The 56,970-nt window shown below is 71.1% G+C and carries 52 protein-coding genes and 1 pseudogene (2 of these 53 running past the window's edge); 22 read left to right on the top strand and 31 right to left on the bottom strand.

Annotated elements, in window-relative coordinates; translation table 11 throughout:
- On the bottom strand, positions 1-74 hold the beginning of the coding sequence (locus J4573_RS06215; RefSeq protein ID WP_208254262.1) for an SRPBCC domain-containing protein. 442 nt of this gene lie to the left of the window's left edge; 74 of the gene's 516 nt are visible here — the first part of the coding sequence; the start codon lies at positions 72-74; its stop codon lies off the left edge, out of view.
- Between the two features lie 182 nt (positions 75-256).
- Between J4573_RS06215 and ftsH the strand changes: the two genes are divergently transcribed.
- The 3 genes from ftsH to J4573_RS06230 all read left to right on the top strand — a co-directional run bounded on the left by ftsH (position 257) and on the right by J4573_RS06230 (position 5,284).
- On the top strand, positions 257-2,326 hold the full coding sequence (ftsH, locus tag J4573_RS06220) for an ATP-dependent zinc metalloprotease FtsH (protein WP_208254263.1): 2,070 nt from the start codon (positions 257-259) through the stop codon (positions 2,324-2,326).
- A gap of 133 nt (positions 2,327-2,459) precedes the next feature.
- Complete coding sequence (locus J4573_RS06225) at positions 2,460-4,463, top strand: TPM domain-containing protein (protein WP_208254264.1); 2,004 nt, start codon at positions 2,460-2,462, stop codon at positions 4,461-4,463.
- A 23-nt stretch (positions 4,464-4,486) separates the two neighbouring features.
- Complete coding sequence (locus J4573_RS06230) at positions 4,487-5,284, top strand: PspA/IM30 family protein (RefSeq protein WP_208254265.1); 798 nt, start codon at positions 4,487-4,489, stop codon at positions 5,282-5,284.
- 41 nt (positions 5,285-5,325) lie between these two features.
- Here J4573_RS06230 and J4573_RS06235 read toward each other — a convergent pair whose 3' ends face one another.
- Both J4573_RS06235 and dapB read right to left on the bottom strand, forming a co-directional pair.
- Positions 5,326-5,871, bottom strand: a complete 546-nt coding sequence (locus tag J4573_RS06235) for a transglutaminase-like domain-containing protein (RefSeq protein WP_208254266.1) — start codon at positions 5,869-5,871, stop codon at positions 5,326-5,328.
- On the bottom strand, positions 5,868-6,605 hold the full coding sequence (dapB, locus tag J4573_RS06240; RefSeq protein WP_208254267.1) for a 4-hydroxy-tetrahydrodipicolinate reductase: 738 nt from the start codon (positions 6,603-6,605) through the stop codon (positions 5,868-5,870). The genes J4573_RS06235 and dapB overlap by 4 nt, the downstream gene beginning before the upstream one ends.
- 67 nt (positions 6,606-6,672) lie before the next feature.
- Between dapB and J4573_RS06245 the strand changes: the two genes are divergently transcribed.
- Positions 6,673-7,743, top strand: coding sequence for a VanZ family protein (locus tag J4573_RS06245; protein ID WP_208254268.1), 1,071 nt, complete (start codon positions 6,673-6,675; stop codon positions 7,741-7,743).
- Between the two features lie 3 nt (positions 7,744-7,746).
- On the opposite strand, the gene J4573_RS06250 is transcribed toward J4573_RS06245, so the two are convergent.
- Complete coding sequence (locus J4573_RS06250) at positions 7,747-8,373, bottom strand: FMN-dependent NADH-azoreductase (RefSeq protein ID WP_208254269.1); 627 nt, start codon at positions 8,371-8,373, stop codon at positions 7,747-7,749.
- 112 nt (positions 8,374-8,485) lie between these two features.
- Positions 8,486-8,863: a phage holin family protein gene (locus J4573_RS06255; protein WP_208254270.1), complete on the bottom strand. Its 378-nt coding sequence runs from the start codon at positions 8,861-8,863 to the stop codon at positions 8,486-8,488.
- Positions 8,864-8,945: 82 nt separating this feature from the next.
- Between J4573_RS06255 and J4573_RS06260 the strand changes: the two genes are divergently transcribed.
- Positions 8,946-10,088 (top strand): AI-2E family transporter, encoded by a 1,143-nt coding sequence (locus tag J4573_RS06260; protein ID WP_208254271.1) that lies wholly within the window; start codon positions 8,946-8,948, stop codon positions 10,086-10,088.
- On the opposite strand, the gene J4573_RS06265 is transcribed toward J4573_RS06260, so the two are convergent.
- The 4 genes from J4573_RS06265 to J4573_RS06280 form a co-directional block, all read right to left on the bottom strand.
- Positions 10,078-11,403 carry a M16 family metallopeptidase gene (locus tag J4573_RS06265; RefSeq protein WP_208254272.1) on the bottom strand — a complete coding sequence of 442 codons (1,326 nt, stop codon included), beginning with the start codon at positions 11,401-11,403 and terminating at the stop codon, positions 10,078-10,080. The genes J4573_RS06260 and J4573_RS06265 overlap by 11 nt on opposite strands.
- 90 nt (positions 11,404-11,493) lie before the next feature.
- Positions 11,494-13,839: a polyribonucleotide nucleotidyltransferase gene (locus J4573_RS06270; RefSeq protein WP_208254459.1), complete on the bottom strand. Its 2,346-nt coding sequence runs from the start codon at positions 13,837-13,839 to the stop codon at positions 11,494-11,496.
- Positions 13,840-14,228: 389 nt separating this feature from the next.
- Positions 14,229-14,498: a 30S ribosomal protein S15 gene (gene rpsO, locus J4573_RS06275; protein WP_208254273.1), complete on the bottom strand. Its 270-nt coding sequence runs from the start codon at positions 14,496-14,498 to the stop codon at positions 14,229-14,231.
- Positions 14,499-14,716: 218 nt separating this feature from the next.
- Entirely contained in the window at positions 14,717-15,664 is a 948-nt protein-coding gene (locus J4573_RS06280) for a bifunctional riboflavin kinase/FAD synthetase (RefSeq protein ID WP_208254274.1), read from the bottom strand.
- A 222-nt stretch (positions 15,665-15,886) separates the two neighbouring features.
- On the opposite strand from J4573_RS06280, the gene J4573_RS06285 reads away from it, so the two are divergent.
- Positions 15,887-16,852: an endonuclease/exonuclease/phosphatase family protein gene (locus J4573_RS06285; RefSeq protein ID WP_208254275.1), complete on the top strand. Its 966-nt coding sequence runs from the start codon at positions 15,887-15,889 to the stop codon at positions 16,850-16,852.
- Between the two features lie 46 nt (positions 16,853-16,898).
- Here the strand turns inward: J4573_RS06285 and trhA are convergent, their stop codons facing one another.
- Positions 16,899-17,564: a PAQR family membrane homeostasis protein TrhA gene (trhA, locus tag J4573_RS06290; protein ID WP_243772499.1), complete on the bottom strand. Its 666-nt coding sequence runs from the start codon at positions 17,562-17,564 to the stop codon at positions 16,899-16,901.
- A gap of 140 nt (positions 17,565-17,704) precedes the next feature.
- Between trhA and J4573_RS06295 the strand changes: the two genes are divergently transcribed.
- Together J4573_RS06295 and J4573_RS06300 are read left to right on the top strand one after the other, a co-directional pair.
- The gene (locus J4573_RS06295; protein WP_208254277.1) at positions 17,705-18,307 is read left to right on the top strand and encodes a hypothetical protein; all 603 of its coding nucleotides are present in this window, start codon (positions 17,705-17,707) and stop codon (positions 18,305-18,307) included.
- A 76-nt stretch (positions 18,308-18,383) separates the two neighbouring features.
- The gene (locus J4573_RS06300; RefSeq protein ID WP_208254278.1) at positions 18,384-19,379 is read left to right on the top strand and encodes an SCO family protein; all 996 of its coding nucleotides are present in this window, start codon (positions 18,384-18,386) and stop codon (positions 19,377-19,379) included.
- 12 nt (positions 19,380-19,391) lie between these two features.
- Here J4573_RS06300 and truB read toward each other — a convergent pair whose 3' ends face one another.
- The 8 genes and pseudogenes from truB to rimP all read right to left on the bottom strand — a co-directional run bounded on the left by truB (position 19,392) and on the right by rimP (position 27,869).
- Positions 19,392-20,267, bottom strand: coding sequence for a tRNA pseudouridine(55) synthase TruB (truB, locus tag J4573_RS06305; protein WP_208254279.1), 876 nt, complete (start codon positions 20,265-20,267; stop codon positions 19,392-19,394).
- A gap of 53 nt (positions 20,268-20,320) precedes the next feature.
- Positions 20,321-21,439 carry a DHH family phosphoesterase gene (locus J4573_RS06310; protein ID WP_307796513.1) on the bottom strand — a complete coding sequence of 373 codons (1,119 nt, stop codon included), beginning with the start codon at positions 21,437-21,439 and terminating at the stop codon, positions 20,321-20,323.
- Positions 21,436-21,951, bottom strand: coding sequence for a 30S ribosome-binding factor RbfA (rbfA, locus tag J4573_RS06315; RefSeq protein WP_208254280.1), 516 nt, complete (start codon positions 21,949-21,951; stop codon positions 21,436-21,438). Before rbfA ends, J4573_RS06310 begins: the two co-directional genes overlap by 4 nt.
- 37 nt (positions 21,952-21,988) lie before the next feature.
- A complete protein-coding gene (locus tag J4573_RS06320) occupies positions 21,989-22,285 on the bottom strand; it encodes a DUF503 domain-containing protein (protein ID WP_208254281.1) in 297 nt (98 codons plus the stop codon).
- 182 nt (positions 22,286-22,467) lie between these two features.
- Positions 22,468-25,554 carry a translation initiation factor IF-2 gene (gene infB / locus J4573_RS06325; protein ID WP_208254282.1) on the bottom strand — a complete coding sequence of 1,029 codons (3,087 nt, stop codon included), beginning with the start codon at positions 25,552-25,554 and terminating at the stop codon, positions 22,468-22,470.
- Between the two features lie 148 nt (positions 25,555-25,702).
- Positions 25,703-26,131, bottom strand: a complete 429-nt coding sequence (locus J4573_RS06330; protein ID WP_372442811.1) for a YlxR family protein — start codon at positions 26,129-26,131, stop codon at positions 25,703-25,705.
- Between the two features lie 64 nt (positions 26,132-26,195).
- Positions 26,196-27,173, bottom strand: a pseudogene (gene nusA, locus J4573_RS06335) (transcription termination factor NusA); the annotation flags it as partial.
- Positions 27,174-27,197: 24 nt separating this feature from the next.
- The gene (rimP, locus tag J4573_RS06340; RefSeq protein ID WP_208254284.1) at positions 27,198-27,869 is read right to left on the bottom strand and encodes a ribosome maturation factor RimP; all 672 of its coding nucleotides are present in this window, start codon (positions 27,867-27,869) and stop codon (positions 27,198-27,200) included.
- A 176-nt stretch (positions 27,870-28,045) separates the two neighbouring features.
- Here rimP and J4573_RS06345 point away from each other — a divergent pair, with 176 nt between their 5' ends.
- The 4 genes from J4573_RS06345 (at position 28,046) to J4573_RS06360 (ending at position 31,542) form a co-directional block, all read left to right on the top strand.
- Positions 28,046-29,107, top strand: coding sequence for a TRM11 family SAM-dependent methyltransferase (locus J4573_RS06345; RefSeq protein WP_208254285.1), 1,062 nt, complete (start codon positions 28,046-28,048; stop codon positions 29,105-29,107).
- 151 nt (positions 29,108-29,258) lie between these two features.
- A complete protein-coding gene (locus J4573_RS53700) occupies positions 29,259-30,263 on the top strand; it encodes a ferritin-like domain-containing protein (protein ID WP_243772500.1) in 1,005 nt (334 codons plus the stop codon).
- 93 nt (positions 30,264-30,356) lie between these two features.
- Positions 30,357-31,232, top strand: a complete 876-nt coding sequence (locus J4573_RS06355) for an SCO6745 family protein (RefSeq protein ID WP_208254286.1) — start codon at positions 30,357-30,359, stop codon at positions 31,230-31,232.
- A 76-nt stretch (positions 31,233-31,308) separates the two neighbouring features.
- The gene (locus J4573_RS06360) at positions 31,309-31,542 is read left to right on the top strand and encodes a hypothetical protein (protein ID WP_208254287.1); all 234 of its coding nucleotides are present in this window, start codon (positions 31,309-31,311) and stop codon (positions 31,540-31,542) included.
- Positions 31,543-31,628: 86 nt separating this feature from the next.
- Here the strand turns inward: J4573_RS06360 and J4573_RS06365 are convergent, their stop codons facing one another.
- On the bottom strand, positions 31,629-32,318 hold the full coding sequence (locus J4573_RS06365) for an HAD family hydrolase (RefSeq protein WP_208254288.1): 690 nt from the start codon (positions 32,316-32,318) through the stop codon (positions 31,629-31,631).
- A gap of 109 nt (positions 32,319-32,427) precedes the next feature.
- Between J4573_RS06365 and J4573_RS06370 the strand changes: the two genes are divergently transcribed.
- A complete protein-coding gene (locus tag J4573_RS06370; RefSeq protein ID WP_208254289.1) occupies positions 32,428-33,969 on the top strand; it encodes a hypothetical protein in 1,542 nt (513 codons plus the stop codon).
- Positions 33,970-34,024: 55 nt separating this feature from the next.
- A complete protein-coding gene (locus J4573_RS06375) occupies positions 34,025-34,264 on the top strand; it encodes a hypothetical protein (protein ID WP_208254290.1) in 240 nt (79 codons plus the stop codon).
- Between the two features lie 7 nt (positions 34,265-34,271).
- On the opposite strand, the gene J4573_RS06380 is transcribed toward J4573_RS06375, so the two are convergent.
- Positions 34,272-35,723, bottom strand: coding sequence for a hypothetical protein (locus J4573_RS06380; protein ID WP_208254291.1), 1,452 nt, complete (start codon positions 35,721-35,723; stop codon positions 34,272-34,274).
- A 188-nt stretch (positions 35,724-35,911) separates the two neighbouring features.
- On the opposite strand from J4573_RS06380, the gene J4573_RS06385 reads away from it, so the two are divergent.
- From J4573_RS06385 to J4573_RS06400, 4 genes are all read left to right on the top strand, one after another.
- Entirely contained in the window at positions 35,912-37,114 is a 1,203-nt protein-coding gene (locus J4573_RS06385) for a lysylphosphatidylglycerol synthase transmembrane domain-containing protein (protein WP_208254292.1), read from the top strand.
- A gap of 123 nt (positions 37,115-37,237) precedes the next feature.
- The gene (locus tag J4573_RS06390; RefSeq protein WP_208254293.1) at positions 37,238-38,305 is read left to right on the top strand and encodes an LLM class flavin-dependent oxidoreductase; all 1,068 of its coding nucleotides are present in this window, start codon (positions 37,238-37,240) and stop codon (positions 38,303-38,305) included.
- Entirely contained in the window at positions 38,302-39,381 is a 1,080-nt protein-coding gene (locus J4573_RS06395; protein WP_208254294.1) for a hypothetical protein, read from the top strand. Before J4573_RS06390 ends, J4573_RS06395 begins: the two co-directional genes overlap by 4 nt.
- 17 nt (positions 39,382-39,398) lie before the next feature.
- Complete coding sequence (locus J4573_RS06400) at positions 39,399-40,973, top strand: AMP-binding protein (protein ID WP_208254295.1); 1,575 nt, start codon at positions 39,399-39,401, stop codon at positions 40,971-40,973.
- 85 nt (positions 40,974-41,058) lie between these two features.
- Here the strand turns inward: J4573_RS06400 and J4573_RS06405 are convergent, their stop codons facing one another.
- Both J4573_RS06405 and J4573_RS06410 read right to left on the bottom strand, forming a co-directional pair.
- Positions 41,059-41,475, bottom strand: coding sequence for a Zn-ribbon domain-containing OB-fold protein (locus J4573_RS06405; RefSeq protein WP_208254296.1), 417 nt, complete (start codon positions 41,473-41,475; stop codon positions 41,059-41,061).
- Positions 41,472-42,632, bottom strand: a complete 1,161-nt coding sequence (locus J4573_RS06410) for a thiolase C-terminal domain-containing protein (RefSeq protein WP_208254297.1) — start codon at positions 42,630-42,632, stop codon at positions 41,472-41,474. Before J4573_RS06410 ends, J4573_RS06405 begins: the two co-directional genes overlap by 4 nt.
- A gap of 305 nt (positions 42,633-42,937) precedes the next feature.
- Here J4573_RS06410 and J4573_RS06415 point away from each other — a divergent pair, with 305 nt between their 5' ends.
- Positions 42,938-43,462, top strand: coding sequence for a flavin reductase family protein (locus tag J4573_RS06415; RefSeq protein WP_208254298.1), 525 nt, complete (start codon positions 42,938-42,940; stop codon positions 43,460-43,462).
- Positions 43,463-43,573: 111 nt separating this feature from the next.
- On the opposite strand, the gene J4573_RS06420 is transcribed toward J4573_RS06415, so the two are convergent.
- The 6 genes from J4573_RS06420 to J4573_RS06445 form a co-directional block, all read right to left on the bottom strand.
- Entirely contained in the window at positions 43,574-44,806 is a 1,233-nt protein-coding gene (locus J4573_RS06420) for an ROK family protein (RefSeq protein ID WP_208254461.1), read from the bottom strand.
- On the bottom strand, positions 44,806-45,564 hold the full coding sequence (locus tag J4573_RS06425) for an ATP-binding cassette domain-containing protein (protein ID WP_208254299.1): 759 nt from the start codon (positions 45,562-45,564) through the stop codon (positions 44,806-44,808). Before J4573_RS06425 ends, J4573_RS06420 begins: the two co-directional genes overlap by 1 nt.
- Before the next feature lie 174 nt (positions 45,565-45,738).
- Positions 45,739-47,040, bottom strand: a complete 1,302-nt coding sequence (locus J4573_RS06430) for a sugar ABC transporter permease (RefSeq protein ID WP_208254300.1) — start codon at positions 47,038-47,040, stop codon at positions 45,739-45,741.
- 13 nt (positions 47,041-47,053) lie between these two features.
- Positions 47,054-47,839: an ATP-binding cassette domain-containing protein gene (locus J4573_RS06435; protein WP_208254301.1), complete on the bottom strand. Its 786-nt coding sequence runs from the start codon at positions 47,837-47,839 to the stop codon at positions 47,054-47,056.
- A gap of 93 nt (positions 47,840-47,932) precedes the next feature.
- Positions 47,933-49,021 (bottom strand): sugar ABC transporter substrate-binding protein, encoded by a 1,089-nt coding sequence (locus J4573_RS06440; RefSeq protein ID WP_208254302.1) that lies wholly within the window; start codon positions 49,019-49,021, stop codon positions 47,933-47,935.
- 502 nt (positions 49,022-49,523) lie between these two features.
- Positions 49,524-49,820, bottom strand: a complete 297-nt coding sequence (locus J4573_RS06445; protein ID WP_243772501.1) for a hypothetical protein — start codon at positions 49,818-49,820, stop codon at positions 49,524-49,526.
- 151 nt (positions 49,821-49,971) lie between these two features.
- On the opposite strand from J4573_RS06445, the gene J4573_RS06450 reads away from it, so the two are divergent.
- Complete coding sequence (locus J4573_RS06450; RefSeq protein WP_208254303.1) at positions 49,972-50,817, top strand: hypothetical protein; 846 nt, start codon at positions 49,972-49,974, stop codon at positions 50,815-50,817.
- 77 nt (positions 50,818-50,894) lie between these two features.
- Here the strand turns inward: J4573_RS06450 and J4573_RS06455 are convergent, their stop codons facing one another.
- Positions 50,895-51,962, bottom strand: coding sequence for a zinc-binding dehydrogenase (locus J4573_RS06455; protein WP_208254304.1), 1,068 nt, complete (start codon positions 51,960-51,962; stop codon positions 50,895-50,897).
- A gap of 309 nt (positions 51,963-52,271) precedes the next feature.
- On the opposite strand from J4573_RS06455, the gene J4573_RS06460 reads away from it, so the two are divergent.
- Positions 52,272-54,761, top strand: coding sequence for a M14 family zinc carboxypeptidase (locus J4573_RS06460; RefSeq protein WP_208254305.1), 2,490 nt, complete (start codon positions 52,272-52,274; stop codon positions 54,759-54,761).
- Positions 54,762-54,771: 10 nt separating this feature from the next.
- Here J4573_RS06460 and J4573_RS06465 read toward each other — a convergent pair whose 3' ends face one another.
- Positions 54,772-55,443 (bottom strand): aminoacyl-tRNA hydrolase, encoded by a 672-nt coding sequence (locus J4573_RS06465; RefSeq protein WP_208254306.1) that lies wholly within the window; start codon positions 55,441-55,443, stop codon positions 54,772-54,774.
- 147 nt (positions 55,444-55,590) lie between these two features.
- Here J4573_RS06465 and J4573_RS06470 point away from each other — a divergent pair, with 147 nt between their 5' ends.
- A complete protein-coding gene (locus tag J4573_RS06470) occupies positions 55,591-56,772 on the top strand; it encodes an Rv1352/Rv1906c domain-containing protein (protein ID WP_208254307.1) in 1,182 nt (393 codons plus the stop codon).
- On the opposite strand, the gene J4573_RS06475 is transcribed toward J4573_RS06470, so the two are convergent.
- Positions 56,773-56,970 carry the 3' portion of a UbiA family prenyltransferase gene (locus tag J4573_RS06475; protein ID WP_208254308.1) on the bottom strand. The gene runs 780 nt beyond the window's last position, so the window shows 198 of its 978 coding nt (coding positions 781-978); its start codon lies beyond the right edge, outside the window — the gene reads right to left on this strand; the stop codon is at positions 56,773-56,775.

Consider the following 56,970-nt stretch of genomic DNA (forward strand, 5'->3'; position numbering starts at 1 on the left):
CCCCAGGCGAAGAGGGCGCCCGCGGTGACCGGGACGAGGGCGGCGGCGGTGAGGGCTATGCGGCGGACCTTCATGGGGGGACTCCCTGTAGCTAATAAGTGTTTCCCTTTGGCTAAGTCTATTAGCCATGAGGCTAGCTAAAGACGTTAGCCGACGCAAGGGGTGATCCACGCCGCGTTTCGGCGGTCGGGCGCCGGGAAGATCTTGATCACTTCCGGTCGGGGGACCGTGGACAGCCGTACGGGGGGAATCAGTCGTGCCGTCGAAACCGACGAGGGAGCCCGACAAGCGCCAGTCCGTACCGCCGCGCAAGGAGCCCGACCAGCCCTGGCGCGCCGAGGGCGTGCCGCAGCGGACGGGCGGTTCGGGCGGCGGCAAGAAGGACGGCGACGACTTTCGCGGCGGCGGCTTCAAGCCGAACCGCAACACCTACATCTTCTGGGGCCTGCTGCTCCTGGTGTTCGGGCTGAGCTTCCTGTCGATGCACTTCACCGGCAAGGACGAGCCGGCCTCGATCCCCTACACCGCCTTCACCCAGCAGGTGGAGGCCGGGAACGTCAAGGACGTCTACACCAAGGGCTACTCGATCCAGGGTGCGCTGAAGAACGCCCAGCAGGTCCCCGGGCAGAGCGACAAGGACAAGAAGTACAGCAAGTTCGAGACGCTGCGCCCCGCGTTCGCCGACGACAAGATCTACAGCGACATGGTGGCCAAGGGCGTCGTGGTGGAGGCCAAGCCGGTCAGCGAGGACCGCGGCTTCCTGGCCAACCTGCTGCTGTCGCTGCTGCCCGTACTGCTGTTCGTCGGGCTGTGGATCGGCGCGATGATCTGGCTGCAGCGCCGGATGGGCGGCGGTGGCGGCGGCGGGATCATGGGCAGCCTGCGCCGCAATCCGAAGCCCGTCACCGCCGACGAGAAGCGCGCCACGTTCGAGGACGTCGCCGGGATCGACGAGGTCGAGGAGGAGCTCAGCGAGATCGTCGACTTCCTGCGGGACCCGGAGAAGTACCGCAAGCTCGGCGCCCGGGTGCCGCGCGGCGTGCTGCTGACCGGCGCGCCCGGCACCGGCAAGACGCTGCTCGCGCGGGCGGTCGCGGGCGAGGCCGACGTGCCGTTCTACTCGGCGGCGGCGTCGGAGTTCATCGAGATGGTCGTCGGCGTCGGCGCGGCCCGCGTCCGCGAGCTGTTCACCGAGGCGCGCAAGACCGCGCCGTCCATCATCTTCATCGACGAGATCGACACGATCGGCCGGGCCCGCGGCAGCGGCGCCAGCATGGGCGGGCACGACGAGCGCGAGCAGACGCTCAACCAGATCCTGACCGAGATGGACGGGTTCTCCGGCTCGGAGGGCGTGGTGGTCATGGCCGCCACCAACCGGCCCGACATCCTGGACCCGGCGCTGATGCGCCCCGGCCGCTTCGACCGGCAGGTCGCGGTCTCGCCGCCCGACCTGGACGGGCGCGTGCAGATCCTGAAGGTGCACACGCGCGAGGTGCCGCTGGCCGCGGACGCCGACCTCACCGCGATCGCGAAGATGACGCCCGGGATGACCGGCGCGGAGCTCGCCAACCTGGTGAACGAGGCGGCGCTGCTCGCGGTGAAGCGCGGCAAGAGCGCGGTCGACATGGAGGACTTCCAGTCCTCGCTGGAGAAGGTGCAGCTCGGCACGCGGCGTTCCCTGGTCATGCCGGAGGAGGAGCGGCGCCGCACGTCCTACCACGAGTCCGGGCACGCGCTGCTCGGCATGCTGCACCCGGGTGCCGACCCGGTCCGCAAGATCACGATCGTGCCGCACGGGCGGGCGCTCGGCGTCACCGTCTCCACGCCCGAGGGCGACCGTTACGCCTACGACGAGGAGTACCTGCGCGGCCGCATCATCGGCGCGCTCGGCGGCATGGCCGCCGAGGAGCTGATCTTCGGCGTGGTGACCACGGGCGCCGAGAGCGACCTGGAGCAGGTCACCAAGATCGCGCGCGGCATGGTGGGGCGCTGGGGCATGTCCGAGCGGATCGGCCCGCTGTCGGTGCTGCCGGCCGACGGCGCCGACCCGATGGGGCAGTACGCGGCGCAGGGCACGCTCGACGCCGTCGACGAGGAGGCGCGGCGCATCGTCGACGAGTGCTACGCCGAGGCGCTGAACATGCTCCGCGACAACCGCGACAAGCTGGAGTCGCTCGCGACGACGCTGCTCGAGCAGGAGACGCTCGACGAGGAGGCCGCCTACGCGGCGGCCGGCGTGCCGCGCAAGTCGAAGGCGCTGGAGGAGGGTCCGAACGTGCCGCTGGACCCGACGGCGACCACCCCCGAGGCCCGCACAACGGACTGATCCCGGCATTGCCCCTGTTTTCCCCATGGGGCGGTAATGGACGATCGGCGTTCCGTGTGCACATCGAGACTCCCGGGGAGAAATCGCCCGGGGGGCCTACATGACTCTGGGGTTCGCGCGATTTCGTACGCGCTTGTTCACGTGGTCGGCGCTCGGTGGGGTCATCGGGCTGCTGTTCGCCGCCCTCTGGGGCACCGGCACCGCGGTGGCCGACCAGCCCTTCGCCGTGCAGAGCCAGATCACCGACCGGGTGGGCGCGCTCGGCGACCGGCGCGCCGAGGTGCAGCAGGCGCTCGACCGCCTCACCGCGCAGCGCCGCGTCCAGCTCCTGGTCGTGTACGTCAAGGACTTCTCCGGCTCCAACGCCCAGACCTGGGCCGACCGGACCGCGCAGCAGAGCGGCATCGGCCGCCGCGACCTGCTGATGGCGGTCGGCACGAGCGCCCGGCAGTACGCGGTCTCCGCCGACCAGAACTTCGCCCTCACCGACGCCCAGCTGGACGAGGTCGCCTCCGTAGCGATCGAGCCCGCACTGCGGCAGAACGACTGGGCGGGCGCGGCGATCGGCGCCGCCGACGGCTATGACGCCGCGCTGGGCGGCCAGCCGATCCCGGCGCCGCAGGTCACCCCGGGCACCGCCAACCCGAGCGGCGACAGCGGCCCCAGCCCGCTCGTCTGGATCCTGCCGGTCGGCGCGGGCGTCGCGGCCGGTGGCGCGTTCCTGTACGTACGGTCCCGGCAGCGGCGCGGCGACCCGTCCGGCGGCGCCCTGGGCCCGGACGGCAGACCCGCGCCCACCCTGGACGAGCTCGACAGGCAGGCCGGTCAGCTCCTCGTCCAGACCGACGACGCGATCAAGACCAGCGAGCAGGAGGTCGGGTTCGCGCAGGCGCAGTTCGGCGCCGAGGCCGCCGCCCCGTTCGCCGAGGCCGTCGCGTTCGCCAAGGAGCAGCTGGACGCCGCGTTCCGCGTCCGCCAGCGACTGGACGACTCCGAGCCCGAGACGCCCGAGCAGCGCCGCGCGATGCTGGAGGAGATCCTGGCCCGCTGCCAGGCCGCCGACCAGCGGCTCGACGCCCAGTCCGCCGCGTTCGACCGGCTCCGCGACCTGGAGAAGAACGCGCCGCAGGTCCTCGCCCAGGTCCAGGCCGGGCACCAGGAGCTGGCCACCAAGGTCGGCACCGCCCGCCAGCAGCTCGCCGAGCTCGCGTCCCGCTACACCACCTCCGCGTTGGAGCTGGTCAAGACCGCTCCCGACGAGGCCCAGAGCCGCCTCGACTTCGCCCGCGACAACCTGGACCGGGCGGGCAACGAGCTCCGTTCGGGCACCACCGCGCAGGCCGCCGTCCACGTCCAGGCGGCCGAGTCCGCCGTAGGTCAGGCGCGGGAGCTCCTCGACGCCGTGGACCGCCACGCGCACGAGCTGTCGGAGGCCTCGCAGGCCCTGGACGCCGCGATCAAGGACACCACCGACGACCTCGCCACCGCGCAGGGCCTGCTGTCCGACGAACGCTGGCGGAACGAGCTGGCGCCCCACGTGACGCGGGCCGCCGAGGTCACCAGCTCCGTTCAGCAGGAGCTGGCCCGCGGCCCCGCCGACCCGCTCGCCGAGCTGCGCCGCCTCCAGGAGGCCAACCAGGCGCTCGACCAGGCCCTGGACGGCGTACGGGACCGGCAGGCCCGCGAGAAGGCCGCCCGCGCGCAGCTCGACCAGGCCGTCCTGGCCGCGCGCGGCGAGATCTCCGCGAGCACCGACTTCATCAACACCCACCGGGGCGCGGTCGGCAGCACGCCCCGCACCCGCCTCGCCGAGGCCCAGCGCCTGCTGGCCAAGGCCGTGGAACTGGCCACCACCGACCCCGTCTCCGCCCTGTCCTCAGCCGAGCAGGCAGGTTCCCTGGCCAACGAGGCAGGACAGCTCGCCCGCCAGGACATCGGCGGCACCGACCCCGCGTTCGGCCCCATGGGCGGCGGCGGGGGCGGCGGCCGCATGGCCGACGCCATGATCGGCGGAATCCTCATCGACAGCATCCTCAACAGCGGACGCAGGAGCGGCGGCTCTCGCCCCGCGCCCACCCCCGGCAGCTTCGGCGGTACGGCCACACGCGGCCGCCGCGGCGCCGGCGGCCGTTTCTGACAAGCACAACCTCAAGGAGAGACATGAGCAAGCAGAGCATCTTCGGCCGCGTGACCCAGCTGGCGCGCGCCAACATCAACGCGATCCTCGACCAGGCCGAGGACCCGCAGAAGATGCTGGACCAGCTCGTCCGCGACTACACCGACAACATCGCCGAGGCCGAGAAGTCCATCGCGACCACCATCGGCAACCTGCGCATGCAGGAGGCCGACTACCAGGAGGACGTGCGGGCCGCCGGCGAGTGGGGCCAGAAGGCCCTCGCCGCCAGCCAGGAGGCCGACCGCATGCGCGGCACCGGCGACACCGGGGGCGCCGACAAGTTCGACAACCTCGCCAAGGTCGCCCTCGAACGGCAGATGCAGTCCGAGAAGGAGGCCCGTACCGCCGAGCCCGCGATCATGTCGCAGCGCGAGGTCGTGGACAAGCTGAAGACCGGCCTCGACCAGATGAAAGAGAAGCTCAACGAGCTGCGCAACAAGCGCGACGAGCTGATCTCCCGCGCCAAGACCGCCGAGGCCCAGACCCAGGTCCAGGACGCCATCAAGAGCATCGACATCATGGACCCGACCAGCGAGGTCTCCCGCTTCGAGGAGAAGATCAAACGCGAGGAGGCCAAGGTCATCGGCGCTCAGGAGCTCGCCGCCTCCTCCCTCGACGCGCAGTTCCAGAACCTGCAGAACGTCGAGGTCAAGACCGAGGTCGAGGCCCGCCTCGCCGCCCTCAAGGCCGGCAAGACCGCCGACAACGTGACCGCGCTGCCCTCGGCCAACCAGCAGCAGCCGCAGAGCGGCCAAGCACCGTCCACCAGCTACAACCAGTGAGTCACGAGCGTTGCGAGCGCGTCCTCTGACCACTCCGGTGGTCAGAGGACGGTGGCCTTGGGCAGAGGCAGGTCCTGGGCGGTCGCGTGGACCTGCAGGGCCTTGAGGACCGCGGGGTGCGGAGCCGCGTAGACGGTCGGGTGCACCGGGCGGTCGGGGTAGGCCAGGCGGTCCTCGGTGGCCGAGAACTGGACGTCGATGTCGGCGTTGTTGCCTCGGGGGTCCAGCCGTACCCAGCGGTCGTCGATGAGCGCGGCGGTGAGGCCGTGCAGGGTGCCGTCGATGTCCTGGTAGCACAGGCCCGCCTGGATGCCCGCGGCCCTCAGCAGGGCCGCGTAGGCGTGGGACTTGGCGTAGCAGAAGCCGGTCTTGGCGGTGATGACGTCGGAGGCGCGCCAGGGTACGCGGGGATCCCCCGCGTCGAGGCAATGGGTGATGTCGTCGCGCACGTAGTCGAACGCCGTCTGGGCGAAGGCCAGGTCGTCTCCCTCGCGCAGGAGTGAGGCGAGGGACTGCACCGCCTCGTGCTCCAGGTCGATGGCCTCGGAGGCCTCCAGGTAGGCCCAGGGTTCGCTGTCGAAGTTCACAGGCCGAGGAGGGGCTCGATGCCCACGGTCAGGGGCGCGAGCGAGGCGACGTTGCGGATGCCCAGCAGGACGCCGGGCATGAACGACTCGCGGTTCATGGAGTCGTGGCGGATCGTGAAGACCTCGCCGTGGCCGCCCAGGAGGACCTCCTGGTGGGCGATCAGGCCCGACAGCCGGATGGAGTGCACGCGCACATCGTCCACCGTGGCGCCGCGCGAGCCTTCGAGCGCGGTGGTCGTGGCGTCCGGTGAGGGCTTGACGTCGGCGTTGGCGCGGGCCTCGGAGACCAGCTGCGCGGTGCGGTAGGCGGTGCCGGACGGGGCGTCGAGCTTGTTCGGGTGGTGCAGCTCGACGATCTCGACGGACTCGAAGAACGGGGCGGCCTTCTGCGCGAAGTGCATCATCAGCACGGCGCCGATGCCGAAGTTCGGGGCGATCAGGACGTTGGCGCCGGGGCCGGCCTCCTGCCAGCCGCGGACGGTGTCCAGGCGGGCCGGGTCGAAGCCGCTCGTGCCGACGACGGCGTGAACGCCATGCTCGATCAGGAACTTCAGGTTGTCCATCACCACGCCGGGGTGAGTGAAGTCCACGACGGCCTCGGCGGCGGTGAGCGCCTCCAGCGAGTCGCCCTGGTCCACGGCCGCGACCAGGTCCAGGTCGCCGGCGTTCTCCACGGCCCGGCACACCTCGGCCCCCATGCGGCCCCGCGCGCCCAGCACCCCAACCTTGATCACGATCGCCTCCTGCCTTGACTTCCGGTTGAGCCTATCGCGGGCATCGTTGGTGGTCGGGGGGTGGCCGGTGGAGGGTTACGCGATCTCGATCGCGTTGGCGTTCGTGGTGTTCCCGTTCGTGGCACTGGTCGCGCTTTTCCCTTATGTCGCGGCGCAGTACCGGCGGCGGGGACGGCTGGGGTTCGGGCAGGCCCTGCTGGCGTCGGGCTTCGCGGTCTACGTGGTCGGCCTCGTGCTGCTGGTGAACCTGCCGATCCCGAACTTCTCCGGCGGATTCTGCGCGACCCGGGCCTCGCACGCGAACCTGCACTGGTTCCAGACGTTCGACGACATGCGGCACTGGGCCCGGCGGGACGGCGGCAAGCTCATGCTGGGCAACCCGGCGCTGGAGGTCAGGGTCCTGAACGTGGCGCTGTTCGTGCCGCTCGGGATGTTCCTGAGGCACCTGTTCGGCCGCGGCGTGATGATGACCGTGCTGATCGGGTTCCTGGTGTCGCTGGCGATCGAACTGACCCAGCTCACCGCGGTCTGGGGGCTGTTCCCGTGCTCGTGGCGCTCGTTCGACGTGGACGACCTGTGGTCCAACACGCTGGGCGCGCTCGTGGGCGCGCTGGCGGCGCCGGTGCTGCGGCTCGTCCCGGGCCAGGTGGACAAGGCCCCGGAGGTGGCGCGGCCGGTGACCGCGTGGCGCCGGTTGCTCGGGATGGCGTGCGACGGGGTGCTGGTCGTGATCATCGGGCAGGGCCTGCTGATCGCCGTCTCGCTGGCCGAGTACTACCTGGGCGACGGGAGCTTCGCGGACAAGACCGTTCACCGGCTGGAACCGCTGCTGGGCTGGTGGGTGCCGGGCGGGCTGCTGCTGGTGCTCGTGCCGCTGCTGAACGGGGGGCGCTCACCGGGCCAGTGGGCGGTCATGCTCCGGCCGGTGCCCTCGTCGTGGTGGCGAAGGCTGGTGCAGGTGGCGGCCGGGCCCGTGCTGCTGCTGGCCGTGGTGGACACGGTGCTGGTGGTGGTCTTGCTGGTGGTGAACGGGGTGGCGGCGTTCTTCGGCGACCACCGAGGGGTGTCGGGATCGATCGCGGGCGTACGGTTCGCCGACGCCCGCGATCCCGAGGCGGCTGGACGCGACGCGTCCTAGAGGCTAGAAGCGCTTGCCGTCGTCGCGTGCCGCTTCGTGCGCGGCGCGGCGGCCGGTCTCGGCGTCGGCGGTGGCGAGGTTCGGCCGGAACTGGATGCTGACGATGTCGTCGATCCCCGCCCACTGCAGCCAGTCGTGGAAGTAGCTGCGCTGGAAGTCCGAGCCGAACGCCGGGCCGCGGCCGTCGCCGTAGACGGCGCTGGTGTAGATCACGGCGGCCTTCTTGTCCTGGAGCAGGCCCGTGTAGCCCTTCTCGGGGTCGAAGCCGAAGACCCAGCCGGGCTGGGAGATGACGTCGATGAACTGCTTGAGGATGTAGGGCACCCCCGCGTTCCACATCGGCACGCTGAACAGGTAGCGGTCGTAGGAGTCGAAGCGGTCGAAGACGGCCCTGGCGGCCTCCCAGGCGCGTTCCTGGGCCCCGGCGGGCGACGCTCCCCCGAAGACCGTCATCTTGGCGCCGGCCCCGGCAGGGCCGAACTCGGGCAGCGTCCCGTCCCACAGGTCGTGGTGGTCGACGGTGTCGCCGGGGTGGGCCTCCCGGTAGGCGTCCAGGAAGGTCGCGGCGATCGCCAGGGACTCGGAGCCGGTGCCTCGCGGGGAGGCGGAGATGTGCAGCAGGCGGGACATTTGAGGGGGTTCCTCTCGTACGATCGGACGTCAATCGGACCACAGTCCGGTTATGCGTACGAGATTAGCGGACTGTGGTCCGGTTAACAACCCCCGGCGGGCCGGCCCCGCCTCAGTCGTCGTCGTCCGAGACGAACAGGTTGAGCAGCCAGCTCACGACGCCGATGATGATCGCGCCCCAGAACGCGGGCCAGAACCACTCCACGTGGAACGGCAGCTTCAGCTTCCCGGCGACCCAGCTGACCAGCATGAGCAGCGCCGCGTTCACCACCAGCGCGATCAGGCCCAGCGTGAGGATGTAGAACGCGCAGCCGAACACCTTGACGACCGGCTTGATGAACGCGTTCACGATGCCGAAGATCACCGCGACGGCCAGCAGCGTGAGGGCGCGCTTCGGCGCGGTGTCCCCCGTGACGGTGATCCCGCCGACCATCGCCGTGGCGACCCACAGCGCCACCGCGGTGATGACCACCCTGATGAGGATCTTCATGATCGGTGATCTACCCAGGGCGCCCGCGTTTGCACCCAGGTGACCAGCGGGAACCTATCGGGAAGATCATCGGGGGGTGGTCATGGGCCGTACGGCCGAGGGCGGGGGCCACGGCGGCCACGGCGGGAGCCGGGGCGGCGGCGGGAGCGTCTGGTCGCCGGGGCTGGTGCTCATGGTGGGGGCGGCCGCGGCCGTGCTCGTGCTGGCCGGGATGAAGGCGGCCTCCAGCTTCGTCGCGCCCGCGTTCCTGGCGATGATCCTCACCATCGCGGTGAGCCCGCTGCGCAACTGGCTGCAGCGGATCGGCGCCCCGTTCTGGGTCTGCGTCGCGGTGCCGCTGGTCACGGTGATCGTGGTGCTGCTGGCCCTCGGCGCGGCGCTGGCCATCTCGGCGGCGCAGCTGGCCTCGCTGCTCCCCGGCTACTCCCACCAGTTCAACGAGCTGGTCACCGACGTGACCCAGCAGCTCGCCAGGCACGGCATCGACCAGGACAAGCTCCAGTCGGCGCTGTCCAAGCTGGACCCGGGCCAGGTCTTCAGCTTCGTCCAGGCGTTCTTCAACGGCCTGCTCAGCGCCTCGTCCGCGCTCATCCTGATCGTGCTGATGCTGGTCGGCATGTGCATGGACGCGCCCGGCCTCGTACGGCAGATGGAGAAGCTGCTGCCGAGCCACCCGGACGTGGTCGGGGCGCTGCGCGGTTTCGCCCGCGACACCTGCCGCTACCTGGTGGTCAGCACGGTGTTCGGCCTGATCGTGGCCGTGCTGGACGTGGGGGTGCTCTACTGGTTCGAGGTGCCGGTCCCGCTGCTGTGGGGGCTGCTGGCCTTCCTGACCAACTACATCCCGAACGTGGGCTTCGTCATCGGCCTCGCTCCCCCGGCGGTCCTCGGGCTGCTGGACGGCGGCGTCGTCCGGATGATCTGGATCATCGCGGCGTACTGCGTCATCAACTTCGTGCTGCAGTCGCTGATCCAGCCCAAGTTCCTGGGGAACGCGGTGGGCCTGTCGGTCACGCTGATCACCCTGTCGCTGATCCTGTGGGCGTGGGTCCTCGGGCCGCTCGGCGCGATCCTGGCCGTACCGCTGAGCACGCTGGTGCGCGCGCTGCTGCTGGACGCCGATCCGTCCAAGCGCTGGCTGACCGGCGTGCTCAGCTCGACGATCGACAAGCCCGAGACGAAGGCCCCGGCCGCCGAAACGGCCGGAGGGTCGCCTACAGAGTGAAGTCGCGGTCGCCGAAGGGGCCGATGACGGTGAGGGCCTGCGGAGCCGCCAGAACGTCCTGGGCGACCGCGCGGATGTCGTCGGGGGTCACGGCCTCGATGCGGGCCAGCACCTCGTCCACGGGCAGCAGCGACTCGTACACCAGCTCACTCTTGCCGATGCGGCTCATCCGCGAGCCGGTGTCCTCCAGGCCGAGGACCATCGCGCCGCGCAGCTGGCCCTTGCCGCGTTCCAGCTCCTCGTCGGTGATCCCCCGCTCGGCGGCAGAGGCCACCTCGTCACGGCAGATCGACAGGACCTCGTCGACCTTGCCGGGCTGGCAGCCCGCGTAGACGCCGAAGACGCCGGTGTCGGCGTACTGCGAGGTGTAGCTGTAGACCGAGTAGGCCAGGCCGCGCTTCTCGCGGATCTCCTGGAAGAGCCGGGACGACATGCCGCCGCCGAGCGCCGCGTTCAGCACGCCGAGGGCGAAGCGGCGGTCGTCGGTACGGGAGACGCCGATGCCGCCGAGCACCACGTGGGCCTGCTCGGTGTCCTTGTCGACCACCCGCACGTCGGGGGTGATCGGCAGCGGGCTGCCGTCGATGCGGGGCGCCTTGGGCCGCTCGCCGCCCTCCAGGTGGCCGTCGAAGGCCTGCTCCACCAGCCGGACGACCTGGTCGTGGTCGATGTTGCCGGCGACCGCGACGACGAGGTTGTGCGGCACGTAGTGCTCGCGGTAGTACGCGTGGATCCGGTCGCGGTCCAGCGCGTTGATCGACTCGACCGTGCCCAGGATCGGGCGGCCGAGCGGCGCGTCGCCGTAGAGCGCCAGCGAGAACTCGTCGTGGATCAGGTCGCCGGGGTCGTCGTCGCGCATGTGGATCTCTTCGAGGATCACGCCGCGCTCGGCCTCGACGTCCTCGGGCCGGTTGACCGACGCCGACACCATGTCCGACACCACGTCCGCCGCCAGCGGCAGGTCGGCGTCCAGCACCCGCGCGTAGTAGCAGGTGTACTCCTTGGCGGTGAAGGCGTTGAGGTCGCCGCCGACCGCGTCGATCGCGGAGGAGATCTCCAGGGCGCTTCGCCGCCTGGTGCCCTTGAACAGCACGTGTTCCAGGTAGTGGCTGGCGCCCGCGTCGGCCGGGGCCTCGTCGCGCGAGCCGACGCCCGCCCAGACGCCGAACGCCGCCGACCGCACGGTCGGCATGGTCTCGGTGATGATCCGCAGCCCGCCGGGCAGGACGGTGCGCCGGACGACGCCGGCCCCCTCGTTCCCGGGGTGGATCGTGCAGGTGGTGCCGGGCTCCTGCGCCCGCGCCGGCTGCGTCACTTGGTGCTCACATTCCTCGGGGGTCGAAATCGCCGAGCGGCCCGGCCCCCGATCTTGGGGGCCGGGCCGATCGGTCAACGCAGTGCCGGATCAGGAGTTGCGCTGGCCGCCGTCGTCGCCGCGACGGGTGCGGCGGCGGCGCGGGGCGCGGTCGCCGTCGCCCGAGCCGCCCTCGGAACGGCGCTCGCGGCGCTCGCCCGAGCCGGAGTCCGAAGCGGCGGCGGGGGCCTCGGCGGACCCGCCGTCCGAGCCGCCCTCGGCCTGCTCGCGCTCGACGACCTCGACCGGGACCAGCGACAGCTTGCCGCGCTGGTCGATCTCGGTCACCTCGACCTGGATCTTCTCGCCGACCTTGATGACGTCCTCGACGTTCTCGATCCGGGCGCCGCCGTGCAGCTTGCGGATCTGCGAGACGTGCAGCAGGCCGTCCTTGCCGGGCAGCAGCGACACGAACGCGCCGAACGTGGTGGTCTTCACGACCGTGCCGAGGTAGCGCTCGCCGACCTCGGGCATGTGCGGGTTGGCGATCGCGTTGATCGCCGCCCGCGCGGCCTCGGCGGACGGGCCGTCGGTCGCGCCGACGTAGATCGTGCCGTCGTCCTCGATCGTGATGTCGGCGCCGGTGTCGTCCTGGATCGAGTTGATCATCTTGCCCTTCGGGCCGATGACCTCGCCGATCTTGTCGACCGGGACCTTGATGGTGATGATCCGCGGCGCGTACGGGCTCATCTCCGAGGGGGCCTCGATGGCCTCCTGCATGACGTCCAGGATCGCCAGGCGGGCGCCCTTGGCCTGCTTCAGCGCGGCGGCCAGCACGTCGGCGGGGATGCCGTCGAGCTTGGTGTCGAGCTGAAGCGCGGTGATGACGTCGCGGGTGCCGGCGACCTTGAAGTCCATGTCGCCGAACGCGTCCTCGGCGCCGAGGATGTCGGTCAGCGTGACGAACTCGCCGCCCTCGCTGATCAGGCCCATCGCGATGCCCGCCACCATCTGCTTCAGCGGCACGCCCGCGTCCAGCAGCGACATGGTGGACGCGCAGACCGAGCCCATCGAGGTGGAGCCGTTGGACCCGAGGGCCTCCGACACCTGGCGGATCGCGTACGGGAACTCCTCGCGCGTCGGCAGCACCGGCAGCAGCGCGCGCTCGGCGAGCGCGCCGTGGCCGATCTCGCGGCGCTTGGGCGAGCCCACGCGGCCGGTCTCACCGGTCGAGTACGGCGGGAAGTTGTAGTTGTGCATGTAGCGCTTGGTGCGCTCGGGGTTGAGCGTGTCGATCATCTGCTCCATGCGGAGCATGTTCAGCGTGGTCACGCCCAGGATCTGGGTCTCACCGCGCTCGAACAGCGCCGAGCCGTGCACCCGCGGGATCACGTGCGCCTCGGCCGACAGCTGGCGGATGTCCTTGACGCCGCGGCCGTCCATGCGGACGCCGTCGCGGATGACCCGCTCGCGCACCAGCTTCTTGGTGAGCGCGCGGAACGCGGCGGAGACCTCCTTCTCGCGGCCCTCGAAGTCGGCGGCGAGCTTCTCCTGCGCGCCGGCCTTGATCTCGTCGAGCCGGGTCTCGCGCTCCTGCTTGCCCGCGATGGTCAGCGCCTCGGCCAGCTCGGCGCTGACGGCGGCGGTGACGGCCTCGAGCACGTCGTCCTGGTAGTCCAGGAAGATCGGGTACTCGGCGGTCGGCTTGGCGGCGACGGCCGCCAGCTCGCTCTGGGCCTTGCACAGGGCCTTGATGAAGGGCTTGGCGGCGTCCAGGCCCGCGGCGACGGTCTCCTCGGTCGGGGCGACGGCGCCGTCACCGACCAGCTTGAGCGTGCCCGGGGTGGACTCGGCCTCCACCATCATGATCGCGACGTCGCCGTCCTCCAGGACGCGACCGGCGACCACCATGTCGAAGGTGGCGTTCTCCAGCTCGGGGTGGGTCGGGAAGCCGACCCACTGGCCCTCGATCAGCGCGACGCGGACGCCGCCGATCGGGCCGGAGAAGGGCAGCCCGGCCAGCTGGGTGGACATCGAGGCGGCGTTGATCGCCACGACGTCGTACAGGTGGTCGGGGTGCAGCGCCATGATCGTCTCGACGACCTGGATCTCGTTGCGCAGGCCCTTCTTGAAGGACGGGCGCAGCGGGCGGTCGATCAGGCGGCAGGTGAGAATGGCGTCCTCGGAGGGACGGCCCTCACGGCGGAAGAACGAGCCGGGGATGCGCCCGGCGGCGTACATCCGCTCCTCGACGTCCACGGTCAGCGGGAAGAAGTCCAGGTTGTCCTTGGGCTTCTTGGAGGCGGTGGTGGCCGAGAGCACCATCGTCTCGTCGTCGAGGTAGGCGACGGCCGAGCCGGCCGCCTGACGGGCCACGCGGCCCGTCTCGAAGCGGATCGTGCGGGTGCCGAACGAGCCGTTGTCGATCACGGCCTCGGCGCTCTGCGCTCCATCAATGCGCACAGCTTCTGTCACGGGAAACCTCCTAGGTTTCGGACGGTCCCCGCGGCCGTTTTCCCGTGGCTTTGCGTGATTACAGAAGTAGCGACGCGCAATGCCGGTCTTCGATCGAAGCGCCCGGAGCCTCAATCCCCGGTCGCCGGGGAGCCTGCTCCGAGAGCCACTACCGAGGACCGGCCGCACCAGGGCGAAGAAGTCCGCGGGGTTGTGGATTGGGTGTGTTCAGTTGTGCGGTCCCGCAGGGCCGCCGTGCGGTCTCGAGGGGGCCGCCGTACGGCCCTCTGAGACCAACATACGCACCGGGCCATACGGCCCGCGTATGTGCCGGCGTTCAGGCCGACATAAGCGGAGGGAGTGGCCCGAGACCGGACCACTCCCTCGCGTAGCTAGCGGCGCAGACCGAGGCGCTCGATCAGTGCCCGGTAGCGGCTGATGTCCTTGTTCTGCAAGTACTTCAGGAGGCGACGACGACGGCCGACCAGCAGCAGGAGGCCGCGGCGGCTGTGGTGGTCGTGCTTGTGCTCCTTGAGGTGCTCCGTCAGATCGTTGATCCGGCGGGTCAGTAGCGCGACCTGGACCTCCGGGGATCCGGTGTCACCCTCAGCAGTCGCGTATTCAGCGATGATCTTGTTCTTTGTGGCGGTGTCGAGCGACACGTGGCTCCTTCGAAATGCTCGTCACCCGCAGATCCCCGGCCTGGTCAGGCGCACGGGTCCGCATGGTGCGTATGGAATCCAGGCGGCCGCATGAGGGTGCAGCCGACCGAGCCGGGGCCTATCCCGGCGACTCTTCACCGTACCATGTCGCCAAGGCGGGCCGTCACGGCGCGAAACGGACCGTGAACAGCAAGATCACCAGGTCGCGGCGGTGAGGATCACCGGGTCGCGGCGGTGATCTCCCTGGCGCGGTCCACGTCGCGGTGCATCTCCTCGATCAGCGCGTCGATCGAGTCGAACTTCAGCGTGTCGCGGATCCGGCCCTCGAAGTCGACGGCCATGTGCTCGCCGTACAGGTCCAGGTCGGTGCGGTCCAGCGCGTACGCCTCGACGGTCCGCTCCCCGCCCTCGAAGGTCGGGTTGGTGCCGATCGAGATCGCGGCCGGCCACCGGAAGCCCGGGTAGCGGTCGGAGTCGCAGACCAGCCAGCCCGCGTACACCCCGTCGGCGGGGATCGCGGTGTGCGGCAGGGTCTCCAGGTTGGCGGTCGGGAAGCCGAGCTGGCGGCCCCGCTGATGGCCGCGGACGACCACGCCCTCGACGCGGTGCGGGCGGCCCAGCGCGTGCGCGGCCTCCTCGACCTCGCCGGCGTCCAGGCGCTCCCGGATCGAGGTGGAGGAGATCTTGTCCCCGTTGGCCACCAGGGGGACCCCCTCCGCGGTGAAGTCGTACTTCTCGCCGAGTTCCTTGAGCAGCGCGACGTCGCCCTTGGCCTTGTGGCCGAAGCGGAAGTCCTCGCCGACGATCACGTGCGCGGCGTGCAGCCGATCGACGAGCACGGACTGCACGAACTCGTCCGGGCCGACCTTGGACAGCTCCAGGGTGAACGGCACGACCACGACGGCGTCGGTGCCGAGGCCCTCCAGCAGCTCGATGCGGCGCTTGGTGGAGCTCAGCAGCGGCGGGTGGGTGCCGGGCCTGACGACCTCGTCGGGGTGCGGGTCGAAGGTGATGACCACCGAGCGCAAGCCGCGTTCCTTGGCCAGCTCGGCGGCGCTTCCGACGATTCTCTGGTGACCGCGGTGGACGCCGTCGAAGACGCCGATGGTGATGACCGATCGGCCCCAGTCGGCCGGAACCTCGTCGAGGCCATGCCAACGCCGCACCTTGCACTCCCTGCGTAGACCCGCCTGCGGTTTTCCTGTCGCATCACAGCCTGCCATGCGCCGCGATCCGCCACGACCGAGGGGCTCCCCTTTTGCGCGCAGGTCCCCGCCCCGTCACCGAGGAGTCTACTCGCCGGTAGCACGATCCAGGGATGATCGCCTCTTTCGGCGACATTCCGGGCAGATCCCGGGCAGCGAGCGGCAGCGGGTAGCTTCGACGCGATGACCGCCCCGACCGAGATCAGAACCGACGGCGGCCGGCGCCCGCTCGCGGAGCCCTCCCGGCCACCGCGGCGCGGCATGGCCGTCGTCGTCGCGGCCGTGGTGCTCGCGGTCCTGATCGGCGGCCACCGCCTCGTTCCCGGAGACGTGGGGACGCTGCTCGACACCGCGCTCCCCTGGTTCGGCCTGGTGATCCCCCTGCTGGCCGTCATCGCGGTCGTGCGGCGCGCCTGGTGGCCAGGGCTGGCCGCAGTGCTGGTGCCGTCGCTCGTCTGGACCGCGATGTTCGGCGGCCCGTTCGCGCGCGGCATCGTGCACGGTTCCTCGGGCGGGACGTACGACCTGCGCGCGGTGAGCCAGAACATGTACGCCGCCAACCCCGACCCCCGCGCCACGGTGGGCAAGCTCCTCACCACCAAGGCCGACGTCCTGTCTCTGGTGGAGCTGCGTTACGGCTCCTATCCCGAGGCCCTGAACGCGACCTATCCCCATCACGTGGTGAAGGGGACCGTGGGGATCTGGAGCCGACTGCCCATCCGCGATGCCGAGCCGGTGGACCTGGGCCTGGGCTGGACCCGCGCCCTGCGCGCCACGATCTCCGCCCCCACCGGCGACATCACCGTCTATGTCGCGCATCTGGGCTCGGCACGGCCGCTGGACACCGGCGAGCGCGACGCCACCATGGACCGGCTGGCCAAGGCCGTTCAGTCGGATCGTTCGGAACGCGTCCTGTTGCTCGGGGACCTCAACACCGCCACCACCGACCGCGAGCTGGGGCGCCTGGTGCCGCCGCTGCGGGAGGCGCAGGAGGCGGCGGGCTCGGGGATGGGCTTCACCTGGCCGTCCACGTTCCCGCTGACCCGGCCGGACCACATCCTCTACGACGGGATGAAGGCCGTGAACGCGCGGACCGTGGAGACGCCGGGCAGCGACCATCACGCCGTAGAGGCCGACTTCCGCCTTTAGCCCGGCTCTCCGCTAGGCCTGGCAGACCACTACGCCTGGTAGACGACTAGGCCTGGTAGACGACCAGCGAGACGGCGATGTACTGCAGCACGTAAGCGGCCAGCGTGCAGGCGTGGAAGACCTCGTGGAAGCCGAACCAGCGCGGCGAGGGGTTGGGCTTGCGCAGGCCGTAGACGACACCGCCCAGGCTGTAGGCCACGCCGCCCAGCGCGACCAGGATGCAGGCCGCGAGGCCCGCCCCGTCCAGGAACTGCGGCAGGAAGAGGACGGCCACCCAGCCGAGCACGATGTAGAGCGTGACGTACAGCCAGCGCGGGGCACCGACCCAGGTGGTGCGGAAGACCACCCCGGCGATCGCACCCGTCCACACCAGCGCGAGCACCCCGATGCGCGCGGCACCGTCCAGCGCCAGCACCGTGAACGGCGTGTACGTCCCGGCGATGATCAGGTAGATGTTGGCGTGGTCGAACCGCCGCAGGATCTCGATCAGGCGGTGCGAGCTCTGCCGGTGGTACGTACCGGAGATCCCGAACAGCAGTCCGGACATCGCGACGTAGACCGCGGCCGACAGCCGGGCCGCCGTCGTGGGCCCCATCGCGACGAGCACGAGCCCGGCGACGAGCACCGCGGGGAACGCGCCGATGTGCAGCCAGCCGCGCATCCGCGGCTTGACCGGCGAGGGCACTGCGGGCCGGTGTGACAGTGTGGTCATGGACACCTCCTCGGCCATAAAACCTACGATTCCGTAGGTTACGCAACCGTAGGTTGGAACGCACCCATATCGGGGCGTGAAACGCACCACGTGACCCCTGAGCGACCCCCCGGCTACCCCGTGGGAGCATGGGCGCACCGATGCCTGATCAGCCTGCGTACCGCCTCGCCCGGGCGGTGGTCTTCGCCACGGTCTGCCTGACCCTGACCACCGCCGGCCACGCGTACGCCGCGCACGCCGCCGTCCCACCGGCGACCGTCGCCCTCGGCTTCGGCCTGGTGCTGGGCCTGTCCGCGTTGCTGGCGGGCACCGAACGCTCCTTCCGTACGATCCTCGGCGGCCTCCTGGGCGCCCAGTTCGGCCTGCACGCCCTCTTCACGCAGGCGACCGCCGGATCGGCCCACGAGGCACATAACGCCCACCCGGCCGCAATACCCCATGGCGGGACGGCCATGCCGCTCGCGCACCTCCTGGCGGCTCTGGGGGCCGCCTGGTGGCTCCGCCGGGGCGAGGCCGCCACCTGGTCCCTGGCCCGTCGCCTCAAAGCGGCCGCCGACACCGCACTCCCCCGCCTCCTCTCTCCCGCGCCCGCAACCCAGCCCCCGCGCCCACCCACCGGTCCGTTCCCTTCCGCGACGCCGCCGACGCCCACCGCCCTTCGCCACTCCCTGACACGCCGCGGCCCACCCGACCGCGCCGATCTTGCTCTCAGCGCCCTTTCGGGGTGCTCCGGAGGTCGCTGAGAGCAAGATCGGCGCGATGTGTCCCCCTCGCGCACAGCGGCGAGGCTCACCTCTTTCTCCTGTGGAGTGTTTTCGCATGCGTACATTCGCGCGCCCTGCCCTGGCCGGACTGGGGTTGGCGCTGGTGGCGGGAACGGCGGCCTGCGGCAGTGAGGCCGGCCCGGCGGCGGTCGAGCAGAAGGCCCCGGCGTCGCCCTACAAGGCCACGATGCTGCCCGCCGCGTACAAGATCCCCGACGTGCGACTCACGGACGGCGACGGCAAGCCGTACGACCTGGCCGAGCGGGCCAAGGGCAAGATCAGCCTGCTGTTCTTCGGCTACACGCACTGCCCCGACATCTGCCCGACGACGATGGCCGACGCCGCCGGGGCGATGTCCCTGCTCACGCCGGCCGAACGGGCCAAGGTCCAGGTGGTGTTCGTGACCGCCGACCCGGCCCGCGACACCCCGAAGGCGCTCAAGGCGTTCCTCGGCAAGTTCAACCCCTCGTTCGTCGGGCTGACCGGGCCGATGAAGACCATCCAGCGCGCGGCGGCCGACGCCAAGGTGTCGATCACCCCGCCGCCCGCTCACGCCAAGGGCAACTACCCGGTCTCGCACGGCAGCAACGTCATGACGTACGGGCCGGACGGCGGCGGGCGGCTGCTCTTCCCCTACCAGTTCGGCAGCGGGGACATGGCCAAGGACCTCAAGACGCTGATCGCCAAGGCCGCGCCCATCTCGGTCACCGGCGCGCAGATCAGGGTCCCGTCGTCCCCGGACGTCACGGGCGGCTACCTGACCGTCTCGAACGCGGGCCCGGCCGACACCCTGACCGGGGTGACGTCACCGGCCGCCAAGACCGTGGAGATGCACCGCATGGTCATGAACGGCGGCTCCATGAAGATGGAGCAAATGAAGGCCGCACCGGTGCCCGCCTCGGGCACGGTCGCCTTCGCCAAGGGCGGCATGCACCTGATGTTCATGAAGCCCGGCAATCTCAAGGTCGGCCAGACCGTCCCGGTCACCTTGCGGTTCGCCAAGGCGGGCGAGATGCGGGTGAACGCGAAGGTCGTGCCGGCAGGGGCGTAGAGGCCTCAGGGCCTAAGGAACGAAGACGGCAAGGGGCTTGGCCGCGTGGCCCTGCTCTTCGACCAGGGCCAGCAGGGTCCCGTCGGGCGCGAAGACCCCGACGGGGCCCGGGCCCAGGCCCGCGGCGGGCAGCTTGCCACCGTGCATGACCTTGCGGGCGTCGTCTTCGGTCACGTCGCGGCGCGGGAACGCGGCGGCGACGGCCTCGGCCATCGGCAAGATCGCGAACTCCTCGGTGAGCTGCTCGATCGTGCGGGCCATGCTCAGGTCGTACGGGCCGACGCGGGTGCGGCGCAGCGCGGTCAGGTGACCGCCGCAGCCCAGGTCCGCGCCCAGGTCGCGGGCGAGCGCCCGGATGTAGGTGCCGGACGAGCAGGCGATGGAGACGTCCAGGTCGATCAGGTCGCCGTCGCGGCGGATCTCCTTGACCGTGAAGTCGTGGATCGTGACCGGCCGGGCCTTGAGCTCGACCTCCTCGCCCTTGCGGGCCATCTTGTAGGCCCGCTCCCCGTTCACTTTGATGGCGCTGACCTGCGGCGGGACCTGCTGGATCTCGCCGGTCAGCTTCGCGATCCCGGCGTGCAGCGCCTCGTCGGTGACGGCGGCAGCCGAGGCGGAGGCGGTGATCTCGCCTTCGGCGTCGTCGGTGTTGGTGGTCTGGCCGAGCCGGATCGTGCCGTCGTAGCCCTTCTCGGTGAGGGCCAGGTGCCCGAGCAGCCGGGTCGCCTTCTCCACGCCGATCACCAGGACCCCGGTCGCCATGGGGTCGAGCGTGCCCGCGTGCCCGACCCTGCGGGTCCTGGCCAGCCTGCGGAGCTTGCCGACCACGTCGTGCGAGGTCCAGTCCGCAGGCTTGTCGACGACGACGAGTCCCGATCCCGAGGTCAAGGCGTGATCTCTCTCTGGAGTGCGGCTAGGAGGTGTGGCTGAGGGGTGTGCCGTCAGGCGGCGTCGTGCAGGTGGGGGCCGTGCAGGTGGGCGCGCAGCCGGTCGATCAGGTCGGCCGGGTCGCCGGCGGCGGTGAACGCGGCGGCGTTGTAGTGCCCGCCGCCGCCCATCGCCACGCACGCCTGGCCGACGTCCACCAGTCCCTTGGAACGGGTGGAGACGTACCAGTCGCCGCGGTCGGTCTCCTTGCAGACCACCGCGACCTCGGCCTCGTCGGCCCGGCGCAGCTGGTCGATCACGCCCTCGAGCGCGTCGTAGGGCACGCACTGGGCCTCGCGGTCCGCGCGGGTGATCGTCGTCCAGACCAGGCCGAAGCCGCCGGCGGCGTCGCGTTCGAGCCGGGCCTTGGCGAGCGCGCCCGCCAGCACCTGGAGGTAGCCGAACGGGGCGCGGTCCCACAGTTCGCGGCCGACCGCCTCCGGCCGGACGCCCGCGGCGATCAGCCGGGCCGCCAGCTCGTGCACCTGGGGCGTCGTGCAGGGGTAGCGGAACGAGCCGGTGTCGCTGGCCAGGCCCGCGTACAGGCCGAGCGCGATGTCGCGGTCCAGCGGCACGCCGAGCCGCCTGATCAGCTCGTCGACCAGCACCGACGTCGCCGCAGCGGCCGGGTCGACCAGCCGTACGGCGCCGAACCCGGTGTTGGAGGCGTGGTGGTCGATGACGATCAGCTCGGCGGCCTTCTCCGCCTGCGCGGCCAGCGGTCCGAGGCGTTCGGCGCCCGCCGCGTCCAGCGTGATCATCAGCTTGGGAACGGCCGGCAGCCGCCCCGGCTCGACCAGCAGATCCTGCCCGGGCAGGAAGAGCAGGCTCCCCGGCACCGCGAACGGCTCGCCGAACGAGGGCAGGCAGGTCTTGCCCATGGCTCGCAGGGCCTGGGTCAGGGCGAGCATCGAACCGAGCGCGTCGCCGTCAGGAGCCACGTGGCAGGCCAGGCAGACCTCATCGGCCTCCCTGATCAGCTCGACCGCGCGGTCCCAGTGGGGCTCGGCCACAAACCCCCGGCTCACCGCGTCCCCGCTCGCCTCCGAGCCGCCTTTTTCGCGCCGCCTTCCCTCGTCGCTCGTCCCTCGCTCCTCAGTCCAGGCGGCGCGGCGGCCCTCCAGCTCGCTCACGATGACGAGGGTCCCGCGTCGTCATCCTTGGCGGAGTCCTTGGCGTCCTTGGCGTCAACGGCCCCGACGGAGTCGCCGGACTCGTCGTCCTCGTCGGCGTCCTCCTTGTAGGGGTTGGCCTCGCCAGCGTGGGTGGCGCCCTGGGCGGCCTCCGCGACCTCGGCGTCCTTGGCGCGGGCCTTGGCCAGCAGGTCGTCGATGTGGGCGGCGTTCTCCATCAGTGCGTCGAGCACGAAGGTGAGGCTCGGCGTGTGCCTGATGCCCGTCTGGCGGCCCACCTCGGAACGCAGGATGCCCTTGGCGCTCTCCAGCGCGGCGGCCGTCTCGGCCCGCTCGCCCTCCGAGCCATAGACCGTGTAGTAGACGGTCGCGTCCCGCAGGTCGTTGGTGATCCGGGTGTCGGTCACGGTCACGAAGCCGAGGCGCGGATCCTTGATCCGCCGCTCCAGCATCTCGGCCACGATCTGCTGGATGCGATCGGCCAGCTTGCGGGCCCGAGCTGCGTCCACCATGATCGCACTCCCTCTCTCTGCGTGGACGAGGACGGTCTCAGTCCTCGTCGTTGAACAGCCGCTGCCGCGCCGACAGCAGTTCGATCTCCGGGCGGCCGGCGACCAGCCGCTCGCACCCCTCCAGCACCTCTGTGCAGTTGGCCGCGGAGTCCGACACCACCGCCACGCCTATCTCAGCGCGCCGGTGGAGCTCGTTGTCACCGGTCTCGGCGACGGCCACGGCCGGGAAGCGCCGCCGCACCTCCGCCACGATCGGCCGCACGGCCGACCGCTTCTGCTTCAGCGACCGGACGTCGCCGAGCAGCAGGTCCAGCGTCAGCGCACCCACGTACACCTGATGGTCACCTCGGGCTTCCGGTTGTGTGAACGATGGCGGGCGACCCGCGTGTTCCCACGTTCGCCCAGGGCGTTCGCGGGGTCCTGCCGGCCCCCCGACATGACATGACGCCAGGTTAAAAGATCAACCTGGCGCCATGTCACTGGTTTTACCGAGTGCTAGTCACGGTAGCTGCCCGCTCAGACGCGGGGCTTCTCCCGCATCTCGAAGCACTCGATGACATCGCCGAGCTTGATGTCGTTGTAGCCGACGCCGATACCGCACTCGAAGCCCTCGCGGACCTCGGTGGCGTCGTCCTTGAAGCGGCGCAGCGACGACACCGTGAGGTTGTCGGACACCACGACGCCGTCGCGGACGAGGCGGGCCTTGGCGTTGCGCTGGATCAGGCCGCTGGTGACCATCGAGCCACCGACGTTGCCGATCCGCGGCACCTTGAAGATCTCGCGGATCTCCGCGGTGCCCAGCTGGACCTCCTCGAACTCCGGCTTGAGCATGCCCTTGAGGGCCGCCTCGATCTCCTCGATCGCCTGGTAGATGACCGAGTAGTACCGGATGTCCACGCCTTCGCGGTCGGCCAGCTCCTGCGCGTTGCGCTCGGGCCGCACGTTGAAGCCGAGGATGACCGCGCCCTCGGACGCCAGCGACAGGTTGACGTCGTCCTGCGTGATCGCGCCGACGCCGCGGCGGATGATCCGCAGGCTGACCTCGTCGCCCACGTCGATCTTGAGCAGCGAGTCCTCGAGGGCCTCGACCGAACCGGACACGTCGCCCTTGAGGATGAGCAGCAGCTCGTCCCGCTCGCCCTTCTCCAGGTCCTTGAACAGTTCCTCGAGGGAGCTGCTCTTGCGGCTCTTGAGAAGCTCGGCGTTGCGCTTGCGCGCGGTCCGCTTGTCGGCGATCTGACGGGCCACCCGGTCGTCCTCGACGACCAGGAAGTTGTCACCCGCGCCGGGCACGGCCGCGAGGCCGAGCACCAGCACCGGACGCGACGGCAGCGCCTCGTCGACGTTGTTGCCGTTCTCGTCCAGCATCGCCCGGACGCGACCGTGGGCCACGCCGCAGACGATCGAGTCGCCGACCCGCAGCGTGCCGCGCTGCACCAGCACGGTCGCCACGGCGCCCCGGCCCTTGTCCAGGTGGGCCTCGATGGCCGAGCCCTGGGCGGGCATGTCGGGGTTGGCGGTGAGCTCGAGCTCGGCGTCCGCGGTCAGGACGATCGACTCCAGCAGCCCGTCGATGTTGATGTTCTCGCGGGCCGACACGTCGACGAACTGGGTCGTACCGCCGAACTCCTCGGCGACCAGCCCGTACTCGGTGAGCTGAGCACGCACCCGCTGCGGGTCCGCGCCCTCCTTGTCGATCTTGTTGACCGCGACCACGATCGGCACCCCGGCCGCGGTGGCGTGGTCGATCGCCTCGGTGGTCTGCGGCTTCACGCCGTCGTCCGCCGCGACCACCAGCACCACGAGGTCCGTGGTGTCGGCACCGCGGGCACGCATGGCGGTGAACGCCTCGTGACCCGGGGTGTCGATGAAGGTGATCTTGCGCTCCTCGCCGTCCACCTCGGTCTCGACCTGGTAGGCGCCGATGTGCTGGGTGATGCCGCCGGCCTCGCCGGCCACCACGTTGGCGTTGCGGATGGCGTCCAGCAGGCGGGTCTTACCGTGGTCGACGTGACCCATGACGGTCACGACCGGCGGACGCGACTGGAGGTGCTCCTCGTCGCCGTCGTCCTCGCCGTACTCGATGTCGAACGACTCGAGCAGCGCGCGGTCCTCGTCCTCGGGACTGACCACCTGCACGTCGAAGTCGAGCTCGACGCCCAGCAGCTTCAGGGTGTCCTCGGTGACCGACTGCGTCGCGGTGACCATCTCACCGAGGTGCATCATGATCGCCACGAGCGACGCCGGGTTGGCGCCGATCTTCTCGGCGAAGTCGGTCAGCGTGGCGCCCTGCGGCAGCCGGATGGTCTTGCCGTTGCCGCGCGGAGCGGAAACGCCACCGGCCGCGGGGGCCTGCATGTTCTCGAACTCTTGACGACGCGCCCGCTTCGACTTGCGACCGCGCGCGGGGCGACCGCCGGGACGCCCGAAGGCGCCCTGCGTACCGCCCCGACCGCGACCGCCGCCACCGGGACGGGGGCCGAAGCCGCCGCCACCACCGGGACGACCGCCACCGGGGCCACCACCGGCGCGCGGGGCACCGAAGCCACCGCCGCCGCCCGGACGACCGCCGCCACCGGGACGGCCACCGCCGCCGCCACCGGGACCACGACCGCCGCCGGGTCCGCCACGGCCACCGCCGGGCCCACCACGACCGCCACCGCCGCCGCCGGGGCTACCGGCGGGCCGCGAGGACGGCATGCTCATCGGGCTCGGACGCGGACCGCCCGGACGCGGCGGCATGTTGCCGCCACCACCGGGACGCGGGCCGCCGGCGCCGGGGCCACCGGGGCCACGGCCGCCACCGCCCGGACGCGGGCCGGCGGGACGGTCGCCACGGGGGCGGTCGTCGCGCGGCCGGTCCTCACGCGGCGGACGGTCGTCGCCCGGACGCGGGCCGGGACGCGGGCCCGGCTTGGGCGACTTGCCCATGCCGGTGTTGGTCGAGCTGAACGGGTTGTTGCCCGGACGCGGAGCGCCGGGACGGCCGCCTCCGCCGCCCTGGCCGCCGCCACTCTGACGCGGGCCGGGACGCGGGCCGGGCTTCGGCCCGGGACGCGCGCCCTGACGCTGGTCGCCGCCACCGGCTGCGGGCGGGGCGCTCGGGCCCTTGGCCGCGGCCGGGGGCTGCACCGGCGTGCTCGGGGCGGGCGGAACCGGCCCCGGCGCGGGGCGCGGGCCCGGCTTGGCGCCGCCACCGGCGGGACCCGACGGAGCCGCGGGGCTCGCCGGGGTCGACGGTGCGGGTGCGGCGGGCGCCGCGGGCGCGGCCGGAGCCGCGGGGCTCGCGGCGGCCGGCTTGGGCGCGGGCGGACGCGGGGCCGCCGGACGCGGCGCCGCGGGACGCGGGGTGGTGCCGGAAGCACCTGAAGGACCCGGCTTGGGAGCCGCGGGGCGCGGGGCCGCGGGCTTGCCCGCACCGCCCTTGCCCGCCGGCTTGCCGGACCCTGAATTGAAAGCTTCGGTGAGTCTGCGGACGACCGGTGCCTCTATCGTCGAGGACGCCGACCGTACGAACTCGCCCATCTCCTGGAGCTTGGCCATGACGACCTTGCTCTCAACACCGAACTCTTTGGCGAGTTCGTAAACCCGGACCTTGGCCACTGCACTCCCTACTCGGTCCGGGGTGGGGCCTCCGGACCGTAGCTAACTTGCCGTACTCATCGCGGCGTGCTCATCGAGCGCTCATAGCAATCTCGACCTGCTTCCGACTAGACGTCGCTTACCGTTGATCAATGTTGCTGCCGCCCGGTCAGGGCCGCGCGAGCCGCTCTCGCAGCATGGACGCGTCGAGCGACCCCGACAGGCGAAAGGCCCGTGGGAACGCCCGACGACGCTCTGCCAGCTCGAGACATGCCGGATCGGGGTGCAGATGCGCACCCCTGCCCGGCAGTCGCCCGTGGTGATCGGGGACGATGACGCCCTCGACCGCTACGAGGCGCAGCAAGTCGGACTTGACCGTGCAAACCCGGCAGCCCACACACGTACGAAGTGGAACCGCCCGGCCACGTGACATAAGTCTACCGCGCCGAGGCGTCGGCGGGACCTGTCGCATGGTCTCCTGATGTAGTTGATCCTGTTTCGCCGGACTCCGCAACTTGGGGCGCGGAATCGCCCGCCGCGTCGGCCGAACCGCCGCCCGCGGACGCTTTCGGAGCCTCGGCCGCGGCCTTCGCCGCATCCGCCGAGGCGTCCGCGGCGGGTGCCGCGTCCGGTGCCGCGTCGGCCTCGGCCTCGACCGGGTCGCTCGCGGGGGCCGGGGGCGCGGCCTGCTCGGTGTCGGACCGGATGTCGATCCGCCAGCCGGTGAGGCGGGCGGCCAGGCGGGCGTTCTGGCCCTCCTTGCCGATCGCCAGCGACAGCTGGTAGTCCGGCACGATCACCCGGGCGACCCGGGCGTCGGCGTCCACCACCTCGACGGCGCTGACGCGGGCCGGGGACAGCGCGTTCCCGACGAACTCGGCCGGGTCGTCCGACCAGTCCACGATGTCGATCTTCTCGCCGTGCAGCTCGGCCATCACGTTGCGGACGCGGCTGCCGAGCGGGCCGATGCAGGCGCCCTTGGCGTTCACCCCGGCCTTGCGCGAGCGGACCGCGATCTTGGTGCGGTGGCCGGCCTCGCGGGCGATGGCGGCGATCTCCACGGTGCCGTCGGCGATCTCGGGGACCTCCAGCGCGAACAGCTTGCGCACCAGGTTCGGGTGCGTCCGCGACAGCTGGACCGACGGGCCGCGGTGGCCCTTGCGGACCTGCACCACGTACGCCCGCAGCCGCTCGCCGTGCACGTAGGACTCGCCCGGCACCTGCTCCTGGGGCTGCAGGATGGCCTCGATCTTGCCGAGGTCCACCAGCACGTTCCGCGGGTCCTTGCCCTGCTGGATGATGCCCGAGACGATGTCGCCCTCCCGCCCGGCGTACTCGCCGAACGTGAGCTCGTCCTCGGCGTCGCGCAACCGCTGCAGGATCACCTGCTTGGCGGTCGTCGCCGCGATACGTCCGAAACCGCTCGGGGTGTCGTCGTATTCCCGGACCGACGCGCCTTCCTCGTCGGTCTCGGTCGCCCACACCGTGACGTGGCCGGACTTGCGGTCCAGCTCGACGCGCGCCTTGGGCGCGGCGCCCTCGGTCCGGTGATAGGCGATCAGTAGCGCGTCCTCGATCGCCTTGACGGCCACGTCGAGCGAGATGTCCTTCTCGCTCTCGAGGCTGCGCAGGGCGGTCATGTCGATGTCCACGAGGTCCCCCCTCTAGTCCGGCTCGGCCGGAGACTGCGTCGGCGCCGTCTCATCGGCGGATTCGCCGGGCGTGACGTCTTCGTCGGCCTCGTCCGCGGCGTCGTCCACCGCGTCGCCGGACGCGTCGCCGGGGCGGCGGAACTCCACCTGCACCCGCCCGTCGCCCAGCTCGTCCAGGCCGAACCGGCGTCTAGTGATCTTGGGCCCCTTCGGGCCGCCGGAGCCCTTGCCCCGGCCCTTGGCGACGACGTCGATCACGACCTCGGCGTCGCCGGCCTCCACCACGCGGCCCTCGACCTGGCCTCCCTCGGCCAGCGGGGCGACGACCAGGCGGCCGACGGCGCGGCGCCAGTGCCGCGGCTGCGTCAGCGGGCGGTCGACCCCGGGCGAGGTCACCTCCAGCACGTACGGCGCGGCGCCCATCACCTCGGAGCCGTCCAGGAGCTCGGAGGCCCGCTGGCTGAGAAGGGCGATGTCGTCGAGGCTCACGCCGCCGTCGCCGTCCACGACGATCTTGACCAGGCGCCGCCGGCCCGCGGGCCGGACGTCGACCTCCTCCAGGTCGAAGCCCGCCTCGGCCACCGCCGGGTCGAGCAGCCGGGTCAGTTCCTTGACGGCCTCATCGCGCGGGAGCCGGCCGTCGCGGCCCCGTTGAGCGCTGCCGTCGCCGGATTCGACGCTCATGGGACCTCCTCATGTTGTTCTGAAACCGTCGCGTGTCCGTTGTCACCACAAGACTATCGACAGCGGGACACCTCAGTGGTCTTTCGGACAGCACACCGGCGCGCCGGAGGCGGCCGCCGTACGGGCCGCCCGTACGCCGTCCTACCAGGGTCTCGGCCACTGCTAATCTCCCGACAATGGCAACGTACGGATTCCTTGTCCTGCCATCGCACAACCGGGTGTATTCCTCGGCCGCCCCCGACCTCGTGCGGGCGGAGCTGGCGGTGTTCGGCGAGACGGCGCTCGGCGGGCGCATTCGCAAGATCGAGGAAAAAGGGATCGCGGGCGTCCCCTATGTGACGTTCGAGGCCGACGATCTGTCACCTCAGGACATCGCGTTGATCTCCAACCTGTCGTCGCTGTACGCGCTCTACGAACTGAACGGAGAGCTGCTGCGGCCGGTTCCCACCGCCCCGCTGGACGCCTTCGGCAGCGATCTGCTGACCATTCAGAAATACTCCGGCAAGACCAATGAGCTCTTCACCAAGCTGCTGCTGAACGTCACGGCCATGGCCGCGGGCGACCCCGCCGCGCTGGTGACCGGGCGGCCCCGGGTCTTCGACCCGCTGTGCGGCCGCGGCACGACGCTCAACCAGGCGATGATGTACGGGCTGGACTCGGCCGGGATCGACCTGGACGCCAAGGACTTCGACGCCTACGCCACGTTCATCCGCACCTGGCTCAAGAACAACCGCCTCAAGCACCAGGCGGACGTCACCCCGATCAGGCGGGACCGGGCCCTGCTCGGCAAGCGCCTGAAGGTGTCGGCGGGCGCGTCCAAGGAGGCCTACAAGGCGGGCGAGGCCGTCGAGATCGACGTTGTCAACGGGGACACTCTCAAGAGCGACACGTTCTTCAAGCCCCGCTCGTTCGACCTGATCGTCACCGACGCGCCGTACGGCGTGCAGCACGGCAGCCGCCCCCAGGGCGGTCGGCCGGGCGCTCGCAAGGGCGGCGAGACGCTCTCGCGCAGCCCCGTTCAGCTGCTGGAGGCGGCCGTTCCGGTGTGGACGAGGCTGCTGCGGCCCGGCGGAGCCATCGGCATCTCCTGGAACACCCACGTCGGCAAGCGCGAGGAGCTGGCCTCGATCCTGGAGACGAGCGGCTACGAAGTGTGCGATTCCGAGGCGTATCGCGGCTTCCGGCACCGCGTGGACCAGTCGATCGTGCGCGATCTGATCGTCGCGCGGCACCCTTGATCCCGACGAAGTCGGCCGGGAGGCGCGGGGGGGTCGTCCCCCCTCGGGTAACACTGATAAAGGCCATGGATGTGGAATGCTGGAGGCGGCCTGCCGGGCGGACGACTCGCCGCGGGCCGACACCACCACATCATCGGTGAGGAGAGACCCCTTGCCACATGGCAGGCGTGCCGTGTCGCGGCGCGCGGTGCTGGGCGGGGCAGCGGCGCTGACCCTTCCCTTGCTGACCGGCTGTGCCCACCATGACGAGGCCCTGGCCGCTCCGGGCCCCGAGGTGGCGATCCTGAACGGTGCCATGGCGGCCCAGCAGGACCTCATCGCGCAGTACGAGGCGGCCCTGGGCACGCACGCCTCCCTGGCCAAGTACGTCAATCCGGCGCTGGCCCATCATCGTGAGCAGCTGGCCTTGCTGCGCCGCTATTACGTGCCCGGCTCCGGTAAGGGCGCAAGCGCCGGGCCCAGCCTTCCCTCGCCGCAGACTCACCTGGTGTCGCGCCAGCCGTCCCGTGCCCTGGCGTCGCTGCGTTCGGCAGAGGGAAAGGCCGCCGTCCAGTGCACGACCGACGCGGGCAAGGCGGGCCCCGGCCTGGCCCAGCTACTCGCCTCCATCGGAGCCTCAGAAGCTGCTTTCGCGGGCACTTCCGGCGTTCCCAAGCAGACCCTCCAGCCCGCCAAGCCCTCTCCCCTGTCCACCGCGACGTTGAACTCGCTCCAGTCAGCGCTGGCCACCGAGCATGCCGCCATCTACGGCTACGGGGTGCTGGGCGCCCGCCTCACCGGCAGCGCCCAGGAGCTCGCGACGGTCTACTGGGACGGCCACCGCGCCAGGCGCGACTCGCTCACCACGTTCCTCACCGAGGCTCGTCAGCACCCGGTCGCCGCCGCGGCTGCCTACAAGCTGCCGGTGAAGGTCACCTCGTCCCGTTCGGCGGCCGAGCTCGCCGCCAAGCTGGAGGACGACCTGGTGTCCTCCTACGTCGGCCTGGCCGCCGCGACCGACCCGAGGCTGCGCGAGATGGGCGCGTACTCCGCCCAGGAGGCCATGGGCCGCGCCGTCCGGTGGCGCGCGGGAGCAGGGCTGGCCACGGCTCCGGCCTCCGCGTTCCCTGGCCTGCCCCCGGCGGCCCTCGCTCCGAAGCCGACCCCGGGCGATTAAGCGACACTAAAGGCCTGCAAGTAGAACCATTCGCTTGTGCTAAGTGATCCTTTGGGCTTGGCTTGGCCCCAGGAACCCACTAAGGAGCACCTGATGACCCCCGACCCAGGCTTCGCCCGGCACATGTGGCAGCAGATCGAGCCGGTGCACGCCCTCTTCTGGTACGCCCCCGAGGTCTTCGCCGAGGCCTCCGCGCTCGGTTTCAAGACCGACACCCGCTGGCCGAGCTACTTCGCCTGGCGTTCGGCGCCTCTCGGAGCGGCCGGGCCCGAGCAGGTCTCCGCCGCGTTCTACAGCTTCAGCCCGCGCATGGTCGCCGAGCACATCCCCGCCGCCTGGGACCTCGCCACCCCCGCGCAGGTCCTCGAGGGCCGCCTGCGCGGTGTGGACGGCATGTACCGCACCGTCCTCGGGGACAAGATCAACGACCTGGCCGAGGCCGCCGACCTGGCTCGCGAGGCCGCCGAGCTGGCCAACACGGCCGGCCGCCCGATCGCCGCCGCCAACGCCGACCTCCCCTGGCCCGACGAGCCGCACCTGGTCCTCTGGCAGGCCATCGGCATCCTCCGGGAGCACCGCGGCGACGGCCATGTGGCGGCGCTGCTCACCTCCGGCCTGGACCCGGCCGAGGCCCTGGTGTCGTTCGCCGCCATCGACGCCGCGCCGGTGGAGACGTTCGCCAGCCGTGGCTGGACCACCGACGAGTGGCAGGCCGCGCAGGACCGCCTCGCCTCCCGCGGCCTGGTCGACGCCGACGGCCACGCCACCACCAAGGGCCGGGAGCTGCGCGACACCGTCGAACGCATCACCGACGACCTCGCGATCGCCCCCTGGGAGGCCCTCGGCAAGGAGAAGGCCGACCGTCTCGCCGAGCTCACGCTCCCGGTCTTCATCGCCAACCTGGAGTCCGGTCTGCTGCCCGCCACCAACACCCTCGGCATCGGCAAGGTCCCGGCACCGCCCCGCTAACTGGGAACTCTGTCCCCCGAGTCCTCGTTAGTCCGTTTTGTAGGGCACTGGAACCAAGGGGGAGGAACCAGACCGCATGACCGTCACGCACGACGAGTCCACCGACCTGTCCGAGCTGCGCGCCGCTTACCAGGCGCAGCTCGTCCGGCTCACCGCCGAGCGCGACGAGGCACGCCGCGCGGAACGCCGCGCCAGGGACGACGCCGCGACCGCCCGCGCCGACCTGGCCAGCCTGCAGGACCGCGTACGCGACCTGCTGGGCGCCGCCGCGACCCGCCTGGACGCCGTCGAGGCCCGGGCCAACAGGTAACAGCGGACCGCAAGAAAGCGCCCCATCTCAGGGCCGGGACCCATCACCGGGTCCCGGCCCTGATGCCTGAGACCGACCAGGATGTCTTAGACCGACCAGCGATCGACGTGCGGCAACAGCTCGGCCAGACCGCCGATGGTCGCGTCCGGCGTCACGTCGTCCCAGGCGGGGACGGTGCTGTTGGGGATGAGGACGCCCCGCATTCCGGTGGACTTGGCGCCGTGGATGTCGTCGTACGGCCGGTCCCCGACGAAGACACAGGACCCCGGATCCTCGGCACCCACCGCCTCCATCGCCGCCTTGAAGGCGTTCGCGTGCGGCTTGGTCCACGGGATCTCACTGGAGTAGACGGCCCCGTCGAGCAGCCCGAGAACCCCGTCACGATCGAAGATCCGCTCGTGCCAGTCGCGCGTCCACATGGTGTTGGACAGCACCCCGACCTTGATCCCCCGCTCCCGGAGCCCGGTGATCAGCGGGATGGCGTCCGGGTCGATGAACGTGTGCGGAGTCCAGGTCTCGTACTGCGTGGCCAGGATCGCCTCGGTCGCCTCGATCCCGGCCGTCGCGTAGACCTCGGCGAGGGTGGCGCTGCGGTGCTCGTCGCGGCCGCGGCGCCACAGCTCGTCCTCGGCGGCGAGCAGCGCCTCGGCGGCGGCCTGTGCCTCGCCGGGGTCCAGGTGCGCCGAGCAGATCCGGCGCCACATCTCGTCGAGCCTGATGTCGTGCCACGGGGTGAGCGTGCCGCCCCAGTCGAAGATCACTGCGTCTACCGCCATGCCCGAAATCGTAACCATCCCCCCGGACGGAACGATGATCCCCATGTGCGGCCCGGGCGCGACGGGTCGTTAGGATCTCACCATTTCCGACTCGTTTGATGGGATTTGGATGCGTAAGACCGCTGCCCTCGCGCTGGCCGTCGTCGTGATCGCGAAGGCCTCCCCCGCCGGCGCCGCTCCCGTGCCGGACGGGCCAGGGAAGGGCCTGCTCCCCACCTACATCGGAGGTCCCGCCACGCCGCGCGCGCTGGCCGGGAAGCCGGTGCCCGCCAATCCGCACATGGGGGCCGTCGGGCTGTCGTCGATGCACGCGGATTCGTACGCGTCCGACACTTATCCGTTCAACGGGCCACTGGGCAGGAAGCCGAAGGTCGTCTCGGAGGCCAAGGGCGGGGGCCTGCCGGGGCTGTGCTCGACGGTCACGTTCGCCAAGAGGACCGGGCTGATCGTCGCGCAGTGCACCAAGGGGCAGACCTTCACGCTGCGGCTGATCGACCCCAGGACGCTGCAGGATCTCGCGACGTACGAGCTGCCGCCGCGGCCGAGCACTGTGCAGGCCGTGTTCTCGGGGAGCCTCGACAAGGTGCTCACCGACACATCGGGCGGCGCCTATTACTACCTGGACCCGCAGGATCGCGCGGTCGTGGCGGACTCGGCGTTCCACGTACGCCGGTTCGCCCATGAGAAGGGAGCGGACGGGCAGTGGCGGTTCAAGGTCACCGATGACTGGGACCTGAACGGGCAGCTGCCGCACGACTGCGCCACCTGGACCAACCCCTGGCCGAAGGGCGAGTGCGACCCGATCACGGCGGTCGGGCCCGACTGGGGCGGGCTGATCTGGTGGATCACGCGGAACGGGCGGGTCGGCACGCTCAACCCGAAATCCGGGGCCGTCAAGAAGATCCAGTTCAAGGGCGAGGGGATCCAGAACTCGTTCGCCGCGGCCGAGGACGGGGTGTCGGTCGTCTCCGACCACGCGCTCTACCGGCTGGTGGCGGGCCAGGACGGAACGCCGCAGGTCACGTGGCGCAAGACCTATGACCGGGGCAGCGGCCGCAAGCCGGGCCAGATCGACCAGGGCTCGGGCACCACGCCCACGTTCTTCGGTGACAAGTACGTGGCGATCACCGACAACGCCGACGACCGGATGCACGTGATCGTGCGGCGCCGCGGCGACGGCGAGCTGGTCTGCCAGATCCCGGTGTTCCGCAGCGGCGCGAGCGCCACCGACAACTCACTGATCGGGTACGGGAACAGCCTGTTCGCCGAGAACAACTACGGCTACCGCAACTTCTTCGAGCTGCCGCCCGGCGGCTCGAACGCGGGCGGTGTCAGCCGGGTGGACGTGAACCCGGGCGGCAAGGGCTGCCGAACGGTCTGGGAGAGCGGCGAGCACTCCCCCTCGACCGTCGCCAAGGCCTCGGTGACCGCGGGCCTCGTCTACCTGTACGTCAAGGAGCCCCGCAAGGACCTGATCGACGCCTGGTACCTCACCGCGGTCGACGCGCACACGGGTCGTACGGTCTTCAAGGTCCTGACCGGTACCGGCAAGTGGTTCGACAACAACTGGGCCCCGATCACCCTGGGCCCCGACGGAACCGCGTACGTGGGCGTGGTCGGCGGCCTGGTCGCCGTACGGGATCAGGCGTAAGCCGCCGCTCGCCGGGAAGGCCCCTCCAAGGGAACGATCAACCTTGGAGGGGGCCATGAGCGAACGCGAGCCCGAGGACAACATCGACGACATGGGCGACGACGAGCAGGCCGACGACATCGCGCTCGCCGAGCAGAACGTCTACTCGCCGCCCGCCAACCTGGACGACGAGGACGAAGGCTCGATCGGCACCTACGAGTACGAGCGCGAGGTCACCTGGCAGGGCAACCCCGGCTTCCCCACGGAGAGCGAACCCGCCGAGGAGGCCGCCCTCCACGAGGAAGACGAGGGCTGACCAGGGGTTACGGCATGCCGGAGCGCTGCATGTCCTTGCGGTATGTGTAGTAGAGCATCCGCTTGCCGGGCTGCTCGGTGACGCTCCAGAGGCGGCCGCCGCCGCTCGAGACCGGCTCGTAGGCGAACGACTCGGCGCCGATGGTCCCGACGAGCTTGAACGGGGCCTTGCCGTCGGAGTCGCGGTCGCTGAAGATCGCGGGCGCGGAGCTCGAGGTGTTGTAGTAGATCGTGTCGCCCGTACCGCTGTGGTAGCCGGCGACGCCCTGCACGTGCAGCAGGTTGGTCTTGTAGACGACCTGCGAGACGGCCTTGCCCGAGGCGTCGGTCTTGAGCGACCCGTCGGCGTTCAGCGACCAGCGCGCCACCCGCAGCGGCCGGGAGGACGTCACGCCGCCCTTGGCCTTGTACTCGGAGACGAGCAGGCTCCCGGGCGAGGTGGTCTGGTCATAGAAGACCGTGCTGAAGCACAGGTCCTTGCTGGTCGCCGAAGGGGGCTTGCTCTCCGCCGGGCATGAGCCCGCGTTCTCCGGCGTGAACTTGTTGGTCTGAAAGAGCACGTACTTGGCGTTGTGGGCGTAGAACTTGCCGTCCGAGCCCACGCCGAGGATGTCCTTGCCGGTCGGCACCTGGTAGGTCCGGCGAACGTCGAAAACGCGGACCTCGCTGGTCCCGGCCACATAGAGGTAGTTCCCAACGAGTGCGACACCGCCGTTGTGCTGGGTCGACTCGGCCGTCCCCTGCGCCGAGGCGTCACCGCCGGGCGGCTGAGGCGGAACGACCTCCTTGGCCACCAGCTTGCCGGACGCCGTAGCCGTGGGAACCGCCAAGGTCACCGGGTCATAGGCGCCCGCCTTGTAGGCCTTGGGGCTCGGGCCGACCGTGATGCGGCCCTGGTCGGTGACCCATTTGCCGCCCTTGTTCACGCGGTGGTACCAGCTCAGCGCGATCCCGTTCAGCTGGGAGGTCTTGCTGTACGCGATGCCCTGCGGGATCCACTGTTTCTTGTTCTGGTCGGAGCCGGTCCCCGCGTCCTCGGACGTGGCGAAGCACCAGCCCGCCAGCGTCACCTTCGCGTCCAGGGCCTTGATCGCGCTCTGGGCGCCGCTCGGACAGGACTTCTTCCACGTGAACTTCCGCTTGGCGTCGGCCGCCGCCGGAGCCAGGCCGTCCTGGCGCTTCATCCCGCGCGCCGGGTTCGCGGCCATCTGGTCGAGTTCGGCGAGCGCGGCCGGGCTCACCGGGGAGGGCTTGAGCTTGAACGAGACCCCTGAGAGCGGGGAGGTGTCACCGGGGCTCGCGGCCGCAGCGGTCGCGGTCGGAGCCGCCGTCGCGCCGGGAGCCGCGGTCGTGGTCTCCCTGGGAGCCGCGGTGGCGCTGGGAGCCGCGCTCACCGCCGTCATGACGCCTGCGGCGCCGAGGGCCATCCCGAACAGCACGGTCCTGGTTGGGGGAAGCATGGGCTTCCTAACCGCGGGGTGTGGGGTGGAAAGGATCTCCGCAAACCGTACCGAAGTGGACTTTGCACTCTCATATCCACGAAGTGTGAGTGATGGGAATCACTTTTCGGTTCTGTTGCCGAAGTCGGGGAATGCTTTGGTTTGACCTGAGGTTGCGCAAGGGAGCGAGCTTGCGAGGTGACCGGGACATGAGCCAGACAGTCGCGGCGCCGACACACACTCTTGATCATGAGATTCCCGAGGCCCTCCAGGCCGGTGGTGACGACGCTCCGGCCGGATCCTGGTGGGCGCGCAGGCGCGGAACGGTCCTGCAGGTCGCGATGATCGTCATCGCGGTGGCCTCGCTCGTGGCCTTCCGCGACCAGCTCCCCGACTTCGGCGCCATCTGGTCGGCCGCGACGCACGCCGAGCCCGGCTGGCTGGTGCTGGTCGTCTTCGCCGAGGCGGCCTCGATGGGCGCGTTCGCCCGGCTGCAGCGGCGGCTGCTGCGCATCGGCGGCCTGCGGATGTCGCTGCGCCGCATCTTCGCGATCACCTACGCGGGCAACGCCCTGTCCACCACGCTCCCCGCCGGTCCCGCGGTCAGCGTGGTCTACACGTTCCGGCAGTTCCGGCGCGGCGGCGCCTCGGCCAGGCTCGCCACGGCGGTGATCCTCGCCGGGGGCGTCATCACCACGACCGCCTACACCGTGATCGGCCTGCTCGCGCTGCTGGCCGAGCCGAGCTCGCGCGGCCCGGCCCTGATGACGCTGGCGGTGCCGGCGGCGGTGCTGGCCGTTCTGGCCCCGGTGCTCTGGCACCCCGCGGCGCGTGCCCGGCTGGCCGCTCCGTTCCGCCGCCCGGTCCGCGCGATCATGGCGCACAAGAAGATCGCCCCGTACGCGGCGTGGGTGCTGGAGGCACGCGACGTGCTGCGCCCGCGCGCCCGCGACTGGGGCGCGCTCGTGCTGCTGTCGGTGCTGAACTGGGTCTTCGACATCCTCGCGCTCTTCGCCGCGGCTCGCGCCGTCGGCATCCACGTCGAGCCGCACGCGGTCACGCTGGCCTACTTCGCCGCCCAGGCCGCGGGCAGCGTGCTGCCGCTGCTGCCCGGCGGCATCGGCGCGATCGAGAGCAGCATGGCGGCGTCGCTGGTCGCGTTCGGCGCGACGCTGGCCCCGGCGGGCGCCGCGGTCGGCCTCTACCGGCTCGTCTCCTACTGGGCCGTCGTGGCGGTCGGCTGGATCGCCTGGGCCGCCCTCCAGGAGGGCCCGCGCCTGTCCGAGCGGACCAGGCGGCGGCTGTCCTCGGCCGGTCAGGCGACCCTGGCCGGTCTCGGCTCCCTCGCCTGCGCGACGCCCTACGCGATGCAGTCCGGCGTGCTGCCCGCGGGCGAGCCGCAGCGCCCCTGACGCGGGCGGGCCCGACACCCCTCAGGTAGACCCCCTGCGGTGTTTGCTGCTAATCTCCCAAGCGAGCGCTTGGTTTTTCTTCATCATCGTGAGCAGCAGAGCAACACCATCATCGGAGGCTCGATGACGTCCCTACGGGTCAGCCTTGGCTACGAACTTGAGGTGCGCGGGCGGTCCCGCGAGGTCGAAAGGCGGGCGTTCGAGAACGTCATGGACCAGGTGGTCCTCGCCGACGAGCTCGGCTTCGACACCGCCTGGTTCGTGGAACACCACTTCACCCGGGGCTTCTCGCACTCCTCCGCACCGGACCTGGTCCTCGCCGGGATCTCCCAGCGGACCGAGCGGATCCATCTGGGTCTCGGCGTCGTGCTGCTGCCGTTCCAGTCCCCGATCCGTACCGCCGAACGCGTCGCCACGCTGGACGTGATCAGCGGCGGCCGGGTCGAGTTCGGCACCGGACGCGGCGCCTCACCCCTGGAGTACCAGGCCTTCCAGCGCCCGTTCGAGCAGTCGCGCAAGCTCTGGGAGGAGTCCCTGGAGGCGGTGCTGGCGATCTGGAACGCCGACGGCGAGCCGGTCACCCGCTCCGGGGAGTACTTCGAGATCCCCGACGTCGCGGTCTACCCGCGCCCGGTACAGGAGCCGCACCCGCCGGTGTGGGTCGCCTCGACCTCGCTGGACGGCTACCTCGCGGCGGCCAAGCAGGGCTACAACCTGCTCGGCATGACCATGCTCAAGGGCCTGGACGACGTCGCCGAGGACATCGCCAAGTACAAGCAGTGCCTGGCCGACAACGGGTTCGACCCCGAGAGCCGCCGGATCGCCCTGATGATCCCGTGGTACGTCGCGCCGACGCAGCAGGAGGCGGTCGACACCGCCGCCGACCCCGTGCTCTGGTACCTGCGCCGCCAGATCAACCTGGTCGCGCCGCCCGACTACACCGACGCCCGGCACGCCACCCACCGCGTGCTCGGCCAGCAGGCCGTCGGCATGCCGCCCGAGGAGGCCATGTCCATCCTGCGCGAGCAGCTCATGGTCGTCATCGACGATGTGGAGGGCTCGCGCAAGGCGCTGGAGCGGATCGAGGCGGCGGGCGCCACCGACATCATCCTCCAGGCCCAGGTCGGCGGCCTCGCGCACGAGCACGTCACCAACTCGATGAAGCTGTTCATGCAGGAGGTCGTCAAGTGACGTCCTGGATCACCCGCGCGACGTTCCCGGCCGGCCGCAAGGCCGCCGGCCTGCTGAACGTCTCCGCCGAGGGCGACCTGGTCGCCCCGCTCGCCGCCGCCGACCACGCCGCCGCGCTGGACCTCGCGGCGCGGACGCTGCGCGCCGCGGGGCTGGGCGAGAACGACCACGTCGTGGTCGCGCTCAACAACGACGGTGAGGCGTCCGGGTCGCTGATCGCCGAGGCCGCCGCGCAGGTCGCGCAGGCCGCGGCGTCGGTCGGGGCGCGCGGCCGCATGCGGTTGCACACAGCGCTGGAGAAGGTACGGGCCACCACGCTCATCACCACGCCGACCGGCGCGATGGACTTCCTGGCCCGGCTGCACCTGGAGTTCCTGCTCGACCCGCTCGACCTGGAACTGAAGCACATCTTCCTGGTCGGCGAGATCCCGTCCGCCAACACCTCCGCGCAGCTGGCGTCGGAGTTCGAGGCGTCGGTACGGGAGCTGTACGCCGACCCGTTCCTCGGCGTCCCGATCGCGCAGCGCGCCCCCTCCGACCCGGTGTTCACGCCGGTCCAGGACGGCCTGCTCGCGCTCGCGCCGCTGGACAAGGACGCCACGCTCGACGCCCCCTACAGCGAGGGCCTCGCCGAGATCGTCGTCACGCCCGCCTGGCACTCCACGCTCGGCGACGCCACCCTGCGCACCGGTCAGGCCGTACGGCTGAACGGCGGCGAGGAGGGCGTGCCCGCCCCGGCCCACACCGCGGGCGAGCACGTGCTGATCCGGGGCCGCTGGCTGTCGGTCCCCCGGGTGGCCGCCGCGCTCACCAAGATCGACGGCGTCAGCCACTGGGACCTGCGCGTCGCCCGCGAGGGCACCCTGGACTCCGCCGCCCTCCACATCACCTTCAACCGGGACACCCTGGTGAAGAACCCCATGTGGAAGTCCCGGATCGTCCAGGCGCTCTATGCCCTCACGCCGCTGTCGATCGAGGTCGTCATCGAGCCCGAGGTCTCCGAGGAGCGCCGGCCCGGCACGGTCACCGACGTGCGCGGCCACCACCTCGGCCGCGAGCGCTCCCAGCTCTCCTGACCCGGGAAGAGGGACAGATGGATCTTCAGCCGGTGCCCGCCTGGGGCACGATCCCCCGCATGCTCCGCGACCAGGCGGCGCACCACGGCGAGGTGGAGGTCGTCGTCGCCGGCGAGACCCGGCTCACGCTCGCCGAGCTGAGGCAGCGGGCGTCCGACGTCGCGCGGGGCTTGATGGCGCTCGGCGTCGGCCCCGGCGACCGGGTGGCGGTGTGGGCGCCCAACACCCCCGAGTGGGTGGTCGCCGCGTACGGGATCTGGGACGCCGGGGCGGTCATCACCCCGCTGTCCACGCGCTTCAAGGGCATCGAGGCGGGCGACCTGCTGCGCAAGGGCGGCGCCAAAGTGCTGCTGGTGGCCGAGGGCTTCATGGGCACGTCCTACCTGGCCATGCTGGAGGAGTCGGGCGGCGACCTTCCCGAGCTGGAGCACCGGATCGACCTGTCCCCCACCAGCCCTTCGTGGCAGAAGTTCATCGAGGGCGCCGCGACGGTCTCCGCCGAGGAGAGCGAGGCGCGCGCCCTGGCGATCGGCCCCGACGACCTCGCCGAGATCATGGCGACGTCCGGGACCACCGGGAAGCCCAAGGGCGTGATGCTCCACCACGTCCAACTGCTGCGCGGCTACTGGGACTGGGCGGAGATCGTCACCCTCAAGGAGGGCGACCACTACCCGATCATCGCGCCGTTCTCGCACGGCTTCGGCATCAACGCGGGGCTGCTGGCGTGCGTCCTGCGCCGGGCCACGATGATGCCGATCGCGCTGTTCCAGCCGAACGAGCTGATGGAGCTCATCGAGCGCAACCGGATCAGCATCCTGGCCGGCGCGCCGCCGATGTTCTTCAAGATCCTGGACGAGCTGGCCGGCCCCGACGCCCGCGACGTCGGCTCGCTGCGGGTGCTGATCTGCGGCGCCGCCGCCGTGCCGGCCGACCTCATTCACCGCCTCAACGACCGGCTCGGCCTGGAGCGCATGATCAACGCGTACGGGCTCATGGAGGGCACGGTCGTCTCGATGACCCGCCCCGAGGACCCGGTCTCGGTCATCGCCGGGTCCACCGGCCGTCCCGTCCCCGGCGTGAGCGTGCGGGTCGTGGACGACGAGGGCAAGGACGTCGCGGTCGGCGACCCCGGCGAGATCTTCGTCGGCGGCTACGGCGTCATGCGCGGCTACTGGCGGGACGAGGACAAGACCGCCGAGGCCGTGGACTCCGACGGCTGGCTCCACACCGGCGACATCGGCACGCTCGACGAGCTCGGCAACGTCTCCATCGTCGACCGCAAGAAGGAGATGTTCATCGTCTCCGGCTTCAACACCTACCCGGCCGAGGTCGAGGGCCTGCTGCTGCGCTGTCCCGGCGTCGCCCAGGCCTCCGTCATCGGCGTCCCCGACGAGCGCCAGGGCGAGGTCGGCTGGGCGTACGTGGTCGCCAAGCCCGGTCAGGCGCTCGACCCGGACGCGGTCATCGCGTGGTCGCGCGACAACATGTCCAACTACAAGGTGCCGCGCCGCGTCATCCTCCTGGACGCGCTGCCCGTCAACGCCAACGGCAAGATCGACAAGCCCGCCCTGCACGCCCAGGCCGCCCAATAACACGCCGATCTTGCTCTCAGCGCCCTTTGGCGGGGGCCGGAGGGGCGCTGAGAGCAAGATCGGCGTGTTGAGGGGGCGGGCGCACCTAGGGGCGCGGGCGCCACTGGACGAGGGTCGTCTTGTCGTCCACGTCCACGAAGACCGCTTCGACGGGGAGGCCCGGCCGCAGGCCGGCCGCCTCTCCGTCGACGAGGTTGCCGTACATCAGCAGGTCCTCGCCCTCGTCCAGGCGCACCAGCAGCACGGTCAGCGGCACCTCGTCCGCGAGCGCCGGCATGAAGACCTGGTGGTTGACGATCCAGCTGTAGACCGTCCCGGTGCCGCCCGCCGGCACCCATGCGGCCGAACGTCCCCGGCACTTGTTGCACACGGCCCGCGCCGGGAAGCGAAGCGTCCCGCAGCCCTCACACCGCTGAACGGTCAGCTCGTGCCGCCGTACGGCCTCCCACCACGGCGCGGAGTCCCGGTCGGCCTCGGGGCGCGGACGCTGCTGCAGGCTCATGAGTCGCTCCTCAGGATCAGCGCCGACGTTCCGGCGAGGACATAGCCGGGCTGCGAGGTCGACAGCGCCACCTCGGCGCCGTTCACCTGGCGGTCGCCCGCGTCGCCGCGCAGCTGCGAGACCGCCTCCGCGACGTGGTTGATGCCGTGCACGTATCCCTCCGAGAGGAACCCGCCGTGCGTGTTGACCGGCAGGCCGCCGCCCGCCTCGACGTACGGGCCGCCCTCGCCCTTCTTGCAGAAGCCGTAGTCCTCGAGCTGCACCAGCACCGAGTAGGTGAAGCAGTCGTAGAGCTCGGCGACGTCGATGTCCTCGGGTCCGACACCGGCCATGGCGTACAGCCGGGGGGCGATCCGGGCGGCCTCGGTGACGGTGAAGTCGGTGCCCGCGGGCGTCGTTCCCGCGCCGGAGAAGAAGCTGTCGCCGCCGCCCCAGGCCGCGCCGGAGATCAGCACCGGCGGGCGGCGCAGGTCGCGTGCGCGCTCGCGCGAGGTGATGACGACGGCGCACGCACCGTCGGTCTCCAGGCAGCAGTCCAGCAGCCGGAACGGCTCGGCGATCCAGCGCGAGGCCAGGTAGTCGTCCAGGGTGATGGGGTCGCGCTTGAGCGCGCGCGGGTTCTTCACCGCGTTCGCGCGCTGCCGTACGGCGATCCGCCCGAACTGCTCCTCGGTGGTGCCGTAGGCGTTCATGTGCGCCCGCGCGTACATCGCGAACTGCTGCGGCGGGGCGAAGTAGCCGTACGGCGCCTGATATTGAACGTCGAATATCGGCGCCGGGGCGCGGCCCGTCCCGCCCATCCGGAACTCCGAGCGCGCGTTGATGGCCCGGTAGCAGACGATGGTCTCGGCGACACCGGAGGCGACCGCCATGGCCGCCTGCGCGAGCACCGAGTGCGAGACGCTGCCGCCGCCGAACTGGTCGAGGTACCAGGAGACCTCCGGGACGCCGAGCGCAGGAGCGACCACCCAGGGCGGCGTGGAGTCGCCCACCCGGTGCGTGGCCAGGCCGTCCACGTCGTCCACGGTCAGCCCCGCGTCGTCCAGGGCCGCGAGGATCGCGTCGGCGGCGAGGGTCAGCGTGGACACCCCCGAGTTCTTGCTGAACGGGGTGTAGCCGACACCGGCGATCGCCGTCGCGTCGCGGAAGCTCCCCACGAACACCTCCCATAACCAAGCAAGCGCTTGGCTGTTAGCGTACCATGAGACCTAGGACCACCCCCGGACCTTCGACCGATTTCCACCCGGATCGGAATCGATGGGGCCGGACGTGCCTTTAGATGACATGTGAACGACGGCGGCCCCTATCCGGCTTGACACCCGGAACCGCGCCGCCCTATCGTCCAAGCAAGCGCTTGGCTAAGAAGGGACGGGATCAGATGGCGGACGGTGCGACAGCCGCGGCCCGGGCGATCCTCCACGACTCGGCCGAACGACCCATCAGCCAGGGAGTAGATGGCCGCATGCAGCAGGCATCGCCGAACGGCTCCACCGGGGCTCCGGTGACCGACATCGACGGCGCGCGCTTCCGGTCGGTCCTCGGCAGGTTCGCCACCGGCGTCGTCGCGATCACCGCGATCGACACCGAGTCGGGTCGTCCCACCGGGCTCGCCGCCAACTCGTTCACCTCGGTCTCGCTCGACCCGCCGCTGGTGGCCTTCTGCGTGGCCCACACCAGCACCACCTGGCCGCGCCTGCGCGGCTCCGAGCGCCTGTGCATCAACATCCTCAGCGAGCCCCAGCTCGAGGTCTGCAAGCAGCTCGCGATCAAGGGCGGCGACAAGTTCGCCAACATCACCTGGACCGGTTCCCCCAGCGGCCACCCCGTCATCGAGGGCGCGCTGGCCTGGATCGAGGTCTCGGTCGAGAACGAGGTCGTCGCCGGCGACCACGTCATCGTCGTCGGGCGCGTCCACCACCTGGACAAGCACGCCGAAGGCGAGCCCCTCCTCTTCTACAAGGGCGGCTACGGCCGTTTCGACGGCTGAGCAGACCCCGCACCCCCGCAACCCCGCACCCCGCAACACGCCGATCTTGCTCTCAGCGCCCCTCCCGCCCCCGCCCAAGGGCGCTGAGAGCAAGATCGGCGTTGTTGTGCGTCAGCCGACGGACTCGGGTTCGGGCGAGCGGAGCCGCGCGAGGACCTCGATGGGGTCGTTCAGGACCTCGGCGAACGCGTGCTCGGCGGCGCCGACGAGGGTGACGTCGTCGCCGAGCGCGGCGGTACGGAGCTTCACGCGCTCGCGGGGAGCGTCCAGCGCGTTGGTGGCCATCGCGCTCCGCACCTGCGCGGCGGAGCCGAGGTAGATGTCCCGTAGGGTGCCGCCGAAGACGACCATGCCGGGGTTGAACAGGTTGACCAGGTTGGCCACGCCCCTCCCCAGCCAGTCCCCGACCCGGTGCAGCGCGTCGCGCGCCTGGATGTCGCCGCGGTCGGCGGCGTCCACCACGGCCCGTACGGCGTCGCGGCCGACCATGTCGGCGGACTCGCGGCGCCCGGCCAGCGACAGCAGGGTCCGCTCCCCCACCTCGGCCTCCAGGCAGCCGAGCGCGCCGCAGGCGCACGGGCGCCCGCCGGGGTTGACCACCATGTGGCCGATCTCGCCGCCGTAGCCCTCCTGGCCGCCGAGCAGCCGCCCGCCGACGATGATGCCGCCGCCGAAGCCCACGTCGCCGTGCAGGTAGATCATGTCCTCGCAGCCGACGCCCGCGCCGCGCTCGTGCTCGGCGATCGCGCCGAGGTTGGCGTCGTTGCGCACGGCGACCGGCAGGCCGAGCCCGAGCCGCCGCGACAGCGCGTCGCCGAGCGAGACGTCTCCGATGTCCAGGTTGGGCGCGAACCGGATCACGTCGTCGTTGCGCCGCACGGTGCCGGGGAACGCCATCGCCGCGCCCACGCAGACCGCGCCGCGGCTGGCCTTGCGTTCCAGCGCACGCGCCGCGCCCGCCAGCGCGCCGATCATCTCGTTGGTGTCGAACGCGGCGCGCGTACGGGTCGCCTCACGGCGGTCCAGGATCTCGCCGCCAAGCCCGACCCGCGCGACCGCGAGCCGGTCCACGCCGACGTCGAACGCCAGCACGTACACCCGGGTCGACTCGGGCCGGACCACCAGCGACGGGCGCCCGGCCCGGCGTCCAGGGCCGCGCGGCAGCTCCTCCCGCACCAGCCCGGCGGCGGTGAGGTCGTTGGTGAGCGCCAGGATGGTGCTGCGGTTCAGCCCCATCGTCTCGGCCAGGGTGGCGCGCGAGGACGGGCCGCGCAGGTGCACCAGGCGCAGCAGCGTGCCGAGGTTGTGCCGGCGGATCTCCTCCGGCGACGGGCCTGCCTTCATCATCCGGCCAGCCCCAGCTCCCCGCTGCGCCCGCTCGTGATCAGCTCGACCACCTGGGCATGGGTGACGTCGGCCGTGCGCACCTGGGCCGCCGTCCGCCCGAGGTAGAGCACGGCGATGCGGTCGGAGACGGCGAACACGTCGTTCATGTTGTGCGAGATCAGCACGACCGCCAGGCCCTTGTCGGCGAGGCGCCGGACCAGCTCCAGCACCTGCTGGGTCTGCGCGACGCCGAGCGCGGCGGCGGGCTCGTCCAGCACGATGACGCGGCTGTCCCACAGCACCGCGCGCGCGATCGCCACGGTCTGCCGCTGGCCGCCCGACAGCGCCGCGACCGGCTCGCGCACCGACTTCACGGTACGGACCGACAGCCGCGACAGCGTGGTGGCCGCCAGCTCCTCCATCTCGGTCTCGTCCAGCGCCAGCCCGCGGCGCCGCTCGCGGCCGAGGAACATGTTCTGGACGATGTTGAGGTTCTCGCAGAGCGCCAGGTCCTGGTGGACGATGTCGATGCCCAGGTCGGTGGCCTCGCGCGGGCTGCCGAGCCGCACCGGCCGCCCCTCGAACCGGTAGTCGCCCGAGTCGAACGAGTAGACGCCCCCGATGCAGTTGACCAGCGTCGTCTTGCCGGCTCCGTTGTCGCCGACCAGCGCGGTCACCTCGCCCGGGTAGGCACTGAAACTGACGTCGTGCAGGACCTTGACGGGACCGAAGCTCTTGTCGATTCCGCGCAGATCCAGAAGAGGGGACATGGACATGCCCTGCGGCTCCCACCGTGACGCTCCCCCGAGCACGGAGAAGCGGCCGTGGTCAGTGAGAGTACCAGTCACGTCCCCTCGCGACCGATGCGCGAGCGGCGCCGAGGCGGCCTCTTCACCGTTGGTGGAGAAGCCGCCGTCGGCGCCGCGGAACACCCGCCTGAAAGGCACGGCTCAGCGTCCGCCGGTCGCCGAACGCCTGCGGCGTGCCAGCGCGTCGATGCTCGCCGCGAACAGCAGCACGCCGCCCGTGATGAGCATGTTGAGGTAGGCCTTGGCGCCGAGCAGGCCGAGCCCGTTGGCGATGATCGAGACGACCAGGCCGCCGAGGATCGCGTCGCGCACCTTGCCGCGCCCGCCGAACAGGCTCGTACCGCCGATGACCGCCGCGCCGACCGCGTACAGCAGGTCGTTGCCCGCGCCCGCGCCGGTCGCGACCGAGTTCAGCCGGGAGGCCGCCACGATGCCGCTCACCGCGGCCATCGTCGAGCAGATCATGAAGACCGAGATGCGCAGCCGGCTCACGTTGATGCCCGCGCGGCGCGCCGCCTCGGCGTTGCCGCCGACCGCGTACAGGTGCCGGCCGTAGGGGGTGCGGGCGAGCGCGAACGTGGCGATGATGAACAGCACCGCGACCAGCAGCACGCCCCACGGCACGCCGTGCAGCACGATGAACGGGCTGGGCGCGCGGTCCAGGCCGAGCAGGTAGGTGCCGAACAGCAGCGCGGCGCCGACCACCACGACCTGCGCGACCACGAGCTGGATCGGGCGCGCCGACACGCCCCGCGAGCGCTGCCGCTGCCAGCGGCGCAGCTGCACGGCCGCGTAGCCCGCGGTGCACCCGATCGCCAGCAGCCAGCCCGCCCAGATCGGCATGTTCTTGTTGGCCAGCGCCACGACGACGTTCTCGCGGACCGGCACCGTGCCGCCCTCGCCGATCAGCTTCAGCGTGACGCCCTGCAGGCCGAGGAACAGCGCCAGCGTGACGACGAACGACGGGATGCGGATCACCGAGACCAGCCAGCCGATCGCCGAGCCGATGACCAGGCCGGACGCGAGCGCGACGAGCACCGCGACGTACCAGGGCTGGTCGGCGTCGACCATCAGCTTGGCCATGATGGCCGAGCACATGCCGCCGGTGACGCCCGCCGACAGGTCGATCTCGCCGAGCAGCAGGACGAAGACCAGGCCCATGGCCAGGATCGTCACCGGCAGCGCCTGGGTGAACAGGTTGGCGATGTTCTGCGCGCTGAGGAAGGTGTTCGGGCGTAGCGCGTAGAAGAGGATGATCAGCGCGACCATGCCGAGGATGGCGGGCAGCGCGCCGAGCTCTCCGGCGCGCACCCGGACGAACCAGTCCTGCGCGGCCGACCTCACGTCGAGCGTCCTGCGGTCGCTCGCGAAGTCGGAGTCCGCCAGCTTGGCGGCGGCCTCCTTCGAGCCCTTGGAGGTGTCGATCTTTGTTTCCTTGGACATCAGGGGGTCCCGTTCAGAGGTTCTCGGCGGCGGTGACCGGAGCGAGTCCGAGGTCCCCGGACCGTCCCGCGGTGATGAGCTCGACGACCTGGGCGGTGGTGACGTCGGTGCGCTTGACGTCGGCCGCGACCCGGCCGAGGTAGAGCGCGGTGATCCGGTCGGCCACCTCGAACACGTCGTTCATGTTGTGGGAGATCAGCACGACCGCGTGGCCGGTGTCGGCGAGGCGGCGGACCAGGTCCAGGACCTGGCGGGTCTGCGCGACGCCGAGTGCGGCGGTCGGTTCGTCCAGGATCACCACCTTGGAGTCCCAGAGCGCGGCCTTGGCGATCGCGACGGTCTGCCGCTGGCCGCCGGACAGGCTCGCGACCTGCTGCCGCACGGACTTGACCGTGCGGACCGAGAGGCGGGCGAGGGTCTCGCGCGCCGCCTCCTCCATCGAGTCCTCGTCGAGCACGATGCCGTTGGTGCGCTCGCGCCCGAGGAACATGTTCTGCACGATGTCGAGATTGTCCGCCAGCGCGAGGTCCTGGTAAACGACCTCGATGCCGAGGGCGGCCGCGTCGCGCGGGCTGCCGATCTCCACCTTCCTGTCCTCGAACTCGATCTCGCCCGAGTCCATCGGATGGATCCCGGCGATGCACTTGATCAAGGTCGACTTGCCCGCGCCGTTATCGCCGACGAGCGCCATCACCTGACCGGTGCGCACGGCGAAGTCCACGTCGTGGAGCACGTGCACGGGACCGAAGCTCTTGTTGAGCCCGGTCAGGCGGAGTACGGGGTTGCCGTTGTCTGCCACGCGTTTCCCTCCTGGGGTTCCGTTGGACCCGTGGCGAGCCGGGGTCGTGGGGGCGGGGCCGCCGGCTCGCCACGGGGTGTCAACGGAGGGTCGTCACTGGATGCCTGCGGCCTGGCACTTGGCGGCGTAGGCGCCCTTGCACAGCTCGTCCTTCTTGACGAAGCCGTCGTCGACGACCACCTTCATGTTCTCCTTGGTCACGCCGATCGGGGTGAGCAGCACCGACGGGACCTGACGCTTGCCGGTCGTGTCGTCGGCGGTGCCGTTGGTCTCGCCCTTCTGGCCCTTCAGGAGCGCGATGGCCAGCTTGGCCGCCGCGTCGGTCTCCTGCTTGATCGGCTTGTAGACCGTCATGCACTGGGTGCCGTCGAGGATGTTCTGCAGCCCCTGGACGGTCGCGTCCTGACCGGTGACCGGCACCTTGCCGGCCTGGTCGTTCTTCTTCAGGATCGAGATGGCCGCGTTGCCGACGCCATCGTTGGCGGCGAGCACACCGTCGATCTTGCCGCCCTTGGCGGTCCACATCTGCTCGAAGATCGTGGCGGCCTGCTGGTTGTCCCAGTCCGGCACGGCCTGCTCGGCGACCTTCTTGTAGGCGGTCTTGGCGTCGAGCACCGAGTGCGCGCCCTTGGCGAACAGGGTCGCGTTGTTGTCGGTCGGCGCGCCGTTCAGGTAGGCGATGTTGGACGGCTTGCCGCCCAGGCACTTGTCCAGGCCCTTGCCGAGCTCCTCGCCGACCTTGGTGTTGTCGAACGAGACGTAGTAGTCGGAGACGCCGCCCAGCGTGAGCCGGTCGTAGTCGATGGTCTTGACGCCCTGCGCCTGCGCCTTGCGCTGGACGGCGGCGGCCGAGTTGGAGTCCAGGCCGTCCACGATCAGGACCGTGACGCCGTTGGTCAGCATCTGGTCGGCGATCGTCTGGAAGCGCTGGGTGGAGCCTTCGGCGTTCTGGATGTCGGACTGGACGCCGGCCGCGTCGAAGGACTGCTTGAGGAACGGCCGGTCGAAGCTCTCGTACCGGGCGGAGGACTTGGTGTCCGGCAGGATCACGCCGATCTTGCCCTTGGCGCCGCTGCCGGAGGACGCCGAGCCCTTGCTCCCGCCGTCGTCGCCTCCGCAGGCGGCGAGAGTGAGCGCGGCCGCCACGGATACGGCGCCGAGGCCGAGGATCCCCTTGCGCATCTGCACGGGTCCTTTCTAGGTGCGGCCACGCCCGTGGCCGCGGAACTGAACAGGGTGGGTCATTCAGCGCGCGCCACCGATGAGCAAGATCAGCAAGCCATCGGTGCGAATGTTGTGACCCGCAACATATGTCGCGTTCGCGACGGAAGTCGACCCCTGGCAAGGGTGAATTTGTTGTTGGCAGTAACAATCACGTAACGCGGCCGTCATCGAACGGGCGAGTTGATGTTCCGGCAGGTCGCCCGTGCTCCCCTCCGCCCCGGAGCTCTGCTCGACGGGACGGGCGATGCGGGCGGTGCATGAGTGCGAGGGTGCGGGACGCGGGTCTGGACGGGCGATCAGGCGCCCGGACCGGGAGGGGGAATGTTTCGCGGCCCAACATTTCGATCACCGGTGGGCCCGGCGCGCGGGATCGCGATCGGCCCAGCTTGAGGACCGGACCACGACGTGATCATGCAGACCTTCCGGAGTGCGCCGGAACCCCCCTGCATGATCACGTCGTTCAGTTGACGGCCAGAACCCGTGCGATCCGGTCCGCGGCCGCAGGCGCGTCGGAGGCGGCGGCGATGCGCTCCGCCCACGACCACCAGTACCACCAGCCGTCCGCGCCCCGCTCCGCCAGGATGTTCTCCGTGAGGGCGGACGCGTCCGGGTTCATCACGTGCAAGCTCGGAGCCTGGCCGCGGGGCACGTTCAGCCGCACCCGGAATCCGCGCCGGACCAGTTGCTCGCCGAGCTCTTCCAGATATTCCATCCGCGTCTTCACTAACGCGGCGGTTCCCGTATCGTCAGGCGTCATCCTTGATCTCCGTTGGACGTCGCGTGGCCCGACGGGGCCCACTCTGGCCGGTATCGGGTCCGTCCGCAAGCACTTCGGCCCAGGTCAGCGAGGTGGCGCGTCGTGAGGCGAGCATCCGGGATATGTTTCGCGTTGTACACATGACGGGCAGATGGGGGCATACACGGTGGCAGTCCCGGGACCGGATCCGAAGCTGACGCGGCCGGACCAGCCGCTTCCACCCCGTCCGGGTGGCGGCGCCACACCGGTCCTGGCGAACCCGCTGCCACCCGCGCCGACCCCCGGGAACGGGAACTGGCACCGTTTCCACATCCCCATCGGCGTGTTCCTGGTGGCGTACGGGGTGACGAGCCTGCTGTTCGCCGTCATCGGCTGGTCCGACAAGCGCGACGAGATGGCCGGCTACCTCGGCTCGGGCGCGTCCTCCGGCGCGCTCATCGCCGTCAAGGCGGTCGAGGTCCTGCTCCTGGTCGTCACGATCGCCGGGATCGCGCGCCGCAAGGACGTGTGGCTGCTGCCCGCGCTGGCGGGCTGGATCCTCGGCTTCGCGGTCTTCTGCGTACTGGACGTCTCCAAGGGCAAGTGGTCCGGCCTCGCCGAGCACGTGGTCTACCTGGCGGGCTTCGTGCTCCTGCTGTTCATCTCGTACGGGCTGAGCGTGAAGGCGCGCGTCGCACGCGGTCACCGGCCGCCCCCGCCCGGATCGCTGGGCAAGCCCGTGGCGGGCCCGAGCATGCCCCGGCTGACCCGCACCCAGGAGATGGCCCTGGCGGCCATCAACCGCTGGCAGCGCCACCCCGCGCCGGGCGGGCAGCCCGGACAGCCCGGGCAGGCCGGGCAGGCCGGGCAGGCCGGGCAGGCCGGGCAGGCCGGGCAGGCCGGGCAGGCCGGGCAGGCCGCGCCCGGCGAGCAGTCCGCACCGCCCGCACCGCCCGCACCGTCCGGCCACGCCGCTCCGCCCGCACCACCCCCGCCCCCCGCACCCCCAGCGCCCTGACAACACGCCGATCTTGCTCTCAGCGCCCTCTGCGGCACCGAATGAGGGCGCTGAGAGCAAGATCGGCGTGTTGGGGGTCAGGGGATGACGACGATCTTCGCGTGCTCCTCGGGGTCGGCGAGGTCGTGGAAGGCCCCGGCGACGCCGTCCAGGCCGACCGTCCCGGTGATGATGGAGCCCGCGTCGATCCGGCCCTCGGCGATGTCGTGCAGCGTCGCCTCGTACTCCTTCGGCATCGCGCCGAAGGTGCCGCGCACGGTCAGCTCCTTGCTCACCGCGACGCCCGGCTCGATCCGGTCGCTCTGCATGCAGACGCCGACCAGCATGACCGTGGATCCGGCCGGGGCGCCCTCGATGACCTGCTGAAGGATCCCGGGCACGCCCACGCACTCGAAGACGACGGCCGACCGCGCCTCGACGCCGAAGATCTCGCTCGCCATCCGTTCCACCGTGCTGGTCGGCACGCCGAGGTCGGCCCAGCGGTCGTACGGCGAGGCGGTCGCGGGGTCGATCAGCTCGTCCGCGCCCAGGCCCTCGGCGAGCGCGCGCCGCCGCGGCGAGAAGTCCACCGCGATGACCGGCCCGTGGCCGCGCGCCTTCAGCTGCGCGACGACGCCGAGCCCGATCGGCCCGAGCCCGAGCACGACCGCGACGTCGTCCGCGCCGATGCCGCTGCGCGCGACGGCCCGGGTGGCGACCGAGAACGGCTCGGTGAGGGCGGCGACCTTCGGGTCGAGCCCGTTCGGCACGGCCATCGTCAGGCCCTCGTTCAGGATCATGTACTCGCCGTAGCCGCCGGGGAACATCGGCGCGTACCCGATGATGCCCGCGCCCTGCGGCCCGATCCCGATCGGCGGCCCGCACACCACGGTCCCGACCGGCAGCGTCTGCTCGGTGCCGGGCCCGTACGCGACGATCTCGGCCGCGAACTCGTGCCCGAAGACCAGCCCGTCGCGCGGGTCGTACGGCGTGCCGCCCGACCGCCGCGCGGTCTCCATGAACGCGTCCGGATCGGCGAGCGCGTGCAGGTCGGACCCGCAGATCCCGCAGGCGAGCGTCCGGACGAGCAGCTGCCCCTCCAACGGCTCCGGATCGGCCACCTCGGTGACGACCATGCTGTTGTCCTTGGTCAGCGCGGCGCGCATCGCACCCTCCACCCTCAACGACGTCGGCCCCCGGCACCTGAAACCGAACCATGTTCGCCGCGGGGTCGGCAACTTACCCTGCCACCTTCTTGTGGGGGGACGACCCCCCACACCCCCCGGCAAGACCAGGTGGCATGAACTCGCTTCGCTCGTTCATGCCACCGGGCGCTGGCGCCATCATCGGACCTCCCGCGTCAACGAGGCAAGCCGCTCAATCGATCAGTTGATCTTGGCAGGAGTTGCCATTGGTCGCCGATTTGCCCGGTGCCAGCTTTGGGGCTCATGAGAGCCCGAAACATCGCGTGGTCAGTGCTTCTGTCCACGTCGCTCGCGGTTCCGGCGTCACTGGTGACGTCGGCCGCGGCACAAGCATCGCCATCTTCGGCCCCCTCCTCATGCGACCCGACGCAGACCACCCCCGTCTACCGGGGCAAGGTCCCCTCCCCCAAGCAGGTCCTCGGCTTCGAACTCGGTGACAAGGAGGCCACGGCCGCCGAGTCCGACAAGTACCTGGAGGCCGTCTCCTCCTCCAGCGAGCGCGTCATCTCCGGCACGCTCGCCCGCACCGCGCAGGGCCGGCCGCTGAAGTACGCGATCGTCGGCCGCCCCGGCCTGCTGAGCAGGGCCGGGCTGGACAAGGTCCGCGGCCAGGCGAACGCGCTGCGCGACCCGCGCACCCCCGACAAGGTCGCCAGGAAGATCGCCGCCCGCGGCGTGCCGATCCTGTGGGTCTCGGGCAACGTGCACGGCGACGAGCCGAGCGGCACCGACGCGGCCCTGAAGGTGCTGCGCGACCTCGGCGACCGCAAGGACTGCGCGGCGACCTCGATCCTGGAGAACGCCCTCGTCATCGTCCTGCCGACGCAGAACCCCGACGGGCGCACCCTCAACACCCGCCAGAACGCCTACGGCTTCGACATGAACCGTGACTGGTTCGCGCGCACGCAGCCGGAGACCGACGGCAAGCTGGCGATGCTGAACAAGTTCCCGCCGTCGCTCTACATCGACGCGCACGAGATGGGCGGGACGTCGTTCTTCTTCCCGCCGAACGCCGACCCGATCTACCACGAGACGCCCGAGCAGTCCGTCGGCTGGATCAACGACATCTACGGCGCCTCGATGGCCGCCGAGTTCAAGCGGCAGGGCATCGACTTCTTCAACCGCGACACCTACGACCTCTTCTACCAGGGGTACGGGGACTCGGTGCCGACCACCGGCTTCCTCGCCGCCGGCATGACCTACGAGAAGGGCGACGAGAGCCCCTACCCCGAGCGGGTCAAGGAGCAGTACCTCACCCAGTGGGTCTCGCTGTCGGCCGCGGTGCGCAACAAGACCAAGATCCTCAGCGAGACTCGCGCGATGGCGGTCGACGCCTACAGCCAGGGCAAGGCCGGGAAGCTGGAGCCCAACCAGATCTACAACCCGCCGAACCAGATCGACCGGCAGGTGCCCGACCGCAAGGTGCGCACGTACTTCCTGCGCGATGACGACCGCGCCAAGCGGGCCGAGGTGCAGACGATCGTCCGGCGGCTGCAGCGCATGAACGTGACCGTGCAGCGGCTCACCCGGCCGCTCGGCGTGCCGGACTACAAGGCGTACGGGCGTGCCGAGGCCAAGACCACGCTGCCCGCCGGCACGTACATGATCTCGATGGCGCAGGGCCAGAAGCACTGGATCCAGGCCATGCTGAACGAGGACTCCTACACCCCGTTCCCCTACTTCTACGACGTGACGGCGTGGAGCATGCCGCTGCTGCAGAACGTGTCCGGCGGCTCGTCCGGCGCCGAGTTGAAGGCGCACGCCTCCCGGGTGCCGCAGCTGCCCGAGCCGTCGACCGCGCAGCACGGCACGAAGCCGAAGATCGGCATCCTGGCGCTGTCGTCCACCTCCTCCAGCGCGCGCCAGTCGGTCGGCTGGCTGCGCAGCCGCTTCGACCGGCAGTGGAAGCTGCCCTACACCGTGCTGACCCCGGCGGACGTGGCCGCGGGCAAGCTCGCGGGCACGCAGGTGCTGCTCACCCCGAACGGCCCGGTGCAGGCCGGCTACGACGCGCTGGGCGACGCGGGCCGCAAGGCGCTGCAGGCCTGGACGCAGAACGGCGGCCGCTACATCGGCTGGCAGGGCGGCACGCAGCTCGCGGCGCGGCTCGGCCTCACCACCGCGACGCTGACCGACCCCACGTCCGACATCCCGGGCACGATGTTCCGGGTGACGGTGGACGGCAAGAGCCCGCTCGCCAAGGGCGTGGGCGGCTCGGCGTGGAACTTCACCTCCTATGACCCGGTGATGAAGGCCTCCAGTGGCGTCGCGGTCTCCTACCCGGCCGTGAACTCGCCCGAGTGGTTCGTCTCCGGCTACCAGAAGGGCGCCGAGGAGCTGGGCGGGACGGCGGCGGTCGTGGACCAGCCGGTCGGGAAGGGCCGTTCGGTGCTGTTCGCCGCCGAGCCCAACTTCCGGGCGTTCAGCGACGGCACCGCCAAGCTGCTGCTCAACGCGATCACCGGGCCGAACCCGAGGAACGTGGCCGCCAAGACCCTCGCCGCGCCGTCCCCGAAGGCCGCGGGGTCCTGGTTCGAGTCCCCGATCCGGGTCTCGGTCCAGACGGCCGACGCGGGCAAGGCCGCGGGCGTGCTGCGCTCGCTCGGCGCGAAGTGGACCGAGACCCGTTCGGGTGACGTCGTCCACTACGTGATCGACAACCCGAGCGGCCTGTCGGCGGACCATCACCCGTTCGCGGGCCGGATCCCGTCCCTGATCCGCAAGGCCGGGATCACTCCTGTGGCGGTGGTCCTCCCGTAGGGGTGAACGTCTAGCGCACGATCCAGGCGATCGCGGTCATGGTGCCGGGCGGAACTTCGGTGAAGCCCCCGTCCCTGACCGCGATCGTCGCGTTCTGGACGCAGTCGTGCCAGGGGATGCCACGCGCCAGGTGCACGCGGACGCCGCCCTCCAGCCAGGCCGTCACATCGGCGGCCGGGGCCTGGCGCAGCAGGAGCTGGGCGGCGTGGCCGGACTGGGCCGCCGCCTTGCCCGTCGTCATCGTCACGTCCGGGTTGAGCGCGATCGCGGCGTACGGGACGGGCGGCGCGGGCGGCGGGTCCTCGGCGTCCTCCAGATCGAGCCCGGCGACCTGGAGCTTGGCGATCTGCGGCGGGACCTCGTCCACCTGGCCGGGCACGAACGCCCGCACCTCGGCGCCGTTCACCTTCACCGTGACGCCCGGCAGCTCCTGCACCTCGGGCCAGCGCACGCCCCGCGCACGCCGCGCCACCTTGCGAATACGGCGCGACTCCCATTCGTGAACGGCCTGGTGCCATTCCCCCTCCGGATCGGCGGCGCGCGGGTCGGTGAGCAACTCCACGACGGCCGTCGCGGCGGCCTCACAGACCGCCCCATGAGTGGGCGGATCGGCCTTCTCCGCGCGTACTACCAGCTGCATCGCCCAGGGCGGGTCGTCAAGAGGGTCATAGTCAGGTCGCACGCCTGGAGTATTCCATTGCGACTTTGTCGTCCTGGTTGTGACTCTCCCGACCTGGATCTGGGTACGGCAACTCTTACCGTTCCCCAGGCGTTCATGGGGCACGAGGAGAGGAACGCGGCGGAAGGGCGCGATTTTCGGAGGTCGCCGGTGACCAGTGCCTTGAGCAACTCCATTCCCGGCATCGGGACGTTCTTCGTGGGCATCGACGTCGCGCCGGGCCGCTATCGGTGCGAGGAAGGCAAGGGCGGCTGGTGGGTCCGCTTCACGGGTCCGGGCGGAGGTGATCCGGTCGGCCACTGGCCGCTGCCCGCCGGTCCCGCCGAGATAGACATCGCCCCGACCGACTTCGCCTTCGAGACGCACGTCGGCACGTACTGGCGGATGGTGGCGCCCGCCGACGAGACCGGGTCCGAGGGCGGGCACGAGCTGCGGCCCGTCGCCGACCCCGCGCTGCGCGCCGAGCTGGACGTCATCGTCGCCCGGCATCGGCCGCTCGCCTGGCTGGCGCCGCTGACCGTGCTGACGCTCGGGCTGCTGGGCGCTCCGATCCTCGGCGAGCTGTTCCTGCTGGGGCTGGCGTCGCTGGCCATCCTGATCGCGCTCGGCGCCCCGTCGTTCTCGCTGGATCTGCGGCGCGCCCGGGAGCTGGACCGCCGCCGCGACCGCTACCTGACGCCCGAGGACTTCGACGACGAGGGCAAGGCGCTGCTGGCCCGCACCCAGACCGCGATCGACGCCGTACGGGAGTCGCAGGTCAACCGCGAGGGCATGCTCGACCGGGTCGACAACGCGGTCACGCTGCCCCGCCAGGAGTGGGAGATCGCGCAGGTGCTGGCGCGGCAGTCCAAGCTGCGCGGCGAGCAGGGCGAGTTCGCCGAGTCCGCGCGGCTGCCCGAGGTCGAGGCGGCGCTGCGGCCCCTGCGGGAGAAGCTGGAGCTGTCGGTGGAGGCGGTGACCCGCCGCGTCGAGGCTCTGGAACGTTACGCGGAGCGGGCGCGGGCGGCCGACGAGGCGCTGAAGGCGCACCGCTACCTGGAACGGCTCGCCGTGCACGCCCACGAGTACGACGAGCTGCTCGCCGACACCGTCCGCGACGACCTGGCCGTACCGGCGATCGAGCGGCTCACCGAGCAGGGCGACGAGCTCGTGCGGACGCTGCGCAGCCGCCTCGCCGACGCCGCCGAGGCGGGCGGCGAACTCCCGCCCGCCGAGCCCCTCAAGGCAGCCCCCGACGCCAAGCCCGGCCCCGACGCCAGGCCCGAGCCGGACGCCAATCCCGAGCCGGACGCCGGCCCGGATGCCAAGGACGCCGAGCCGGACGACGAGTGATCAGATGGTGTTGGTGTACATGAGGGCGAAGACCAGGTAGGGCACCAGGAACACCCAGCTCACGACGATGATGCCGTGCAGCACCTCGCCCGGCTCTCGCGCCCGCCCGAGGTAGCGGTGGTAGACCGCGACCAGGATCGGCGCGCTCACCGCCTGCACCCACAGGGTCCGGTGCGGGAACACGTGACCGGTGGCGGC

Source organism: Actinomadura barringtoniae, from assembly GCF_017573505.1.
Lineage (GTDB): Bacteria > Actinomycetota > Actinomycetes > Streptosporangiales > Streptosporangiaceae > Spirillospora > Spirillospora barringtoniae.

Excerpts from the sequence above, each read along its gene's own strand:
- J4573_RS06375 (WP_208254290.1), top strand. The coding sequence starts at position 34,025 with ATGAGCGAACGCGAGCCCGAGGACAACATCGACGACATGGGCGACGAC.
- J4573_RS06380 (WP_208254291.1), bottom strand. The coding sequence starts at position 35,723 with ATGCTTCCCCCAACCAGGACCGTGCTGTTCGGGATGGCCCTCGGCGCC.
- J4573_RS06405 (WP_208254296.1), bottom strand. The coding sequence starts at position 41,475 with ATGAGCCTGCAGCAGCGTCCGCGCCCCGAGGCCGACCGGGACTCCGCG.
- J4573_RS06345 (WP_208254285.1), top strand. The coding sequence starts at position 28,046 with ATGGCAACGTACGGATTCCTTGTCCTGCCATCGCACAACCGGGTGTAT.
- J4573_RS06440 (WP_208254302.1), bottom strand. The coding sequence starts at position 49,021 with ATGCGCAAGGGGATCCTCGGCCTCGGCGCCGTATCCGTGGCGGCCGCG.
- J4573_RS06355 (WP_208254286.1), top strand. The coding sequence starts at position 30,357 with ATGACCCCCGACCCAGGCTTCGCCCGGCACATGTGGCAGCAGATCGAG.
- J4573_RS06415 (WP_208254298.1), top strand. The coding sequence starts at position 42,938 with ATGCAGCAGGCATCGCCGAACGGCTCCACCGGGGCTCCGGTGACCGAC.
- J4573_RS06295 (WP_208254277.1), top strand. The coding sequence starts at position 17,705 with ATGCCTGATCAGCCTGCGTACCGCCTCGCCCGGGCGGTGGTCTTCGCC.
- rimP (WP_208254284.1), bottom strand. The coding sequence starts at position 27,869 with ATGAGCGTCGAATCCGGCGACGGCAGCGCTCAACGGGGCCGCGACGGC.
- J4573_RS06370 (WP_208254289.1), top strand. The coding sequence starts at position 32,428 with ATGCGTAAGACCGCTGCCCTCGCGCTGGCCGTCGTCGTGATCGCGAAG.
- J4573_RS06455 (WP_208254304.1), bottom strand. The coding sequence starts at position 51,962 with ATGCGCGCCGCGCTGACCAAGGACAACAGCATGGTCGTCACCGAGGTG.
- J4573_RS06420 (WP_208254461.1), bottom strand. The coding sequence starts at position 44,806 with ATGAAGGCAGGCCCGTCGCCGGAGGAGATCCGCCGGCACAACCTCGGC.
- J4573_RS06430 (WP_208254300.1), bottom strand. The coding sequence starts at position 47,040 with ATGTCCAAGGAAACAAAGATCGACACCTCCAAGGGCTCGAAGGAGGCC.
- J4573_RS06425 (WP_208254299.1), bottom strand. The coding sequence starts at position 45,564 with ATGTCCATGTCCCCTCTTCTGGATCTGCGCGGAATCGACAAGAGCTTC.
- J4573_RS06390 (WP_208254293.1), top strand. The coding sequence starts at position 37,238 with ATGACGTCCCTACGGGTCAGCCTTGGCTACGAACTTGAGGTGCGCGGG.
- J4573_RS06285 (WP_208254275.1), top strand. The coding sequence starts at position 15,887 with ATGACCGCCCCGACCGAGATCAGAACCGACGGCGGCCGGCGCCCGCTC.
- J4573_RS06445 (WP_243772501.1), bottom strand. The coding sequence starts at position 49,820 with ATGACGCCTGACGATACGGGAACCGCCGCGTTAGTGAAGACGCGGATG.
- J4573_RS06260 (WP_208254271.1), top strand. The coding sequence starts at position 8,946 with ATGGGCCGTACGGCCGAGGGCGGGGGCCACGGCGGCCACGGCGGGAGC.
- trhA (WP_243772499.1), bottom strand. The coding sequence starts at position 17,564 with ATGACCACACTGTCACACCGGCCCGCAGTGCCCTCGCCGGTCAAGCCG.
- J4573_RS06330 (WP_372442811.1), bottom strand. The coding sequence starts at position 26,131 with ATGCGGCGAAGGCCGCGGCCGAGGCTCCGAAAGCGTCCGCGGGCGGCG.
- J4573_RS06255 (WP_208254270.1), bottom strand. The coding sequence starts at position 8,863 with ATGAAGATCCTCATCAGGGTGGTCATCACCGCGGTGGCGCTGTGGGTC.
- J4573_RS06230 (WP_208254265.1), top strand. The coding sequence starts at position 4,487 with ATGAGCAAGCAGAGCATCTTCGGCCGCGTGACCCAGCTGGCGCGCGCC.
- J4573_RS06365 (WP_208254288.1), bottom strand. The coding sequence starts at position 32,318 with ATGGCGGTAGACGCAGTGATCTTCGACTGGGGCGGCACGCTCACCCCG.
- J4573_RS06360 (WP_208254287.1), top strand. The coding sequence starts at position 31,309 with ATGACCGTCACGCACGACGAGTCCACCGACCTGTCCGAGCTGCGCGCC.
- J4573_RS06385 (WP_208254292.1), top strand. The coding sequence starts at position 35,912 with ATGAGCCAGACAGTCGCGGCGCCGACACACACTCTTGATCATGAGATT.
- J4573_RS06400 (WP_208254295.1), top strand. The coding sequence starts at position 39,399 with ATGGATCTTCAGCCGGTGCCCGCCTGGGGCACGATCCCCCGCATGCTC.
- J4573_RS06250 (WP_208254269.1), bottom strand. The coding sequence starts at position 8,373 with ATGTCCCGCCTGCTGCACATCTCCGCCTCCCCGCGAGGCACCGGCTCC.
- J4573_RS06300 (WP_208254278.1), top strand. The coding sequence starts at position 18,384 with ATGCGTACATTCGCGCGCCCTGCCCTGGCCGGACTGGGGTTGGCGCTG.
- J4573_RS06450 (WP_208254303.1), top strand. The coding sequence starts at position 49,972 with ATGGGGGCATACACGGTGGCAGTCCCGGGACCGGATCCGAAGCTGACG.
- rbfA (WP_208254280.1), bottom strand. The coding sequence starts at position 21,951 with ATGGTGGACGCAGCTCGGGCCCGCAAGCTGGCCGATCGCATCCAGCAG.